We start from the raw sequence: 57,671 nt of genomic DNA on the forward strand, positions 1-57,671 counted from the left end.
CCGTAAAAGACAGCGCGGCGGGCCTGGACCAGTTGCCGGCGCAGGGCGGCCTCCTGGGCGGCGTGCAGGGCGCGGGGCAGGTCTTCCAGACTGGCCGCGCCGCAGTTCTGCGCCAGCCAGGCGTCCAGAGGGCAGGCCGTGGCTGTGGGAGCGGGGGGCGGTGCGGCGTTCATGGGGCGGTCTTGTAGAGGCGCGCGCCGTCCGCCGCCGTAAGGTTGTGGAGGCAGAAGGGGATCATGCGGCCGTCGGGACGCAGAACATGGATGCAGCAGCCGCGCACGCGGGCCACGTCCAGACTGAGGGCGTCCTGAAAGGCCATGCTGGAGAGGGTGAAGCGCTGCTCCACGCCGGCCTGGGCCAGAAAGCGGCTGAAGGCGTCCTTGGCGGGCGCGGGCTTTTCCTGTGGGGCTTGCGGTGCGGCGTCCGGCTGCGGCGGCGTTGCGCCTTTCCAGTGCAGGGCCACAAACTGTTTGGCCTTGCGTGCGCCTTCCGCAGCGGAGGGCGGCGCTGCGGAAGGCGCGGAAGGGGCCGTAGAGGGGGCCGTGGGCGTGCAGCAGGAGCCGCCCTGCCCCAGCCACTGCAGGCCGGGGCGGCCATGGGGGTCGGCAATGCGGCGGTACACGGCGCTGCAGGAGCAGAGTTCGTTTTCGCAGCCCGGCGGGTGGAACTGGGTTGGGTTGACCAGTTCCGGGGCCTGGCCGGCCAGCGCGCCCATGACTTCGGGCAGAGTGCAGCGCGGGGCCGCGCCCAGAGACCAGGGATAGCGGCCGAAAAAGGCTGCGGGCTGCACGTGCAGGCCGCGCACCGTGGGGCCCAGCTCCAGGGCCAAGCGCAGCAGATCGCCCAACTCGTGGTCGTTGACGCCGCGCACCACCGTGGCCACCAGCACCACGCCCAGGCCCGCCGCGCCGCAGGCCCGCACGGCCCTGTGTTTGAACTCCAGGCAATCGCGGCCGCGCAGGGCGCGGAAGGCGGCTTCGCTTACGCCGTCCCACTGCAGGTAGACGGAGTCCAGCCCGGCCGCGCGCAGGCTTTGGGCGTAGCCCGGCTCGGCCAGACGCAGGCCGTTGGTGTTGAGCTGTACCAGGCCGAAGCCGCGCGAGCGGGCCAGGGCCACAATGGCGGGCAAATCCTCGCGCACGGTGGGTTCGCCGCCGGAAAGCTGCACGTTGCAGGGGCCGGAGGCCCTGGTCAGCACGTCCAGCTGTGCGGCCAGGCAGTCCAGGTCCGGATCCGGCGGGGCCGTGGCTCTGCCGCCGTCGGCGTAGCAGATGGGGCAGGCCATGTTGCAGCGCATGGTCACTTCCAGCAGGCCTGTGCAGGTGTGCTGGGCGTGCTCCGGGCAGAGGCCGCAGTCAAAGGGGCAGCCGTGGACCGTAGGCGTGCGCGGATCCTGCGGGTAAGAGGGGCTTTTGGGCCTGGTCCAGGTTTCAAAGGCCGGCAGGTCGACGCTGGTCGGTTGCGGCGGTCCGTCCGCCGTCGGGCCGGGGCCCCCGTCGCGCCAGACAGGCACACGAAAGACGCCGTGCTCCGGACAGGTTTTTTCCAGCAGCACCGCTTCCGGCGCGTCTTCGGGGCGTACGTAGACCGCGTCCAGCCGCCGCAGACACACGGGGCAGAGACTTTGGGTGCGGCGCAGAATCATGAGGCGGGCGTCAGGTCCAGGTCGTAGCTCTGAACCAGCTCCAGGATTTTTCCCCAGCACTCGGCCAGCAGGTCGCCGCAGGCCACGGGGTTGGGAGCCTCGCCCGGCGCGCCGGAGGTTGCGCCCAGGCCCGCGGCGATCTGGCCGCAGCGCTGGCCTCCGTAGGGATTGGTGCGCTCGTAGAACCAGGTGGCGTAGTCGTTGAGCAGGGGGGTAAGCATGGGGTGGGCGGTTTCCGTATCTGCGCCCTTGCCGGCCACCAGGGCCAGGGCACAGGCCCCGCCCGTGAGCAGGCCGCAAGGGCCGTCGGATTGGCCGATGCCGTGGCACAGGCCCTGAGCCGCGCGCACCACGTCGGGGTTCTGCTGTCCGCGCGCTTCCAGCATAAGCAGCAGGAGCAGCTGACTGCAACAGTAGCCCTGGCGCACCAGGGGCAGCAATTCCAGCATCATGGGATTCATGGGGTCTCCTTTTCCGGGCCGGAGCGCGGCTGCCGGTTTGGGGGGGGGACGCGGCCCCAGGGGCATGCGGACCGTGTGCCCGGCGCTTTTTTGCTCAGGCCGCAGGGGCTTTTTGGGCAATCCACAGGTTATAGCCCAAGGATCCGGCGGCGGGGCCGGACCCGTTGCAGGCGCAGGAATCCGCCGGGGCCGCGCCGTACCAGACCAGTCGGGCCGCCAGCTCGGCCAGGGTGCGGCTGTGGTCCTCGCAGATTTCCACGCGCAGCCCGGCGGCGACGAACATCTCCTGCCAGACGCTTGCGGGACGCGCTCCGGCGCTGCAAGAGCGGGCCGCGCCTGCGCTGCAACCGCCCTGGGCAGGGGCCGGGGGCATCGCCGCTGCTCCCGTCGCCCTCGCCGCCGGGGCAGTCGCCATCGGGGCAGTGGGCTCTGCGCCCGTGGCGGCCTCTGCGGCGGCCGCCACGGCGCTTTTTCCAAAGATGCGGCTGCGTTTTCACATCCACAGCCGGGAAGCGAGGTTCTCTTGCGTGCGCCGGGGGCGGCAAGGGTCAGGTCACTCACCAGCAGCGCGCCGCCGGGCCGCAGCAGGCGCGCCCAGGCGCGCAACGCGGCAAAAGGATCGGGCAGCAGGGAGAGTAGGCATTCGCTCAGGAGGGCGTCCAGACTGCCAGGGGCCAGGGGCGGGCGGGCCGCGTCGGCCAGAAGCAGGCGGCCCGTGGCCGCGGCTCCGGGCTGAGCTATGCGGTCCAGGCCCCAGGCCCGGTAGCCCTCGCGCAGCAGCAGGCGCAGGGTCGCGCCGTCGCCGCAGCCCAGGTCCAGCACCAGCGCGCCGGGCGTCAGGCCGCTGTGCCGACGGCAGAGGGCCAGGCCCCGGCGGGTGAGCGCCGTGCCGCCGGGCCGCCAGGCCCCTTGGGCCACGCGGCGAAAGTCCTCACGCTCCCACAGGGCGCTCATTTGTCTTCCAGCAGAGCTTCCACTTCCAGCATTTTGCCTTGCGCCAGGGATTTGGGGATCATGGTCAGACCGCACTGGGGACAGCGCGGCAGCACCACGTCAAAAGCGCTGTTGAGGTAGAATACGGCGACCTTGCTTTGCTCCAGCGGCAAATTGCAGCGGCCGCAAACCCATTGCCCTTCGTCGGGTCCGTAGTTGAGATCCGCCATGCTCATGACTGTTCTCCCCGGCTGCCGTCCGTGCAGCACTGGTGCCGGTTGATGACCTCCGCCGCCTCCTGGCCGCCGGAGCCGGGCACCACCATGCGGTGGCACCAGGCGTCGTGCAGCACAAAGCCCGCGCCTTCAGGCGTGTATTCCACCCAGAAGGTCACTTGCCGGGGCCGCCAGGAGCCGAGCCAATGTCCGTTTTCCAGATTTTTGAAGCGGTGCCCGCTGGCCTCGGCTCCGGCCACGGCGGCCTCCACGTCCTCTAGCAGGATGTGACGGGCCTCCAGTCGGGCCAGCAGCTCCGGCGTCACCCGCACCTTGCCCTCCGGGGGCCGGGCAGCCTCTTCACCCAGACATTCGTGCAGCAGCCGCCGTCGCAGGGCCGCGCGATTGGCCCGCCGGGCTGAAAGCCCCGGGCCGCGTTCCTGCCCGGCAGCGCCCGCCAGGGCGGGGAAGAGCAGGTCCAGCAGATGCCAGCATTCCTTGCCGCTGGCAGCCAGCCTGTCCCGGCACATGATGCAGGAGGCCAGGCCCGGATGGGGCAGCTCTGCCGCACGGTGGGCGCTCATGGCTTCTGCCGTGTCGGGCTGAGCGCACCAGACCAGGCCGCCGTAGCCGCAACAGGCCGTGGTGGGGCCGGAAAGACGCGGCTCCTCCAGAGTTACGCCGGCCTTGCGGGCCAGACTGCGTACGGCCGCAAGCCAGGCCGGGTCGTGCCGGGCCGTACAGGGATCCTGCACGGAGAGCACGGCGGGCATGCCCGCCGGCCTGCCGCCGCCTGTTGCGCCCGGCGCTGTTGCAGCCCATGCGTTTTCGGACAGGCCGTCCAGCACTTCCCACACGGATACGGCCCGCGCTTCGGGCAGGGCCTCGCGCAGTACCGTAAGGCAGGACGAACAGGCCGCCATGATGCGCGGTTTGCCCAGCCCTTCCCAGGCAGCGCGCAGGGCCGCCGTGTGCTCTTGAAACCGTTTGGCGCGTCCGGCCCAGCGGGCCGGGATGCCGCAGCAGGCAAGCATGATGCCCACTCCTGGCGTGGGGTCGTGGGCAAAAGCCTCCCGCAGCCGGGCATAGAGGGCCGCCACCTGCTCCCCGCGTGAGGCCGTAAGCTGGCAGCCTGGGAAAAAGGCCCAGGCCGGGGCCACGCCCTGGGGCAAAGATGGGTCCGGCAGAGTCAGGGCGCACTCCGGTCCCGAAGCGTTTTCCATGTCTTCCAGGGCAAATTCGTGGGCCGTGGGCGGCATAAAGCCGCGTTCCACCATGTCTTCGCGGGCAGCCAGGCAGAGTTCGGCCATGGAGAAATTTTCCGGGCAGAGCTCTTCGCACTGGCCGCACAGGGCGCAGCCGTTGATCATAGCGTTGGCCGTGTGCAGGCCCTTGACAATGGAGGCGTTGTTGTGCGCCTGCCGGGCGTAGACCCGCGGATACCCTTTGTATTTCTGCAGGTAGACGCACTCTTTGACGCAGATGAGGCACTGGCACTGCAGGCAGCGCGCGGCTTCCTGCGCGGCTTCTTCAGGGGTGTGGGTGAGGCCCGCTGGTTCCCGGCGGGGATTGGGCGCAATGCCTGTGATATCCGTGTGCAGGGGGCCTTGCGCTTTTTCCCGTGCGGCGGTGAGGGAAACGCCGCTCACCAGGCGATCCAGGGTCTGCGCCGCCCGGCGGCCTTGTCCGGCCTGGGTTGCAGGTGAAGCGTAGGCGTGGCCCGTGGGCGTGCGATTTTTCCAGCCCGCGCAGCAGAGGTTGTCGCGCCAGAGCAGGGTTTCCGCGTCCACGTCCGTCTGGGCCGGGGCCAGGTCCGGCGCGGCGTCCGCGTCCAGCAGCACGCCGTCAAATTCTTCAGCCAGGCGCGTTGCCAGGGCCGCGTCCAGGGTCGCCAGTTCAAAGCGCACCTTCTGGCGGGTCAGCAGGGCCATGTCCTCGGCCAGAAAATCTTTGTCCAGACCGGCGCTCGCCAGCACGGGATAGGCGGCCAGCAGGGCGGATTCCGGAGCATCCGTGTGGAAGACCGTGACCGGGTAGCCCTTGCGCGAAAGATCCCAGGCCGCGGCCAGGCCGGTCAGCCCCGCACCCGCCACGGCCATCCGTTTTTTCTTGGGGGGCAGGGGCAGGGGGCGACTTTGCTGGCCCGCCGTGAGCATACAGGAAAGTTCCAGCCCGTGCATGGCCACGCTGCCGCCCAGGTCGCGGCGAAGGCAGACTTCTTCACAAGGGTGGTCGCAGAGCCGGGCCAACACCCCCGGCAGGGGCAAATGCCGCTCCAGCAGCTTGCGGGCCTCGCTCACGCGGCCTGCGGCCATGTGGGTCATGAAGGCGCGCACGTCCAGGTCAAAGGGGCAGGCCGCCCGACAGCGGGGGGGGCTTTCCTGGGTACAGCGGGCCTCAATTTCGTGCAGACGCTTCTGATCCATCATGGCGGACACTCGCTTGCGCAGGGGGTAAAAACACTTTGGGGGAAGGAGCGCTTTTCGGCAAGCGCCCTCCCCCCACACCCCGCGGCAAAAATTTCGCCTCCGGCAGCATGGGGCGCTGTGTGCCGGGGGCCCTGGGGAAGCGGGGAGGGAGGCCCTGCAAGGGCCCCTCCCCGCTGGTGTGGGCACAGAGGCAGTTTACCTTACTTGGGCATGGCCTCCAAGACCTTTTCGGGCCGCGCCGGCAGGTGCCGCACGCGCGCGCCGCAAGCATTGTAAATGGCGTTGATGATGGCCGGGTGCGGCGCGGTAAGGGGCATTTCGCCCACGCCGGAAGCGCCGAAGGGGCCGTCCTTGCGCGGGGTCTGCACATAGACGATTTCCATGTCGTCGGGAATCATCTTGATGGTGGGCACGCCCGCGCCCGCCAGGGTGCTGTGCTTCTTGATGTCCTCATAGTCTTCAGAGAGGGCCAGGCCCACGCCCTGGGCCAGGCCGCCGTAGATCTGCCCGTCCACAATGAGCTTGTTGCAGAGCTTGCCGATATCGGCCACGCAGACGAGCTTTTCCACCGTGGTCTTGCCGGTGGCCACTTCCACAGCCACTTCAGCCAGGAACAGACCGTACATGTAGCAGGCAAAGGGTTCGCCCTGGCCTTTGGCGTCGCAGTCCTTGGCCGGTGCGGTCCACTTGCCGTCATAGTGCACGGGGCGGCCTTCAGCCTTCATTTCCGCGTAGGTGAAGAAGCCGCCATCGGGCTTGCGCATGCCTTCAAGGAGCATTTCGCAGGCCACGCGGGTGGCGTTGCCCGTGACCACCTGGGAGCGCGAACCGCCGGCCGGGCCGGAGTTGGGGGTTTTGCTGGTGTCGTTCATGACCAGGTGGATCTGGTCGGGGGTGAGGTTCAGGGGCCGCAGGGCTTCGTGGGCCGTGCCCAGGGTGCCGGAATCCGCGCCCTGGCCGTGATCTTCCCAGGAGTTGCCCACGGTCACCGTGCCGTCTTCATTGAGTTCCGCCCAGGCTTCGGAGGTGTCCGGGCCGTCCAGGCCGGAGCCGTACACGCCCAGGGCTACGCCCACGCCGCGTTTGACTTCGGCGGTGGAGCGGGCTTTGACGCGCTTTTTGGCTTCTTCATAATAGGGGCGCATCTGCTTGAACATTTCGGGCAGGCTCATGACCTCGGGCACCTGACCGGAGGGGTTGGTGTCGCCTTCACGGTAGCAGTTGAGCTCACGCAGGTCGAAGGGGTCCATGCCCAGCTTTTCGGCCAGTTCGTCCATGAGCACTTCGGAGGGGAATTCCGCTTCCGGCGCGCCGTAGCCGCGGAAGGCGGCGCCCCAGCAGTGGTTGGTGGCCACGGTGCGGCCCTTGCCGCGGATGTTGGCGATGCCGTAGCCCGCGCCGATGTACTGGGCGCCGCGCAGGGTGAGCAGGTCGCCGAATTCGGAGTAGGGGCCGTGGTCCACGCTCCAGTCTGTTTCCATGGCCAGGATCTTGCCTTGTTTGTTGGCGGCCATGCGCACGGTGGTCCAGAAGGGCGAGCGTTTGCCCGTGTACCACTGCTGCTGCTCATAGTTATAGCGCAGGTGGCAGGGACGGCCCGTGGCCATGATGGCCACGCCGAGCAAGGCTTCCATGGTGGGGCTGAACTTGTAGCCAAAGGTGCCGCCGGTGGTGTTCTGCACCAGGACGAGGTCCTTGGGGAATTCCAGACCCAGACCGGGGGCGATCATCATGGCGTGCAGGTGGATGGCCACAGACTTGGAGTGGATGACCACCTGGCCCTTGTCGTTGATGTAACCGTAGCCCACGTCGGGCTCGATGGGCAGATGGGGCTGGCGCTGGGTGTAGTAGTCGCCTTCCATAACCACATTGTTGGGGTCATTGAAGAAGGGAGCGGTATCCGCGCCTTTTTCTTCAAACTGGTCGTAGTAGACGTTGGGGGTGCCGGGGTGAATTTCAATGGCGTCCGGGGCCATGGCTTCGGGGGCGCTCATGTATTCGGGCAGCAGCTCCAGATCAAACTTGACCTTCTCGGCCGCAGCGCGGGCGTGGGCTTCGGAATCGGCGCAGACGATGGCCAGCGCGTCGCCGTACTGGAAGATCTTGGTGTCATTGAGGATGGGCCGCTCCCAACCGTCGCCCTTGTTGCTGGGGAAGGTGATCAGGCCCGTGATGCGGTTTTTGCCCTTGACGTCCTTGTGGGTCAGCACCTTGAAGACGCCGGGCATTTTTTCGGCTTCGGAGGTGTCAATGCCCTTGATGTTGGCGTGCGAAACCTTGGCCTGGGCCAGAGCCATGTGCAGGGTGTTTGCCGGCAGGCGGTAGGCGGCATCAGCACCGAATTCAGCGGTGCCCGTCACCTTGGCCACGGCGCTGGGACGGGGCATGGTGGAACCCCAGATGCGGCCATCCGCCGGCATCTTGAAGGTGACGTCGTCCAGGGTCTTTTCGCCGCGCATGATGGCGGCGGCGTCCATGACGGCGTCCACCAGGGGTTTGTAGCCCGTGCAGCGGCAGATGTTGTGGTGCTTCTGGAACCAATCGCGCACGTCTTCACGGCTGGGGTTGGGGTTGGTGTCCAGCAGACCCTTGGCCGAAACAATGAAGCCGGGCGTACAGAAGCCGCACTGCGCCGCGCCGTGGTAGATCCACGAATGCTGCAGCGGGTGCAGGCAGGAGGGCGTGCCGATGCCCTCCAGGGTGGTGACGGCGGCGTTTTCAGGCACGCGGCTCATCTTGATGATGCAGGCCCGCACCACCTTGCCGTCCAGAATGACCGTGCAGGCGCCACACTGGCCTTTGCCGCAGCCCACTTTCACGCTGGTCAGCTGCAACTGGCTGCGCAGCACATCCACCAGCGTGTCTTCGGGGTTGATCAGCAGCCTGCGGGGGATGCCGTTGATAACAAGCGTTTTCGTCTCCATGCGCGACTCCTTGGGATTGATGCCTGTGAATAGTATGCCGGCGCGGCAGTCCCGCGCTCGGGGCCGATGCCTGCCCCCGTTTTCGCCGTCCGCGACGGCGAAAACCCTGTTGTGATGGCGCGCTTTGCGCCGTGCCTCGCGGCAGTGCCCCCTTCCGTCCACGCTTCCGTAAGGCGGGGGGCGGGCTGTACCGCACCAAGGGCGATTCCTGACGAAATCGCTCTCATATTGATACCAGCGCGCCTACGCCATGGGCGCGCACCCCTTGCGGGGCCGGTGCGCTACGGGCCGTGCGGTCCGTGCGCCTCCCCGTCCCGCGCCGCCCCGGGGGCAGGGCGCAGGCGGGGCCGTCCGTCCTTTACGGGGCCGCAGGGCCTACTTGCCGAAAGGACAAACGGGGTAATGGCATTCCGGGCACTGGGAGCAGAAGCCCCCGTGCCCCAAGGCCGCTATGTCGGCGGCCGTGACCTCCAGCCCCGCCAGCAGGCGCGGCACGATCAGGTCGAAAATACTGGCTTTGTGGTACATGACGCAGCCGGGCAGCCCCAGCACGGGCACCCGTCCGGCAGATCCGGCGGCATAGCCCAGCAGGAACATGGCCCCAGGGTAGACGGGCGCGCCGTAGCTCAGCACTTCCACCCCGGCGGCGCGGATGGCGCTGGGCGTGCGGTCGTCCGGGTCCACAGACATGCCGCCGGTAACCACGACAAGATCCGCCCCTTGCTGCAGAAAATCCGCAATGGCCCCGGCGGTCATGGACACTTCGTCGCTGGTGAGGGTCTGCCCCAGAACCGTGCTGCCCAGATCCGCAAATTTTTTGCGCAGCACCGGGCCAAAGGCGTCCTGAATGCGGCCGTAGTATACTTCACTGCCCGTGGTTACTATGCCCACCTTGGCCCGCCGCAGGGGCAGCACCTCAATGACCGGGGCCTGTACCAGGGTCTCCAGGCGGCGCAGTTTTTCGTCCTCAATCATCAGCGGCACCACCCGTGTGCCCGCCACGGCGCGCCCTTTGCGCACCCACTGCAGGCTGTGGATGGTGGCCACGGAAATTTCGCCCAGACCGTTGATGCTGTTGAGCGTGGGCACGTCAATGCGCAACAGCCCGTCACAGGAGGCCCGCAAATCTATGCGGCCCTCGTGCGGATCCGCAGCAGAAAGGTTGGCCCCGGCTACGGCAGCCACAATGCGGGCGGCGGCGTCGTTTTCGTGCACCATGCCGGGCAAGGGCTCAAAAACATAGAGATGTTCCTTGCCCACATTGAGCAAGGTTTCAATATCTTCGGGGCGCACCACATGGCCTTTGCGGAAGACGGGGCCCTTCTCCACTCCGGGCACAATGCGCGTAATGTCGTGGCACAGCACACTGCCCACGGCGTCCTGCACGTGGATGGTTTTCATCGGCAATTTCGGCATATTTTCTCCGATTCTGCTGGAGAGATTGTGCAGATAATAGCATGGTCACAATAAAATGCAAAATAAAATACGGAATTTATAAAGGGTGGACACTATAACATAATGATTTTTAATAATATTAATTCATATTTTCCCCATTTTTACAAAAAGCGTGACTATTAACGCCGCGCGCCGGCCCCTTTCCCCGGCAAGGACATTGACAGCCGGGAGGTTCTCTGTCTAAGGGGAAAGGGAAAAAGCGGTCAACGATCCGCGCGGGCGGCGCCGGCGGATTTTGCATAAAAATCCGCCGTCATGCGTTTTACGCTGCCCGGAATTGGCAGAAGGCCCACGGAGGGAAATTTTCATGAAAGGATTGCGTGCGCACACCAAGGCTGCGGCCCGCAGGGCGGACGGCGGTCATGCCCGGCTGCCGGTCCTGTTGACGCTTCTGACGGCACTGGCGCTTTACGGCTGCGGCTTCGGCGGCGCGCCGGAACAGCCGGAAACCCCGCCCGGCCCGCTCATGGCCTATATGATCGGGGCTGCCCCCGGCGACAGCACAACCCTGGACGACCCGGACTTTGGCAAAAACGTGCGCCTGAGCATGGGGGAGAGCTTTGTCTCCGCCAAAGGCGAGGAATGCAAACGCGGCACGGCGCTTTCCGGCCAGCGTGAGGCCGAGGTGGTGGTCATCTGTCGCGACGCCCAGGGCCGTTGGAACATGGCTCCGCGGGTTTGGGGGGCGGGCCTTTCCCAATAGCGTGGCGCGGGCGTCTTTTGCCCCCTGGCGGCGTCAAAAAACGGTTCCGGACCGGGCCTGTACCAAGGCGTACTATGCCCGCCCCGGAACCGTTTTTTTCCTTGCCAGGGAACAAAATCCATCCCGCGCCGGAACGGTCGGCGTGGGGCGGCCCCTGGCGCAGATTGGCAGCGTTCGGCGGATCCTGCCAATGCGGGCGCCCTTTTCCCCCTGGCAAAATTTGGCGAAGAAGTTTATGAATCAGACGCGCGGCAAGCGGTTGCCGCGCGGTTTTCGCGGCGTCGTGCCCGGCACCTCTGGGGGCCATGCAAGCCCGTAATTATTGCATTGTAACCATCATGTTCCACACAATTATTTCCGTCCTTCTGCTGGCTTTGTGGGGTGTTGCCGCTCCGGCCGGTCCCGCCCTGGCGGCCAGTGCGCCGCAGCCCTATGCCGCCAATCTGTTTCAGGGGCATTTCTCCCAGGCCAAGGACGCCAAGGATACGTCCGTCATCATGCCCGGCGACCGGGTGGTTCTGCGGCTCTGGGGCGGCGACGTCCGTGTGGATCAGACCCTGGCCGTGGCTGACGACGGGCATCTGGACGTGCCCCAGGTGGGGGCCATCCCTGTGGCCGGTCTGGGCTACGACAAACTGGCCGAAGCGTTGCGCAGCAAGCTGGCCGCCGCCGGCCACGGGGACGTGCAGATCTACGCCGCACCTCTGGACGCCCGGCCCGTGGCCGTGTTTGTTACCGGCGGCGTGCAGCGACCCGGCCGTTACACGGGCACGCCCGGCGACCCGCTGCTGAGCTTTCTGGACAAGGCTGGCGGTCTGGACCCAGTGCGCGGCAGTTACCGCGATATCCGCTTGATCCGCAACAACGTGACCGTGGCTACCCTCGATCTCTACCCTTTTGCCCGCAAGGGCGTGCTGCCGGCCGTGCGCGTGCAGGAGGGCGACACGCTGGTGGTGGGCGACAAAGGCCCCAGCGTGGCGGCCGTGGGGGCCGTACGCAACGCGGCGCTGTTTGAATTTCCCAAGGGCAAGGCCACGGGCGCGGCCCTCATGGATCTGGCCGAACCTTTGGGCAGCGCCTCGCATGTGGCGCTTTCCGGCACGCGCAACGGCGCGCCCTACAGCACGTATCTGCCCATTCGCGAACTGCGCAGCCTGAAGCTGGAAGACGGCGATCAGGTGCAGTTTATTGCCGACGCGCCCGGCAACACCATTATGGTAGAAGTGCAGGGGGCCGTGCGCGGGGCTTCGCGCTTTCCCGTGCGGCAAGGGGCGCGGCTGGCCGAGGTGAAGAACTTTATTGCCGTGGAGCCGGGCCGGGCCAACCTGGCGGCCATGTACATCAAACGCAAAAGTGTGGCCGCCCGGCAGAAAAAAGCCATTGCCGACTCCCTGCGCCGCCTGGAGGAAACGGCCCTCACCGCCTCTTCGGGCAGTGCGGAGGAAGCGCAGATCCGCGCCAAGGAGGCCGAAATGGTCTCCAAATTTGTAGAGCGCGCCAAGGCCGTGGAACCCGAAGGCGTGGTGGTGCTGGACGGCGGGCCGGACAAGGCCGACCTCACGCTGGAAGACGGGGACGTCATTGTCATCCCCACCAAGAGCGACGTGGTGCTGGTGAGCGGCGAGGTCATGATGCCCCAGGCCCTGCTTTGGAACAAAAAGAAAGACGCTGCGGACTACATTAAGGGCGCCGGCGGCTACACCAACCGGGCCGACCACGACAAGGTGCTGGTGCTGCACCAGAACGGAGCCGTGACCCAGGACGACGACGATATCCGCCCCGGCGACCAGATCATGATCCTGCCCAAGGTGGAATCCAAAAGCATGCAGGCCGTCAAGGACATTTCGCAGGTCATTATGCAGGTGGTGGTTTCAGCCAGGATGCTGCTGGGCATGCCTTCGCTGTAGTGCCGGCAGGGGCCGGGCGGAGCGGCGCCCCCCCCGCATGCGTATGCCAAAGACACGGACGCGCCCCGGCAAGGGCGCGTCCGGCTTGACGTTCACGCCCTGCGGCGGGCATAGTAGGGGACGCACGTTTCCATTTTCGCAAGGAGATTTCCATGCACCAAGCCCTCAAAGACGCCATAACCATTTGCAAAACCTTTTTGCGCAACGGCTATGACGCGCATGTGATCAACGCCCCCCTGCAGGAGCATTTGCTGCGCCAGGGTGGGGTTCCGGCCGTGGATATCGCCTGTGAACCGGATCTGGATACGTTGGTGCGCCTCTTCCCCGCGGCCGTGCCCGAACGGGAAAAGCGCGCCCTGGCCGTCATGGAGCAGGACGGCGTCACCTACCGTTTTTATCCGCTGGAGGTGGCCGCCGCCGGGCACCCGGAGCTTTCCCTGCTGCGCGTTACCCCCACCATGATCGACCGCATGAGCCAGGAGGAAAAACTCGACCTGCGCCTTACGGGCTTTGGCAGCCCGGAACGCACGGGCGACGCCTACGAAGGCTTTGCCGACCTCAAGGGCGGGGCCATCCGCCTTACGGGCCTGCCGGACGAAACGCTGCGTCACGATTACCTGCTGGCCGTGCGCGCCCTGCGCTTTGCGGCCAACTTTGACCTGCCCATTGAGCCCAATACCTGGCTGGCCATTGTGCGGGCCTCCGCCCGCGTGCTGGACTATGTGCCCGCCACGGACATCATGGACGAATGGCGCAAGGTGGCGGCAGAATCCATGTATCGCTTCGTGCGGCTGCTGTACGACGCCCACATCCTTCAGGGCCTGATCCCTGAGGTGGCCGCCCTTTCCTGCCTCACCCAGATGCGCAACAAGGAAGGGGATACGGAAAACGTCTTTGAGCACACCCTGGCCTGCATGCGCCACTATCCCGAAGAAGACTTCCACTACGACTGGCTGGGCACCATGGCCATGCTTTTTCACGATGTGGGCAAGCTCTACACCGGCGAATTTTTCGACGGCCAGTGGACCTACTACCAGCACCACCGCGTGGGGGCCAAGGTTACCCGTAAAATCCTGCGCCGCCTGCACTTTGCCCAAGAGGACATCGACCTGCTCTGCCACCTGGTGCGCCATCATATGCGCTTCCACTTCATGATGACGGACAGGGGCATCCGCCGTTTCAAGGCCCTGGACGAATATCCCCGACTCATCGCCATGGCCAGGGCGGACCTCAAGGCCCGCGACGGCATCCCCACCTCTTTCAACCACAATATGAAGTACCTGGACCGGGCCGAAACCCCGGAACAGATGCTGGAACCCTTGCTCAACGGCAACGAAATCATGAACGAAACCAAGCTGGCCCCTGGCCCGCTGGTGGGCGTCATCCGCGACGCCCTGCTCCAGGCCCAGATCGCCGGCGAGGTGACGGACGTGGACTCGGCCGTGGGTTTTGTGCGCGACTACGCCCGTAAGGCTGTGGGGTAAGCCCCTTCATGCGCGACATCCTCAACCTGACCCTGCCCGAACTGGAAGCCTGGATGACCACGGAGCTGGGTGAACCCCGCTTCCGCGCCGTGCAGATCTGGCAGTGGCTGTGGCAGAAAATGGCCCGCAGCTTCGATGCCATGACCGACGTTTCCAAGGCTTGTCGGGAACGTCTGGCCGCCGCCGCCGTCATCACCTGGCCCACGGTGGACGCCGTGGAGCAGAGCGCCGACGGCACCACCAAGTTTTTGCTGCGTCTGGCCGACGGCGCGCAGGTGGAAACCGTGCTCATCCCCTCCGATTCCCGCGAGGGCGTGCGCCGTTGGACCCAGTGCCTTTCCTGTCAGGTGGGCTGCGCCATGGGCTGCACCTTCTGCGCCACGGGCCGCATGGGCCTGGAACGCAACATGACCATGGGCGAAATTCTTGGTCAGATTCTGGTGGCGCGTCAGCACCTGGGCGATACCCGTCCGGACTGGCCCGTGCTGCGCAACCTGGTCTTTATGGGCATGGGCGAACCCCTCGGCAACCTGACCGAGGTGCTGCGCGCCCTCCAGAGCCTCAACCACGACAAGGGGCTCAACTTCTCCCCCCGCCGCATCACCGTGTCCACCTGCGGCCTGGAAAAAGGCCTGCGCCAGCTGGGCGAAAGCGGCCTGGCCTTTCTGGCCGTTTCCCTGCACGCCCCCAATCAGGAACTGCGCGCCCGTCTCATGCCCAAGGCGGCCCGCTGGCCCCTGCCGGATCTGCTGGCGGCCCTCAAATCTTACCCGCTCAAAACCCGCGAGCGCATTACCTTTGAATATTTGCTCCTGGGCGGCGTCAACGACGGGCTGGAACACGCCCGCCAGCTGGCGCGCCTGCTGGCCGATCTTAAAGCCAAGCTCAACCTCATTGTTTACAACCCCACCGAAGGATCCCCCTACGTGGCGCCCAGCCCGGAACGCGTCCTGGCCTTTGAACGCTGCCTCTGGGATCGCCACGTTACCGCCATTGTCCGCAAAAGTAAGGGGCAGGACATTAAGGCCGCCTGCGGACAGCTGAAAACCGCGTGCCTGGGGTAGCGCCTTTCACGGAGAGCAAAAAAACTTTGACGCGAAGCTATGGGCTTCGCCGGGGCTGCCTGGGCTATCTCAAAGAAAGGGGCAGCGCGGTCCGGAAAAGGCGTCCGCTCCTTTCTTGGCGCAACCCCTTTTTCCCAAACGAAAAAAGGACGCAAGTATTTCTACCTGCGTCCTTCCTCCCACAAAGGCTGCAACAGCGCTTGCGTGTTTTTCAGCCTTCGGCCAGTTCCTGGGCTTTACATAAAAAATCTTCCGCCGGCAGTTGAAACAGTTTCCAGCGCGCCCGCAGGGTTTCTTCGGGCCAGTTCCACCATGCCAGGCGCTCCAGCCCCAGGGCCACGGCCGGGTCGGCAAAACGCGGACGCAGCTCGTGGGCAGGGTTGCCCACCACAATGTGCCAGGCGGGTACGTCCTTGGTGACGATGCTGCCCGCGCCGATGGCCGCGCCGTTGCCCACGCGTACCCCTGGCAGCAGCACTGCCCCGTGCCCTATCCACACGTCATGGCCGATGCGCACGGTGTATTGCTTGCGCCAGGCAAAAATGTCTTCATCAACGTCCGGTTCGTCCGCAGTGGTGAGGCCGTATCTGCCGGGGCGGTAGGTAAAGTGGTGCAGGGTGGGGCGCCACCAGGGATGATTGCTGGGGTTAATGCGCACGTGCGAAGCGATGGAAACGAATTTGCCCACATTGGCGTACATGAGGTCAGCGTCGTTGCCCACATAGGAATAGTCGCCCAGGGTCACGCCGTGCATCAGACAGCGCGGCCCTACGTCTGTCCAGCGGCCCAGGCTTGTTTCGATAAGGGTTGCGCTTTGCGCAACGCGCGGCGCTGCGGCGGAAGCGGCCACGACTGCGGGAGAAGAGACGGCGTCATTCAGGCTCATTGTTACACACCCGCGCTGTTCAGAGGAAAGGATTCCAGAACCCTGAACCGCCCGGTACAGGGTTTTCCCGGTTCATGACACGCATCCACAGGCTGGCGGCACAGGCACAGGTGCGCCACGCTCTGTGGCTGGGCTATGGCGTCGGCAAGGTAGGCGGCCACCACTGCGCAAAGGGCGGGCGAAGCCGTTGACGGTCCGGTGAGGGTGATATGAAAATCATATTCTTCAAAGAGATATGGGTATCCCCAGGTGCGAAGGAGGGAGAGTTGCCGCCCGGTCAACCCTTTAGCTCTGCGTAGGAGTTCAGCTTCGGGCGCCGGCCTGCGCAGCGGTGCGAACACGCGTGTGGCTTCACCCGCCATATGGCGCAAGGCCGTCTGGGCTCTGCGCCCTGCCGCAGTGGCCGCATCCGGCATAAGCGCCAGAAAACCCCGGTGCTCCACTACCTGCAGAGGAGTGAGCACAGCCGCCAGGCGTTTACAGAAGAGGCTCAGGGTGTCGGTGAGCGCATCTTCTTTGTCGCACAGCGGAAAAAAGGGAGCCACTACCGTGGCGTGCAGGCCATAGCGCATGGGTTCCGCCACAAGGGCATCCCACGACAGGTTGTGCGGCAGATCGCGTGGCAGGGGCAACGAGGGGGCAGGCACGTTCTGTCCCCTGAGCGCGTCGTAGCCCAGCAGGGCGGAACCCGCGGAGTAAAGTGGGCTGTGTTCCTCAGGGACGTAATAAACGGCATAACGGTATTGCATATTATACAAAGCGCTTGCGAATGAATTGGGAAATCATGTCAAAAACCACCACTACCGCAATAATGACAAGCATGACGGCCGATGTCTGGGGAAAATAGAACCCGCGGATCATCTCCCACAGTACCACGCCAATGCCGCCAGCCCCCACCATGCCTACTACGGTGGCCGACCGGATGTTGGATTCCAGCCGGTAGAGCGAGAAGGATATCCACAGGGGCAGCACCTGGGGGATGACGCCGTACAGAATTTCTTCAATAGCCAACGCCCCAGTGGCGCGCATGCCTTCCACCGGCTGGGGGTCAATGGCTTCTACAGCCTCGGAAAAAAGTTTGGCAAGAATGCCCGTGGTATGCACAAAAAGCGCCATCACGCCCGCAAAGGGGCCAAGACCTACGGCAACCACAAAAAGCATGGCAAAAACCATTTCGTTGATGGCCCTGCAGGCGTCCATAATCCGTCGCACGGGCTGGTAAACCCACCAGGGCACGAGGTTGTCCGAGCTGAGAATGCCCAGGGGCACGGCAAAGATCACCGCCAGGGCCGTGCCCCAAAGGGCCACCTGGATGGTGACCACCATTTCCTTGATATAAAGTCGCCAATCGGAAAAATCGGGGGGAAAAAATTCGCACGCGAACGAGCCCATGTTTCGGGCGTCAGTGAACAGGGCCGCGGGGTTCATTTCTGCCCCTCCCCACGACCAGACCAGCAGGGAAAGGCAGATGCCCCAACCCAGCAGCGAAAACCAGGGTCGGTTGACCGGCGTGTGTTGTGCGGATGCTGTCATGAAATATCCTTTTAGAGCATGCAACACTTGAAATGCTCGCTTACGGCAGGCAAAAGCCTGCCTTCTCGCATTTTGTGGCAAGGATTTTCAAGAAAATCCTTGCAGAGCAGTTAGCGCATTTCATTCGCTAACTGCTCTAACTGAAAGGCGCAGACCCGGCCGCAACATGGGGTAGCCCACTGCGGCCGGGGCGCGCTGCCTTTGGCGTAGGTGGGGCGTTATGAACCTTTTTTGATGGCTTCGGCGCGAGCGTTCAACGTAGCAAGGGCTTCGTCCACTTTTGCCAATTGGGCTTTCTTTTCCGCAGCGCTGAGCCTTCCGTCGCCTTCAATCTTGACGCGCGTCTTGAACAATTCCACCTGGCGAATGGGGATGGAGTGGTCATTATTGGCGGGTTTGAAAGGGGCCAGGCCGAGGTTGGCCAGAATTTTCAGATCTGCAGCTTTATGCGGGCCGGTGACGCCGAAGTTGAAAAAAAACTTGGCGATTTTATCCTTGGTTTCTTTGGGCAGGTCTTTGCGCCACACCAGCGGGTCGCCGGGGATCAGGGGCGAAGTCCAGATGATCTTGATAAGTCCGGCCTTTTCAGGGTGGGTGGTGCGCAGACGTTCAAGGCTTTCGCTGTTATTGGTTGCCAGATCCACTTGCTTGTTGGCCACGGCCAGGGCGTTGGTTTCATGATTGGCATTCAGGGTGCGCTTGAAGGCCGTTTTAGGTTCTATGTTGTTTTTGGCGAACACGTAGTAGCCGGGAATGACAAAACCAGAGGTGGAATTGGGGTCGCCGTTGCTGAACGTGATGTTCTTGGCGTTTTTCAGGATGTCATCCACGGAATTGTAAGGAGAATCTTTGTTCACGATCAAATGTGAATAGTAACCGCCGATGCCCGCCTGATCCATCGTTTGGGCGAAAATTTCGCCGTCGGCGCGGTCTACGGCTTCAATGGCCGATTTGTTGCCGTACCATGCCAGCTGCACCTTGCCATACTGCATGCCGGTAACAATGCCCGCATAATCAGGGGCAAAAAAAGCTCGCACCTTGAACCCGGTTTCCTGCTCCATACGTTTCAGGAAGGGCTCCCAGAGCGTGCGCAGATTTTGGGAAGATTCGGTGCTGATGATGCCGAAGTTCAGCACGTTCGGTTCAGCGGCCCTGGCCGATAGCGCGGGCAGGCCTGCAGCGGCCAAAACGAGGGCAAGGGTAAGCAGTCGCAACAGTTTCATGCTATAATCTCCTTAATTACACTTTGGTTATGCGGCATTGCAGGCTTGGCGCAGAGAAAGACGCGGCTCAAGGGCCGGCTCTTCATCCCCGCCAGTGGCGCGTGCGAATAACTCTTCGCTGGAGGCGCCGTAAATTTCACGCAAAAAGGCCGGGGTAAGCCTATCGGAAGGCCCGTCATACACGATGCAGCCCTCTTTGAGGGCCACGGTGCGTCGGCAGTAGCGAATGGCAAAGTCCACCTGGTGCAGGGTTACCACCACAGTGATGCCGTCCTGCTGGTTTACCTCGGCCAATAGCTCCATAACTTTTCGGGATGACTCAGGATCAAGAGAAGCAATGGGTTCGTCGGCCAGCAGCACCCTGGCTTTCTGCACCATGGCGCGGGCAATGGCCGCCCGCTGCTGCTGCCCGCCCGAAAGCGTTGAGGCGCGTTGAAAGGCCTTTTCTGCAATGCCCACGCGGCCAAGGGCCGTGAGAGCATCTACGCGCACCTGATGCGGGAACAGGCCCAGCAGAGAGCGCCACAGAGGTATCCTGCCCAGCGCGCCCAACATGACATTGGTGTGTACCGGCAACCGGTCCACCAAGTTGAACTGTTGAAATATCATGCCAATGTTCGTGCGCAGGTGGCGCACATGGCGGGCCAGGCGCCCTTCTCGCTGCATGACGCTGCCGAGCACATGCACACTGCCGCTGTTTTTGTCCGCCTCGGTGAGGCCCGCAATGTGGCGCAGCAGGGTGGACTTGCCGGAACCGGAAGCGCCAATAAGAGCCACCATTTCCCCTTCGGCCACCGACAGGCAGACATTGTCCAGCGCGCGACTGTTGCCGAACGTTCTGGTGAGATTTTCTATGTTGATCATGAAAGCCTCCTTACGTTGCAAAATGACGGGCATGGTTGATAATCTCCGTAAAAATGCGTCCAGCCGTTTCAAGGTCGCCGGAATTGTCTACCAGCACATGGTGGGGCAGATGCGGCAGCGGTATTGCGGCCCGGGCCAGACGTTCTTCAACCTCCTCCCTTTGCTCCCTGCCGCGCTGCTCAAGCCTGCGGCGCAAAATGTCGCGCCGCGCGGTTATTTCCACCACCAGCAGGGGGCTGATGCGACGGGCGGCCTCCGGGGCATATCCACGCGAGCCGTTGACCACAGCCACATGCCCCTGCTCCAGCAGGTCAAGCACCTGCCGGTGTATGCCGTAGCGCAGGCCGTGGCTTTCCCAATCCAGGACAAAGTCGCCGCGCTCCGCGCAGAGGGAAAATTCCTCTGCGCTCAGGCTTATGTGGTCCTCCCCCCCCGCTTCTGCGGGGCGAGTGATGTGACGGCGTACAAAGCAGATGTCCTCCTGCCCGGTGCGGTGCGTCAGGCGGCAGCGGGCAAATGCCAGCAGGCTGTCCTTGCCGACGCCGGAAGGCCCCACCACATAGACCAGCAGGCCGGGATACTGCGCCATTAGAACACCTTTTTGCCCCGCACGTAGACTTCGCGCGCTACCGGCAGATCATCGTGCAGGGCCACGCGTACAAGGTCGGCCCTGAGCCCGGGACGCAGTTCGCCCCTGTCCGTCAGGGCCACGGCCTGGGCCGGACGGCGCGTGACCATGCTCACGGCGTCGGGCAGGGAAAGCCCGGCCTCGCGCTGCAGGACAAAAGCGCCGTGCAGCAGACTCATGGGTACATAGTCGGACGAAAGTCCGCTCAGGAGCCCTTCGTGGGCCACGTCCAGAGCGCTGATGTTGCCGGAATGAGATTTGCCGCGCACCACGTTGGGCGAACCCATAAGTACCGTCATGCCGTTATTGCGTGCGTGTCGCGCGGCTTCTATGGTGGTGGGAAATTCGCTGATGACGATGCCGTGCCCCAGGGCCAGGTTCACGTCTTCCACGGTGGTGTCGTCATGGCTGGCCATGGGTACGCCGTGCGCCGTGCAGAATTCAGTGACCATGCCGGTGTGCAGCGGGGTGTATGTTCTTTGGCGCTCCTGCAGTTCGGCCACATTGCTGGCGAACTCCTCTTCCGTCCAGGAGCGTATGGTGCTGTAATAGGTGCGGTAGGCATCGGTATTGCGCCATTGCCGCTGGCCGGGCGTATGGTCCATCAGCGAGATGAGCCCCAGCCCCGGTGTGGCCGACAGGGGCTCGAACATGCTCCACATATTAGGGTCATTAAGTTCGCAGCGCAGATGCAGGCGGTGTTCTGTCCGCACGCCCGTGTCTGCGGGATTGCCCGAAGTGCAGGCGGTAAAGGCGTCCACAGCCATGCGCAGCATGAGGTAGCGGCCTTTGTCCTGGGTTTCGCCAATGCATACCGAGTCGTACACCGTGGTTATGCCGGCCGCCGCCATCTGCGCGTCGTGAGCCAGAAAGGCAGCGCGAGCCGAAGGCCAGATAACCTTGGGTCGGGGCATGAGGTGTTTTTCAAGATTGTCCGTATGCAGTTCCACAAGACCAGGCAACAGGTAGTCGCCCCCCCAGTCCTCCACGGCAACCCCGCGGCTTATGGGCGGCGCGCCCGCTTCCAAGGCATGGATGCGTCCATCGCGCACGCAAAGGTGCCCTTCAATAACGGCGTCGGCCGTGACCATGCGGGCGTTGGCGATACAATATTCACGAGGCATGATTTCTTCCTGGTTGCAGATGAAAAACGGCGTCAGCCACGGCTTCGCGTACTTCGTCGTCATGAAAAATACCGATAACGGCGCTGCCGCGCGCCTTGGCCTCGGCGATCAGGGTGACCACCGTGCGTTTGTTGGCCGCGTCCAGCGAAGCGGTAGGTTCGTCCAGCAGCAACACGGGGCTGTGCCGGATAAAACCGCGCGCAATGTTGACGCGTTGCTGTTCGCCGCCTGAAAACGTGGCCGGAGCAAGGTTCCAGAGGCGTTGCGGAATATGCAGGCGGTCCAGCAGCACGGCGGCTTTTTCCCGCGCGGCGCTGCGCTCTTCGCCGTGGGCCGTACACTGCCCTGCCACAATGTCCAGCGTGCTCACGCGGGGGATGACCCGCAAAAACTGGCTCACATACCCCATGGTTTCACGCCGCACATCAAGCACGGCGCGGGGCCGGGCAGTGACCATGTCCACAAAGCCGTTGCGGTGGCGTACAAGAATACTGCCTGAGCAGGCTTTGTAATTGGCGTACAGGCAGCGCATCAGGGTGGATTTACCCGCTCCGGAAGGGCCGTGCAGCACAAGGCAGCGGCCCGCGTACGCTTCAAGATTCAGACCGCTGAAAGCCGCGATGTGCACGCCGCCCTGGGCATGCAGGGTGAAATTTTTGGCGAGTTCGCGCACCGTAAGCATCACTTGCCCCGTGGCGGAATCCGGTTTGGAATCCGTGGCGGGTGTAGCGGATACTGCGGGCGCAGGGAACGGAGTCTGATGCATGGCGGGCTATCCTTGCAGAATGGAAGAAACAAGCAGTTGCGTGTAGGGGTGGTGGGGGTCGTCAAGCACTTGGTCGGCAAGACCTTCCTCCACCACGTTGCCGCTGCGCATGACCAGCAGCCTGTCGGCCAGAAGGCGGGCCACGGCCAGGTCGTGCGTTACCAGCACCACGGCCAGGCCCAGATCGCGCACAAGGTGGCGCAGCAAATCCAGCAGCCGGGCCTGTACGGAAACGTCCAGCCCGCCAGTGGGCTCGTCCATAAAGACCAGCCGAGGCGACGACACAAGGTTGCGGGCTATCTGCAGGCGCTGCTGCATGCCGCCGGAATAGGCCGTAGGCCGGTCATCCAGGCGCTCTTCGGGAATTTCCACCCGGCGCAGCCAGCCGCGCCCGGCTTCACGGATGTCGCCATAACGGCGCGCACCGCAGGCCATCAGGCGTTCGCCGATGTTGCCGCCCGCGCTGACGCGCATGCGCAAGCCGTCGCGCGGGTTCTGGTGCACAAAGCCCCATTCAGTGCGCAGCAGTCTGCGGCGCTCGCCTTCGGACATGGAACCCATGTTGCGCGCATGCCCCAGGGCGTCACGGTACACAACCGTGCCTGAGGTCAGGGGCAGCCTGCCCGAAATGAGGCTCAACAGGGTACTTTTGCCGGAGCCGGACTCGCCCACAATGGCTACCACCTCGCCGGGCCACAGCTCAAAGGAAACGTCGGCGCAGCCTTTGCGTTCGCCGTAGTAGTGGGTGGCGTCTATGACTTGCAGCAGGGGGGCCTGGTCGTGGCAATGCAGGCAGGTCATGAGTGTGCCCTTTCTTTGCTGCCGGGGGCGACCACGGGCATGCCGTCGCCCTTGTGTCCGGCGGCCCGGCGGGATGCGCAGTATTCGGTGTCGGAACAGACAAAGAGCCGCGCCCCTGCATCATCAACAATCACTTCATCAAGGTAGCTTGTGGTGCTGCCGCACAGGGCGCATGGGCGGGACCAGTGCTGCACGGTAAAGGGGTGGTCTTCAAAATCCAGGCTTTTCACTTCCGTATAGGGCGGTACGGCGTAGACGCGCTTTTCGCGCCCGGCCCCGAACAGTTGCAGGGCGGGGCAGCCGCGCATCTTGGGGTTGTCAAACTTGGGAATGGGCGAAGGGCTCATCACGTAACGCCCGGCCACCAGCACGGGGTAGTCGTAGCTGGAGGCTATTTCGCCGTGCCTGGCAATGTCTTCATACAGCTTGACATACATGATGCCATATTCCTCAAGGGCGTGCAGGGTGCGGGTTTCTGTTTCGCTGGGCTCAAGCCAGCGCAGCGGTTCGGGGATGGGTACCTGATATACCAGTATCTGGCCTTCATGCAGGGGCTGTTCCGGTATGCGGTGGCGCGTCTGGATAATGGTGGCCTTCTCTGTTTCCGTGGTGGTGGCGACCCCCGCCACTTTACGGAAAAAGGCTCTTATGGATACGGCGTTGGTGGTGTCGTCCGAACCTTGGTCAATAACCTTGAGCACATCGTTCGGGCCCATGACCGATGCCGAAACCTGTATGCCGCCCGTACCCCAGCCGTAGGGCATGGGCATTTCACGGCTGCCGAAAGGCACCTGATGGCCGGGAACAGCCACAGCCTTGAGAATAGCGCGCCTGAGCGAGCGTTTTGTCTGTTCGTCCAGGTAGGCGAAATTGTAGGTCAGAGTGCCGAAGCCATTGCCCTGCGCAACGGTATTGTCCGCACCCTCGTGGGCGGGCGCGGCGCATTGCGGCCGGGCGTCTGGTTCAAGCCGTTTGAGTGCCGATGCGGCTCTGGATTGGGCTTGTGCGATCATTATTCCTGTTCCCCTTCAGCGGCGCTGTGTCCGGCGCCGCCCGTCGTTTCCATGGCCTGGCGCATGCCGCGTACAAGGGCCAACTCGGCCTGAAAATCCACGTAATGCGGCAGCTTGAGGTGCTGCACAAAGCCCGATGCCTCCACGTTGTCACTGTGGCTAAGCACAAATTCCTCGTCTTGGGCCGGGCCTTTCACCGGCTCGTCGTAATCGCCGGACTGCAGGGCCCTGTCTACCAGAGCCATGCTCAGGGCCTTGCGCTCGTTTTCGCCAAAGCTCAGGCCGTAGCCCCGTGTGAAACAGGGCTTCACGCCGTTGCCTCCGTGAAATTTGTTGACGGTTTCGCATTCCGTGAGGGGCAGACGGCCCACTACCACGGCAAAGCCCAGTTCCTCAGGTACAAACCGTACTTCTACCGAACCCATGCGTAGTTCGCCCGCAAAAGGATGGGTGGAGCCGTAGCCGCGCTGCGTGGAATAGGCCAGGGCCAGCATCAGCCCCTCGTCGCCGCGTGCCAGGTTTTGCAGTCGGGCGTCACGCCCCGCGGGCAGGGTCAGCGCGCTGCGCGTGATGTCTGCAGGAGCTGCAGCGGCCCCGTTGGTGCCCTCTTTTGCGGGGGCGGGCAGCAGGCCTTCCTTTTCAAGAAAATCCATGACTTTTGCGTAACTGCGGGGGGCTTCGGGCAACGGGTTTGCCGGGGATGAGGGCTGTTCTGCCACGCTGTCGGCGGGCGCAGCGGAGTCTGGCGCGCGGCTGTTCGTCGCGATGCCGGGCTGGGCGGGGCAGGCATGAGCGGCGGACGGCCGCGCCGTTTCCGCTTTGGAGGCCTGAAGACCTTCCGCGGCGCGGGTCAGCAACGAGGCGTCCAACAGCCGGTGCGTGTAGTCAAACGTGTGTCCCAGAATCTGCCCGCCGGGGATGTCTTTGTAGGTGGCGGAAATACGCCGTCGTACCCGCATGGCTGCCGTGTCCACGGGCAGGGAAGAGCCAAAGCGGCTCAACGTGGTGCGGAAGGCCCGCAGCAGAAAAATGGCTTCCACAAGGTCGCCTCTGGCCTGTTTTACCGCCAACGCGGCAAGTTCCGGCGCGTACAGCGCGCCTTCGGCCATCACCCTGTCCACAGACAGGGAAAGCTGCTCCATAATCTGATCCACGCCGAGTTCCGGCACCGCGGTATCGCCCCGGCGCACCTGAGCCAGCAGCCTGTGGGCGGCGTTGATGGCTTTTTCGCCGCCTTTTACAGCAACATACATATTCAGGACTCCGACTTTTGCGGCATGGGCCTTATGCCGGTTGTGCGGGGCAAACCCGCCATGATGGGCCCGTTGTCGGAAAGGTTATCGTCCAGCAGCAGCACGTCGACCCCCAGAGGGTAGGCTTGGCGGTTGTCCTGCCACTGCTCCACAAACGTGGGGGGCAAACCCCGGCAGGCCAGAGGGCGGGCGGTGTCCCGACCTGTTTCAGGGCCGCCGATGCCAGGGCCGGCAGCCAGAACGTCCGCCGGGCCGCTCAAACGCGCAGACAGTATCAGCGTGGCGCTCTGTTCGGGGCAAACGGCCGAACCCTGGGCAAAGGCGCTGAGGGGGGGCATGGTCAGGGGGGAAATAATAAAGGCAAAGGCGGCGAGGCCTGGGTCTGCCGTGATGGGGGAGCCGCAGTGAAACCGCAGGTAGGCGTGCAGCGCCTCACTGCGCAGCTCCGGCTGAAGCCACAGCGGGGTTTCGCCATCGCAGAGGGTCAGGGCCAGAGCGGCCATGCCGGAGCCAAAAGCACCACCGGGCACGGGCAGGGGCGGCAGCACCGGCAACCGCACGGGCAGGGCCGGGCGGCTCATGGCGTCCAGCACGGCGCGGTAGCAGCTCTGGCAGTCCAGTACGGGATTGGTAAAGCCCTGTGTCAGGGCGGTCATGCGTTTTCTCCCCGCGCCAGCGTAAAAAAGTTTACCCTAGTGGGGGCGATTTGGCGTTCTTCTTCGGCGGCTTCCTGTTTTTCCAGATCGCGCAGATGGTCAAACAGATCCGCCCTGAGGCGCGTGGCGTAGCCCGGCAGCTGCATAAGGGCATCACCCAACGCTGCCAGCTCGGCGTGACGCGGTCTGTTGCCGCATATCCAGGCATAGCCCTGCACAGGCCGGCCGGGCTCACCGGCTTGGGCAGGTGGATGGGACAGGCTGACGGCGCAACGCGTGACAAGCATTTCGCCCAAGTTAAACCGCGTACCGCCTGTTTTGCCTTCCACCATCAACAGCCCGGCTTCGGGCCTGCGCAAAAACGTATAGCTCACTGCCTGCGCCAGAGGTTGCAGCAGATCCCGCAAGGTGCCCTCTGGCGCCAGGGCCAACAGGCGCATCCATTGTGGCCGCGTCAGAGCGCCCGCGTGTTGGGCAAGGGTCATGTTCTTCCACCTATATTATTTGCTGTGCGCAAAAATTTGCGCTGAACAAGATATAGGAGGGGCCCGTGAACACGTATTGTCGATACGAAAGCAGTTTTGTGCCGATTCTGCTTTCAAGGCATGACACCAGTAGCGGAGTAAAAGCTGTTTAACCAAACCAGGCGCCACGGACCCGTCCATCAGGATTTAGCGTCCGTTCGGCGGCATCGTCCTGCGGGCTGTGCGACGCGAAATAGCCGTATGGCGGCCTTTCTACCTGCAATGGTTACTTTGGGGGGCGTAGCGGTGAAAGGATTGGGAGCGGTGACCGCACAACTCCTTAGGCTGGCTGACGCCAGAAGAATTTTGCCGACAGAACAGAACCCATAACCCAACAGGAACCACTAACTTACAAGTGGTATACGCAATGGGGTAAGGTCATCATGACCGAACTACAAACTATACTGAAAGAAGCATTGGCACGTTGGGAAGCGGAAAATCACAAATCAACGCGTCACCAGAGCCAACGATTGGATCAGCTTCAAATAGAGATGCAATCCGTTCGAGAGAAGCAGAAAGAATGCGATTATTGCATGAAGCACTTGAACGACTTATCCAGTTCTCTGGGGAAATTATTGCCCAAGTTGACAGCCTGCTTGCACGGCGAAAACAAATGAAACTGATTGGGAGCCGCCTTTTGTTACAGGATGACGATAGGAAATTGGGGATTCGTCCAGGGGCAGATCAAGATCTTAGCATATAGCGTTACCTGAAAAGTTTGTGAAAAAGAGGCAACGTATTATCCCTTAAGAAAACACTTGTTTTTAAATGAAGGCTGACACGAACATGTACTTGCTCCTGTGGCGCTAGCAAGAAGTCGGGGTAAAAGTGTCAGATGGGTTATCGTTATCCTTCTTAAATAATTCAGTAACCTCTTCAATGCAGACACTGGAAATATCGAATTGCTCTAGCGGCTGTGTTTGCAGCCAATTTTTTAATTCTCGGATGCCCATTTCTTTGTTTGGCATAAATTCAATCAAAGATTCTGCGGTTGTTCTCGATAGCCCCAACGCCATCATATTAATCATTGACCCCGATGAACCTCCCATTTCTAAGTAAAGCGGTACGTCAGGGATTGCTTCAATATAATCTGCCAGTGATTTACTCTTCAAAGTGTATGCAAGGAGTGAATTGTAGCATGTAAAATATTTTACATATCTAAATCTCAAGTCATCTTCAATATTCTCCATTGTTTCTCTTATTATTGATGCAACAGTTTTTTTAGGCTCTTTTTTTTTGTAATAAGAAATAGATGAATTAATAAGTTGAGGCAGAGAACTGCCTCTCATCCATCGAAGAGCTAGGCCTGCGAAGAAGGTATGTCGATTGTCGCCTGATTTGTATAGCAAAATATGATTGTGGATTCTTTTAAATGCACGCAAATAGCTTCTATATGAGGATTTAAAATCGTCGAGAGGGAAAGATGGGATTAGTTCGCTGGGGTCAACTTCTTCAATTCGCTTCATGAAATAATTAAGCAAGCCATTTTGGCGAAACACTGATACTCCAATGTTTTTATTTATAACATCAAATGGTAATGGAGATGAATCTGATATATGTTTAATATGCTCAGAGATTTTGTTGAGAGATAAATAATTTTCTTTGTTCTTGTATTTTCGAATGGTATCGCTAAGTCTATCCATTCTATGATCTAAAACAAGTTTCCCAAGGGTAATCTCAAAATTGGAATTTGATTCTGATGGATTTTCAACGGCAGTCAAAAATTCAACAAATTTATCAGAATTGTCTACTATGGCTGTTTTTAGTGCAGAGTCAACGAAAACGTCTTTTCGCTGTGAGACTGGTTTGTTTTCCCAATGTTCATAGTCAATTATGAATACATTGCCTTCAAGCTCTTTCCCGAGCCTTCCGGCTCGTCCTGCTAGATTCCAAAAATCAGGACCGGAGATAGGGGATTGGCGTCCCGTGGTAGGTTTTAGCATGAAGATATTTTTTGCAGGCATGTTTAGGCCATAAAGCAAAGTACTTGTGCAAACTAAATAAGAGAGTTTCCTGGATTTAAAATAGTCTTCTAACTTTTTTCGCAGCAAACTAGGCATATGCCCATAGTGAAATCCAACACCTTTTTCTAAAGTGCCCACTAGGGCATAGTCTTTATGTACATGCTTTTTGACGAATTTGATTAAGTCTACAAGGTCTTTTCGAGTGTCAGGGAGCTCGGGAAGGCTTTGAGATATGAGTTGTGAAATTTTTTCGGCGTCTGCTTTTCCAGCAGAGTATACAACTGAGCTACCTGTGCCTCCCAGTAGGGCGCTTAGGTAGCTTAATTTGTCTGTGTCAGTAGAGAGCCTGATCGGAAGCTCAACCTTTGCGACTTCATGATTTGTTTCCCCAATCTCAATACTGATTTTAACTTCACTCTTGGGAATGCTAGAATAATCCAAATGTATGATATTTTGTGTGACAGGTGATTGCCTAGTAGCGCAGGTCAAAACCTTATCTGTCTTTAACAGCGTAGAAAAAAAATCTGGATTCCCGATCAGTGGTCCGCTAAAAATAAATTGTGTAGATGCTGATCTGTCTAATATTCTATCTAAAACAGATTCCAGAAGGACTCCTCGTGAACCATCTGAAATTATTTGAGCCTCATCTATAATGACAATATCAATATTAATGTCGGCATAAGAGGTTAATAATGCTTCAAGTCTTTCCTGCGTAAGAATATATAATATTTTATTTTTTCCATCTTCACGAATATCAACAGGGGCAGTTGTAATTAATACATCATCAATATTTTGCTTTTCTAGCTCTTTTGATGCATCGTCAGAGACTTGATTAATCAATGCTCTTGTTGGAACTATGTATACACATGACAAGTGCTTATGCGTTTTTAATTTTTCAATCAAATAAAGTAGCAATACATATGATTTTCCGGCTGAGGTTGGTCCAGTTATTGTGACTGAATACTGATTCATCAGTTTATTCCAGCCGTCCAGTTGAAATGGTGTAAAAGTTAATACGGAACCACACGAAAGGTGAATGGATTGTTCAATTTCTGTTTGGACAAATTCATACTGCAATGGAAGCGGAAGTTCCTTTGGCGTAATGTTATTTTCATTGGGCAAAAGGGCGGGGAAATTTCGCAAACGCGCTTGCGTTAATGAGAATAAAGCGCGCACAGAATCATCATCGTCGCATATTTTTAAGGCGGCTGTGCATATTCTTTGCGCCGCCTCCCGAAATCCCTCGTGGCTAGTATCGGCAAAGATTGCAGCTGACTGTAGCAAGCGGGCAAGCGCTGTCGAGTCGAATGGTTCTTCCGTCTGTTGTGTTTCTAGCGCAAGTGAGGAGAGGTCTTTAAGTATGCTTTTTTCAATCAATCTTGATAAATCGGTCTTAAACCCATCAGACGACCAAATATCATAGGCGATCTCTTCAGCAAGCTTCATGACCTACCCCAAAGCTTTGATTGAAATTTTTTTCGAGCGGCGTCAACAGAAGGAAAGGGCAGAAGAAAATAAGAAAATTTGAAGCTCCCTAACCCATATTCTTCTGTTTTATTTGAGATTAAATCGCAAAGTTGCTGAATTTTATTTTCATATTCTGAACAGAACATTTTTTCACAAGCATCATGTTTCACATTTGAAACTATATCGTACAGTGAAGAGTCGAATCCAGCAAGGCATGCATAGCAATCGATAAGATTGTTGCTTTCTTCTTTATATGGATCAAAATAACTTTTTAATGCATTTATTGCTTCTGAATTTAAGTCATCAATATTAAGATTTGACTTAATTATTCTTACTTCTCTTTTATATTTGTCTCTATCTTTAGTAAAACCAGATATTGACTCAGCAATGTCTGTGAGTGCTGAAGATTTATCCTTATGGAGTTTTGATTCTCCCCAATACATTATTAGATTGTCACCTTCAAAGCCCATGTGGATGCCGTCTACACCATGCACGGGCATTTGTAATGATGTTTTGAGGTACATTTTGCAGGCAACTATGGGTGCCTTTAAAACAGATTCTACTAGCATGTAGAGTAAAATTTCGCCAAGTTCTCCACTTCTGCCTGATTTTTCATAAGTCTTTATGAATAAATCTCTAGCTTCTGTAACTAGATCCACCCAACAATCGATCCTATCGGGGTTGGCCATCATCTCTGCTTTAGCCTCTTTAATTCGAGTACGAGGCATGCAAAAATTGACCATTCTGGCATGTGCTATGTCAATCAAATCGTCCACGGTTGGTGCGCTGTCTCTAAAGCGAACATAGAAAAAACGACCTTCAATATCATGTCCTGCGGATTTCCAGTGTCTACTGATAGAACCAATTCTAGCCGAAAGGCTGGGGGTTGTTGTACCTAGCAGTGAAACTATTTCAGCGGGAGTCAGGCTCATGGGAACTCCGAATAAGTATATATTTATCCTCGAATATTATTACCGCGTCTGGGATAGGTATTCAAGGTGGGCTAATCGGAGGGTAGGAATAGGGTAGGACAAATAAAAAAGCCCTTACGGCTCGTCTCCGTAAGGGCTTGATTTATCTGGTTGCGGGGGCAGGATTTGAACCTACGACCTTCGGGTTATGAGCCCGACGAGCTACCGAGCTGCTCCACCCCGCGCCATGTCGCAACCTTTCTCGTTGCGAGAAAAAATATGTAGCCCTTACCCCAGAGGCTGTCAAGCGATATTTGTTTTTTTGCGATTTTTTTTAGGCGATGACCGTAGCGGCAATGTCAGACGCCGCCCATGCGCAAGGCAGCGTCGCCGGGCTGGGCGTATCCGATGGGTAAGGGCCACCAACAAAGTCGGCCTTCCCTGAGCGGGGCCGAAGAAGTCCGTGCAGGAGCGCCAGACCCGCACGCCGCGCGGAGCACGTCGCAGGGCGTCGGGCGTCAGGGCAAGAAGAACATCTCCCCCCCCAAAAAAAACAACGCCGGCGTCAAGGCAAGCTTTTTGCTTTTGTAGATGTCGACCCCCAGGCGGGGCAACGGCGTCGAGGCAAAATATCTGCCCCCTATAAAATGCTGGGCATTCCCCCAAGGAGCAATGGCGTAACGGCACAGGCAGGAGCTCAGGGCAGGGGTAGTGGGGGGCAGCACAGGGCAACCGCGGCGGCGCAGGGCAACGCCAAGGGGCAGGGCGGCGGGACAAGGCGGGCCTGTCCGCGCATTGTGCCCGGTCCGCGCATCTGCTATGCTCCAAGCCACCGCGCAAGGCGTCGCGCCGGGGCGTGTCCCGGCTGCGCCCGACCAACGCGGGCCACGGAGAACGAAGGCATGGGGCAGGACGTATTTGATCTTCTGGTGGTGCTCACCCTGGTGGTCTTTGCCGGGCGGGGTTTTTTTCAGGGTTTTGTGGCCGAAGTGGCGGGTCTGGTGGCGCTTTTGGGCGGTTTTTGGGCCGCGCACCACTACCACGCCCTGCTGGCCCCTCGCCTCACGGCCATAGCCGATCCCTCCTGGCGGGGCATCGCGGCCTACGTGCTGATTTTTCTGGCCGTGCTCATTGCCGTGGCGCTGGTGGCGCGCATCCTGCAAAAAATCCTTTCCTTTTCCTTTGTGGCCTGGGCGGATAAGCTGGCGGGCGGGGCCGTGGGCCTGGCCAAGGGCACCCTGCTCTGCGCTCTGGCGCTTTTGCTGTTGCAAAAATTTTTTGCCCAGGCGGCGTTTATGCAACATTCCCGGACGTTGCCGTATTTCAACGCGCTCATCGCCCAGGTGCGCGGCTGGCTGCCGCCAGACCTGCTGGCCCGCCTGGGCCTCTAACCCCTGCCGTAAGGATTGCTCATGGAACCTACCGCTCTTGAAGCGCTGCAAGCCGTTATCGACCGCCTTACCGCCGCGGACGGCTGCCCCTGGGACAAGGAACAGACCCCCCAAAGCCTGGCCGATTACATCATCGAAGAAAGTCACGAGCTGGTCAGCGCCATCCGCTCCGGCAATGTGGCGGACATTCGCGAAGAGCTGGGCGACGTGGCCTTTCTGCTACTGTTCGTGGCCCGGTTATACGAACGCCAGGGCCAGTTCAGCCTGGACGACGCCCTGAACACCAACCGGGCCAAAATGGTACGCCGCCACCCGCACGTTTTCGGCGACGTCACCTTTGACAGCCGCGATGCCCAGCTGGCCGCCTGGGAGCAGATCAAGCGCGCCGAGCACCAGGACGCCGAAGGAAAGCCGCAGGGGCTTTTTGCCAGCCTGCCCGCCAGCCTGCCGCCGCTGATCAAGGCCTACCGCATCAATTCCAAAGCGGCGCGCGTGGGCTTTACCTGGCAGGACGACGAAGAGGTGGAGCAGCAGGTGGAAGCCGAATGGCTGGAATGGCTGGACGCCTCTGCCAACGGCGATCAAGAGGCGCAGAAGCACGAACTGGGCGACCTGCTCTTCAGCATCACAGAGCTGGGCCGACGCAAGGGCATCAAGGCCAGCGAGGCGCTAGACCTGGCCACCCTGCGCTTTTTACGCCGCTTTGCCGCCATGGAGGCCATGGCCGCGGCCAAGGGGCAGGACTTTACCGCCCTGAGCCTGGACGACAAGGACGAATTGTGGAACGCGGCCAAGGCGCAGGAGGCAGTGGCCGCGCCCCAGGCGGACGCGGCATCGGCCGACCGGACGCCCCCGCAGCCCCTACGTGAAGTGGGGGCAGTGGCCCCTGAATCGGAAACGGACCAGAACTGAGATGAACAGGGCCGCGCGCACCGCACGCCGCGTATTCCGCCCCGCAGGCGCTGCCGTCCAGACCTACCCAGCGTGCGGGCAGGGCTGCAACCTGGTCCGCAACCTGAGCTGGGGACTACCACCAAGGGGTCGGCGCAGGTCCATTGTCAGAATATGCACCGCCGAACGGATTGCGGCAGTCTTGCGGGCGGGCGTCCGCGCTTTTGCGCCAACGGTTGCGGCCCACGGGCCCGCCCGTCGTCGGCCGCCTGCGTATCTGGCCGTGCGGACGCTGTCCCTTCTGCTGTTGCTGCCGCTCCTTTGGGGGCTTACGGCCTGCGCGCCGCACCGTCCGGCCGCAGGCAGGGGCACTGCGCCCGTGGCCCAAAGCGGCTTGCCGCGCGTGGACCCAGGCTACCTGCAGTGGCTGGAACGGCAGTCTTTTTTGGGGTCCGTACCGGCGCTGACGGGCCAGGTTTCCGGCACGGACCGGGTCTGGCGCAACAGCGCCACGGCCCGTCGGCTGCCCTTGCTGCTCACGGCCGCGCCCAACTGGCTGGACGTGAACCCCTTTACTCTGTACGCCGGGCAACCCCTGCTGCGGGCCCTGGCCCTGCAGGACGTACCCCGTTTCATGGTCCAGGCCGGGCTGGACGGACTTTTTCTTGCCCCCAGCGGCGAACGGGGCGACATCTGGACCGATGGCGCGCCCATTGCGCCGGACCGTTACGCCCTGCCGGGCGAAAACACCACCAGCCTGCAGTTTGACCCTGTCCTGGGTGCGGACGAAGATTTTGCCCGGCTTGCCGGGCAGCTGGATGCCCTGCATGTGCAGCTGGGCGGCGAGTTGCCCCCGGCGGCTACAGGCCTGGGACCGGATTTCATCCTTCAGGCGCGGCACGCTTCGCGTTTTGACGGGCTCTATGCCATGATCGCCGTACCGCGCAAGGATTGGGACGTTTTGCCCGTCACGGGCGGCGAATGGGATTGCCTGCCCTTGCGGCCGCAGGCCGTACAGACCCTGCAGCAGCGCGGCGTGCTGCCCGACGTTTTGGGCAGGGACGGACTGGGCTGGACCACGCCCGGCGGCTGGGCCGTCACCGGCGAGGTGCGCGGCGCGGATGGCCAGCCCCGGCGCTGGGCCTACCGTTACCACGGCCATGTCCTGCGGCCGGTGTTGCTCTGGCAGGATCCTTCAGGCCAGGCCAGGCGCGTCTTTTCCGCCGCCGTCATCCGGCATACGGGCCTGCAGGGTCAGGCCCTGGCAGGCCTGCGGCTGGAGGCCCTCATGGGGCTGGACGTGGGCCCTGTGGAAAAGAATGCAGCCCCTGACGCTCCGGCGCCGCAGGGCACGTCCGCCGCAGCGGGCATGGCCCCGGCGGAAGCCCCGACATCTGGCTCTCCGGCCCTGAGTCCCGGCCCGGAGGCCCTGGACGCGCTCTCGCGAGAAATCCACCGCTACGGCGGCTGGGCCATGCTGGACGACGCGCTGCCAGCCGCCCTGACGTCCCGTCTGCAGGGCACGGCTGTGGACGTGACCCGCGACGCCGCCACTACGGCGGGCGCGGCCTGCGCCCTGCTCACTGGCGACGCCGCTCCCCTGGCCGCCCTGCTGCGCGAGGCGCTGCATGCCGGGGTGGACTGCAGCCGCCAGGCCCGCGGCCTGCACGAGGCCCTGCGGGTGGACCTGCGTGCCCTGCCCGACAGCCCCCAATTCACGGCCTGGAAGCGGCTGGCGCGGCAAAAGGTCGGCGCAGCGGCGGAGGCCCCGTATCTGGACGCCAGCCTGGCTGGTCTGGCAACGCGGGCATTGGGCCGACCGCCGTCGGCCGACGCGGCGGCGCAGAAGCAAGTGCCGCTTTCCGGTGCTGGTCATTCCGCTACAGCCCGGACTGTTCCGGCCCGTTCTGAGGCAGCGGTTTCCGGCAAGGATGGCAGCGCCACGGGCCAGGCGGACGCCGCTCTGGCCCGCGCCGCGCTGCTGCTGCTTTCCTGGCGGGCAGGGCTGCCCGGTCTGACCTTTGTGAGCCCGCAGGATCTGACGGGCGCGCTGGTTTTTCCCGGCAGCCGAGCTCTGACGGGTGACGCGGCCCGGACCGCGCCTTTGTGGGAAGAGCGCGCGACCGTGAGGCCCGGCCTGCCCCTGGCTTTCGGCCCGCTGCCCCATCAATGGGCCGAAGCAGGCAGCTTTGCCCGGCAGGCGGCTCGCCTGCTTACGGCGCGTCGGGCGGCAGGTTTGGCCGCCGGTAAGGCGCTGGCCGTCATAAGCGGCCCGCCCGGCTGCCTGGCCGTGCTGAGCGCCCTGCCCAGCGGGGGTTACTGGCTTTTGACCGCCAATTTTTCCGATCACGGACAGCGCTTTGTCTGCACGCTGCCCGCCGCCGCTTCCGGCACAGCCCAGGACCTGGACGGCCGGTCCGTCGTCCGGCAGGGACGCGCCCTGGAGGTGGATCTTGACGCCCGCGAAGCCCGGCATATCCTGGTGGGCGTAACGTACAAGACGCAAGGAGCCACGCCATGACCCAGAACAGCGCCCCTGAATCTCCTGTCCGCGCGGCGGCGGGCGACGCTCCCGACGCCGGGACGCCCGCACAGGCGGCCGCCGGAGCGCCGACGATCAACGGCGAAACAGCCGCCACGCCCTCGGCGGCCGCGCCGCTCACTTCCACCACGGATTCCGGCGACGCCTGGGCAGCCTTCAAAAGCACTGCGCCGGGCGACGCTGCAAGACCCACCGCAGCAACGCCGGGCGTTTCCGCGCCTGCCGCATCCGAAAAGGACGCGCCTGAAGCAGACCCGCCCAAGGGGGACGGAGCCGCTACAGACAGCGCCGCAATACCCCTTGCCGGTCCGGCTGCACCTGCGCCCGACGTATCCGCGCCCGCACACGGCGCTTCCACAGCTGCTGCGGCCGGAACGGCCGGTGCTGCGCCGACGGCAGAACCTGCGGACGCGGACGCCGCAACAGAGGCCGCGGCAGGCCAGGACGCACCCCTGACGCTTACGCCGCCCTCCGGCAATGCCGCCGAGAAACAGGGGCCAGCCCAGGGCCAGGCCAAATCCACGGCTGACGGTTCAGCCGCCGCGCCTGCGGACGGGTTGTTCAATGCTCTGAGCCGGCTGGGGCCCCTTGCGCCGTTGCTGTTGCTGCTGGCCCTGGCCTGGCCCGCCCTGCTGGGCAACGGCCTGTACTGTTCGCGCGAAACCGCCGCCATTCTTGCCTTTCAAGGCGGGCTGCAACAGAATCTCTGGCTGGCCGCCGGGGCGGGGTCGGGTCTCTGGCCGGGCTATTTCTGGTATCTGGGTGGGCTGCACGCCCTGATGGAAAGCGCCGCGCCGCAGTGGCTGGCCGTGTTCTTCCCCGTGGCGGCGCTGCTGGGCGCACTGCTGCCCCTCCTGGCCGTGTGGGTTCTGGCCCGCGCGGCGGGTCTGGACCGGCGGGAAGCCCTGGCCAGCTGCCTGCTGCTGCTGGCCGCGCCCATCTTTGTACCCGCCGCCTATTTTGTGGGGCCGGAAAGTCTGGCCGCCGCCCTGACCCTCTTTTCTCTGGCCTGCCTCTGCGGCGGCTGGCAACGCCCTCAGGCCTGGCTGCGCCTGCCCCTGGGCTTTGTGCTGGCAGCGCTGGCCGGGCTTACAGGCGGGCTCTTCCACGTCCTGCTGCCCCTGCTGACCAGCTTCGCTTTTCTGCCCTGGCGCAGCGGCGGTTTTGCCCGCGCCCGCAGGCTGGACGGGGTTGTGGGCTTTGCCCTGCTGCTGCTGACCCTGACCCTCTGGCTGGGGGCGCTTATGCTGGGCGGCCAGCCCGAAGGCTACCTCTCCGGCCTGGGCGGGCAGTTGTGGCTGCGGCCTGACCCCGCCCGCTGGTGGCTGCCCTGGCTGCTGGCCGGTCTGGGCCTGCTGCCCTGGCTGGGCGTGCTGCTCTGCGTTTCCTGGACGCGCGTGCTGCGCACGGCCGCACGGGACGCGGCGGCCTCCCGGCGGGAGCGGGCGGGTGTGGCCTTCCTCTGGATAGCCTGCCTCCTGGCAGCCCTGCTGGGTCTGGCGATGCCCCACCCGGCGGCGGCCGCCTTTTGCCTGGCCTGCCTGGCCGCGCCCTTGCTGGGCAAGGCCATGCTGCGCCTCTCGTCCACGGGCGGGCAGATCTTCCGCTGGCTGGCGGCCGTGCTGCTGCTGCTGGCCGGTCTGACCCTGGCGGCCCTGAGCTTCAGCTTCAGCCTCAACTGGCTGGCCGGCCTGCTGCCCTTCACGCTTGCGCCGGAACTGGCCGCCGCCCTTACCGGGCTTACGGCCCTGCCCATTCTTGGCGGCCTCTGCCTGCTGGCGGCTGTGCTGCTGGCCCGGCCCGTTCGCGCGGGCATGGGCAACACCCTGTTGCTGGGGGCCTGCCTGGCCGTGGTCCTGACGCTGGGCGCAGCTTTGCTGCTGGGCCCCCGGCTGGACGCCCTGCCCCAGGCCGAACTCAAAACCCTGGACGCCCTGACCGCGCCGCCCCCGGCCCTGCCGGTCCCTGCCGCGCCGGGAGCCACGACGCCGGGAACGGCTGCACCGGAGACGTCCGCGCCTTCGGCCCCTGCCGCACCAGAAGCCTCCACGCCGACGCCCGCGCCGGAAACAGCCGCGCCCGAAATGTCTGCCCCCTCCGCTCCCGCAGGGGCCGCCTCCGGCGTCGCGCCCGAAGCGACAGCGCCCCCTGCAATCAAATCGCCGGAAACGCCCATGCCGCAGACCCCGGCGATCCCGGCGGATCCGGCTCCCGCAGCCCCGCCGTCGCCCTCGGAAAATCCGGCCCCCGATCCGGCCCCGGCGCTACCGGCCACAAGTCTGTAGGCCGCCGGCCGCCCGCGTCGCTTTACAGGGCCGGGCGGCCGGAGTACAAGCGGGACGACGCCAAGGAGCGTTGCCCTGCGCCACAAGGCGCGCGGCATATCATTGCCGGAGCACGCACCTGCGCTCCCGCCAACATGCAACTACAGGACGCAATTTTTATGAGCGCGTATTCCCAACTACAGGCTAACCTGACGGCGCAGCCCTCGCGCTGGCTGATCACGGGCGTGGCCGGCTTTATCGGCTCCAACCTGCTGGAACACCTGCTGCGCATGGGCCAGACCGTGGTGGGTCTGGACAACTTTCTCACCGGCTACCAGAAAAATCTGGATATGGTGCGCGACCTGGTGGGGCCGGAAGCCTGGAGTCGCTTCACCTTTGTGGAAGGCGACATCCGTGATCTGGATACCTGCCGCCAGGTCTGCCAAGGCGTCAACCATGTGCTGCACGAGGCCGCCTTGGGTTCCGTGCCCCGCTCCATCGACGACCCGCTGCTTTCTAACAGCTGCAACATCACGGGCTTTCTGCACATGCTGGTAGCCGCCCGCGACGAAGGCGTGGAAAGTTTTGTCTACGCCGCCTCCTCCTCCACCTATGGCGATTCTCCAGATCTGCCCAAGGTCGAGGACAAAATCGGCCATCCCCTCTCGCCCTACGCCGTCACCAAATATGTGGACGAGCTCTACGCCGACGTTTTCCAGCGCTGCTACGGCTTTTCCAGCGTGGGCCTGCGCTACTTCAACGTCTTCGGCCAGCGCCAGGATCCCTACGGCGCTTATGCCGCCGTCATCCCTCAATGGTTTGCCAGCTGCCTCAAAGGCGAAACCGTCTATGTCAACGGCGACGGCGAAACCAGCCGCGATTTCTGCTACATTGACAATGTGGTGCAGGCCAACCTGCTGGCCAGCTGCGCCGGCGGGGCTGCCAGAAACAAGATCTACAACGTGGCCTTCGGCCAGCGCACCACCCTCAACGAACTCTTCGCCCTCATCCGCGAAGAAGTGGCCCGCCACAAACCCCAGGCCGCCACGGCCCAACCGGTGCACCGCGACTTCCGCGCCGGCGATGTGCGCCACTCCCTGGCCGACATCACCCGCGCCAAAACCCTGCTGGGCTATGACCCCCAGTATGACGTGCGCCAGGGCCTGCGCCTGGCCGGTGACTGGTACGCCGCCAATTTGTAAGGGATGCTTTTTGCGGGGAGAGGGGGACTGTGAGCGTTGCTGTCTTCGCTCGGAACGGCCTTCGTTATAACGGGCGAAGCCGACCAAAGCCCCCCCACACCCTTCAAAAAACGTTTCTCTCCATACGCGCCGCACAGGGCGTACCCTGACCGAAAAAGCAGGAAACCACCCGTCCATCGGGTGGTTTCCTGCTTTTTCGGTCGTTGCCCGTCTGCGCCCGCAGAACCCGTACTTACTTTTCAGTCGTCAACGCGGCGCAATCTTTCTCAGGTCTGTTTGCCTCTCTGGCAGGATACGCCTTGCGCGTCCCCTGAGAAAAGGAAGTTTTCCCTCCACACACAACTACCCCTATTTCCCCCTGCTGTTATTATAGAAGTTGATCAGGCAGCCGTCGAGGATGATCTGACGCTCGTCGGCGGTGAGTTCGCGCAGGGTCAGGGCGATCTGTTCGCATTTGGCGCCGTCGGGGGCGTCGGGGCGCAGCACATAGGCCAGAATGCCGGGGCTGGCGTTTTGCACGGCGTCACGGATATGGGGCACGGCCAGCCAGTCGCCCACGCGCAGGGTCTGTGCCAGGTCCGGGCTGACGATAAAGGGCAGCATACCCCAGTTGATGAGGTTGGAGCGGTAGCGCTTGGTGGCGTATTCCGCAGCCAGATTGGCCCAGCCGCCCAGTACCTTCTGGCAGGAGGCGGCCTGTTCGCGGGCTGAGCCGTCGCCGGGCTTGAGGGCAAAAATGGTGGAACCCAGACCCACGTTTTTGAGGTCCGCGCCGCTGGGCAGCAGGTCTTGTCCGCAAAGGGCAAAGAGCGCGCGCGCCGTGGCCAGCAGATGGGGGTCATCGGGGTGTTCCTGACGACGTTTTTCCATTTGCTGCACGGCCTTGGCCCTTTCCACATAGCCGGGATCCTTGCGTGAGAGGGTGTATTCCGCCAGTTTGGACGGATTGGAGCGCAAGGAAGAGGTCTCGCCAGAGGGGATAAGTTCGTCCGTGGTGGTCACGGGGTCGGTGATGACGCTGGCCACCTGGAGCAGCAAGTGTTGGGGCAGAGGGCTCATGCGGGGCCAGTCCGCGATATTGGGGCCGAAAACCAGGGGCGTTTCGGGCTGGGCGTGGCCAAAGCCGTTGAAGACGCGGCGGTGGTAGATAAGCGGTTCAAAGCGGTAGTGCAGGTCCACCTGGGACAGCTCCGGAGCGGACCAGTCCAGATCCGTGGCCGGGGTCAGGCGGCCGCCGTTGGCGGCGGTGGCGGCAATGGAGCGGGCGTCCATGAGAGCCACGGCGGAGAGCTGGCCGTTGGCGGGTTTGGAGCCTTCGCGGTTGGGGAAGTTGCGGGTGGCGTGACGGATAGAAAGCGCGCCGTGGGCCGGGGTGTCGCCCGCGCCGAAACAGGGGCCGCAGAAGGCATTTTTGAGCAACACTCCGGCGGCCATGAGTTTGGCGTAGGAGCCGTTGTTGACCAGGGCCAGACTTTGCGGTTCGCTGGCCGGGTAGACGGAGAGGCTGAAGGCCGCGTTGCCCGTACTTTGGCCGTTGAGCACAGCGGCGGCCAGAGAGATATTTTCAAAGCTGCCGCCGGCGCAGCCCGCAATAACGCCCTGGTCCACCCACACGCCTTTGTCGTGGATCTTGGCGCAGAGGTTCAGCCCCTTGGCCACGTCGCCGAACTGGCGCACGGCTTCGGCCTCCACTGCGGCGAAAATGTCCTTGGGGTGTTTGACCACCTCGGCCACGGGCCAGGCGTTGCTGGGGTGAAAGGGCAGGGCGATCATGGGCGTCACGCGGCTCAGGTCCACGCGGATGCAGGCCTCGTAACAGGCCGGGCCTTCCAGCTGCAGGGGGGCGTAGTCCGCTTCGCGGCCGTGCAGACGCATGTAGTCGCGCACCTTGTCGTCTGTGGTCCAGATGGAGGAAAGACAGGTGGTTTCCGTGGTCATGACGTCCACGCCGCAACGGTATTCCACCGAGAGGCCAGCCACGCCGGGACCCATGAATTCCAGCACCTTGTTTTTTACAAAGCCGGACTTGAACACGGCCTCCACCAGGGCCAGGGCCACGTCCTGCGGGCCCACGCCGGGGCGGGGCGCGCCTTCCAGCCACACGGCCACCACCTGAGGGCGGGGCAGGTCGTAGGTCTTGCCCAGCAGTTGTTTGACCAGCTCCGGCCCGCCTTCGCCCACGCCCATGACGCCCAGGGCGCCGTAGCGGGTGTGGCTGTCCGAACCGAGAATCATGCCACCGCATTGAGTCATCATTTCGCGCACATACTGGTGGATGACCGCCAGATTGGGGGGCACAAAGATGCCGCCGTACTTGCGCGCGGCCGCCAGGCCGAAGAGGTGGTCATCTTCGTTGATGGTGCCGCCCACGGCACAGAGGCTGTTGTGGCAGTTGGTGAGGGCGTAAGGCAGGGGAAATTCCTTAAGGCCGCTGGCCCGTGCGGTCTGGATAATGCCCACATAGGTGATGTCGTGGGAGGCCAGAGCGTCGAAGCGGATGCGCAGCACGTTTTCGCCTTGCGGGGCCGTGTTATGCGCGGCCAGAATGCGCGCGGCCAGGGTGTTCTGCCGGGCGGCGTCAAGATCCACGCCTTTGGCGCGGGCTTCTTCGGCGCTTTGCAGGGCTGCGCCGTCAATGACCACGGGGTTGCTCACAAGCTCAATCATGGAAAAGACCTTTTAGCGTTTGGCGGTCGCTGGCGCGACGCGGGTTAGCGGGACTGCGCCGCGGCCAGTTTGCAGCCGAAGGCGATAAAAACAAAGCCGGTACAGCGTTGCAGCCAAAGCTGAAAACGGCTGTTCTCAAACACGCGCCGGACGCGGCCCAGCATGTAGGCCAGGGGCACATACCAAAGCAGACACAGGCCGGACAAAATGCCGCCCAGCAACAAAAACTGCGGGGCCAGGGAGGCGTGCGGATCCATAAACTGGGGGAGAAAGGTCAGAAAGATGAGTACAGCCTTGGGGTTGAGGGCGTTGGTCAAAAAACCCTGACGAAAAAAGTGCAGTCGTTGCCGGGCCGAAAGGCGCGGGGCCGGGGCTGCGGCGTCCGTCTGCGGCGCGACGCGGACCACGGCCGCGCGCGTGGCAGGGCCGCAGCGCAGGGCCTGGAGGCCTATCCAGATGAGGTAGGCCGCGCCCACATACTTGAGAATGCCGAACCAAAGGACGGATTGGGCAATAAGGGCAGAAATGCCCAGCATGGCCGCCGTGGTGTGCAGGCAGATGCCCACGGCCACGCCGCAGGCGGCGGCCTGCCCCTGGGGGCGGCCGTCACAAAGGGATATTTTGGCAATGAGGGCAAAGTCCGGGCCAGGCAGCACCACCAACAGGGCGGCCAAGGGCACGAACAACAGCAGGGTTTCCAGGGGTATCATGGCAGCCCCATACGGAGCGCGAACCCAGACCGGCCCGCGCTCCGGCAAAAGCGTGCGGCTACAGGAGACCGCCGACGATCTCGCCAAACTCCCGGCAGCCCACCACGCGCGCGCCGGGCACTTGGTCGGCCAGATCCGGGGTCACGGCTTTGGCGGCAATGGCCTTGCCCACGGCCGTGCGGATGCGCTCAGCCGCGGCGGGCACGCCGATGTGCTCCAGCATGAGCGCGCCGCAGAGCAAAATGCTGCCGGGGTTGGCCTTGTCCTGCCCGGCGATGGTGGGCGCCGTGCCGTGGGTGGCTTCAAAGAAGGCCAGGGTGTCGGACATGTTCACGCCGGGGGCCAGGCCCAGCCCGCCCACCTGGGCGGCCAGGGCGTCCGAAAGATAGTCGCCGTTGAGGTTGGGGGTGGCCAACACGTGGTACTGTTCGGGGCGGAGCAGCGCTTCCTGAAACATGGCGTCGGCAATGCGGTCCTTGACCACCAGGCGTCCGGGCAGGGGTTCCTTTTCCGTGCAGGTGCGGTCGCCGAATTCCTGGGCGGCCACATCGTAGCCCCACTGGCGGAAGGCCCCTTCAGTAAACTTCATGATATTGCCTTTGTGCACCAGAGTAAGGCTGGGCAAACCGCGCTCCAGAGCAAAACGCAGAGCGCGGCGCACCAGGCGTTTGGAGCCCTCTTCGGTCATGGGTTTGATGCCCACGGCCGCGGTTTCGGGCACTTTGTTCACGCCCAGCTCTTCGCGCATAAAGGTGATGAGCCTGCGGGCCTCAGGCGTGCGGGCGGCAAATTCCACCCCCGCGTAGACGTCTTCCGTATTCTCGCGGAAGATGACCATGTTGACGCGCTCAGGATGTTTGACCGGGGTTTCCAGCCCGGCCAGGTGCGTCACGGGGCGGATGCAGGCATAGAGATCCAGGCCCTGGCGCAGGGCCACGTTGAGGCTGCGGATGCCCGTGCCCACGGGGGTGCCCAAGGGGCCCTTCATGGCCACGGCGGCGGTGCGCAGGGTCTGCAGGGTTTCTTCGGGCAGGGGGCTGCCCGTGGCTTTGACGGCTTTCTCGCCGGCCGACAGTTCCACCCAGTTCAGGGTGTGGTCCGGGGCTGCGGCAGCCAGCGCCGCGTCAATGACCGGGCGGGCGGCCCGCCAGATTTCCGGGCCGATGCCGTCGCCTTCAATCCAGTAAACAGTGGTGCGCATGGTGGTAGCGATCCTTGGTTGTGTGCGGCGGGGGTACGCGCGGGTTAAGCTGCGGAGCCGTTGTCGTCCGCATCGTCCGTGTCGTCCGATTCCACTTCCTGCTGCAGGGCGCGGGCCCGCTTGAGCAGCTGCTCCAGCTGGATATCCACGCTGATGACGCCCAGGATGCTGTCCCGTTCGTCGGTCACGGCGCAGGAAACCGTGATGATGAGCTTGCCTGTGAAGTGCGACTGGTAGACATCCATGATGTGCAGGTCGCCGGTCTTGCTGGGCACCTTGAACCATTCCCGCTGGGAAAAATCGTAGCCCACGGGCAGGGCTTCGTAGGTTTCCTTGTATTCGGGGTCGGTGACGGCCGAACACATCAGGCGGCCCTGGGCGTCGGTGAGGCAGCAGTACTGGATGAAGGGGTATTCCTGCACAAACTGGTGCAGGCGGGCCGCGGCCTTGGGGCCGAAGTCCAGCAGATCCTTGCTGCGGGCCAGGCGCACCATGAGGTTGGCGGAAAGCTCCCCGGCCAACTGCTTCATGTGGTCGTATTCCGAAGCGAACAGCTCCGGCATGAAGCGCTGCACCAGGGCTTCCATTTCTTCGTGCGAAAAACTGGTGGTGCGGCCGGTTTCTTCATACAGGGCCATAATGGCGTCGTAGATCTGCCCTACGGCCGGGTGCTTTTTGGAAATCTGCTGGCCCTTGGGCAGCTGCAGATTGGCGTTGATCCAGTAGGCCACACCCGCACGACCGGTCTTGTCCGTGATGATGATGGGCACGGGCCGACCCAGCAGGCGCCTGGTGTCGAAGATATTGTAGATTTCCTCATTTTTGGCCAGGCCGTCCACGTGCACGCCCGCGCTGGTGGCATTGAAGTCGCGCCCCACAAAGGGATAGTTGTGGGGGATCTGGTAGTGCAGCTCTTTTTCAAAAAATTCTACAACTTCACTGAGGATGGTGGTATCTGCCGCGGCGTCGTCGCCCGTGAGGGAGATGTACTCCACCAACAGGGCTTCCAGGGGCGTGTTGCCCGTGCGCTCACCAAAGCCGAAGAGCGTGGAATTCACCGCGCCGCAGCCGTAGAGCCAGGCTGTGACGCCGTTGACCAGCACCTTGTGAAAGTCGTTGTGGCCGTGCCATTCCAGCCATTGGCCGGGCACGCCGGCCTCGTCCGTAAAGGCGCGCACAATGCGCTGCACCGAGCGGGGCAGGCCCGCGCCGGGGTAGGGCACGCCGTAGCCCATGGTGTCGCAGAGACGTATCTTCACGGGCATGCCGCTCTGCTGCGAAAGCTCCATGAGCTTCTGGGCCAGGGGCAGACAAAAACCATAGATGTCCGCTCTGGTTACGTCCTCAAAATGGCAGCGGGGGATGATGCCCCATTCCAGAGCCTGCTCGGCCATATCCACATACATGTCAAAGGCCTGGCGGCGGGTTTTGCCCAGTTTGAGAAAAATGTGATAGTCCGACACGCTGGTGAGCAGGCCTGTTTCGTCAAATTCCATATCGCGGGCCAGGCGCAGGTCCTCCTTGGTAGCGCGGATCCAGGCCGTCACCCGCGGGAAGCGGTAGCCCCGCGCGCGGCAGACGTCGATGCACTTGCGGTCCTTGGCGGAATAAAGAAAAAATTCCGAGGCCGTGATGAGCCCGGTTTTACCGCCAAGACGGTGCAGAAAGTCAAACATTTTGGCGACCTGTTTGACCGTGTAGGGGGGACGGGCCTGCTGGCCGTCACGGAAGGTCGTGTCGGTGATGCGCATCTGCTCCGCCGGCCTGGGGGCCAGCAGCACTTCGTCAAACGAGGTGCGGCAGACACTGGTGTAAGGGAAAAGTTCGCGATAGAGCTGGGGCTTTTCCGGATCCTGCAGGGTCAGGGTGCGATCGCTCCCGCTCCGGTGGATAATGCTGCTCATGGCCGTCCCGTATGCGCTCTGCGTGCGCGGCTTTCTGGTTGTTGTGGCAGGCTTTTTATAGCGGCTTCAGCCCCGCGCGTCCAGCACTGCCGCGCGCCTGCGGCACGGGGCACTTGCCAGGCAGAGAAAAATGAAGGAAAGTCGGGGGCTGAAGCCGCGCCGGGCCGCGTCGGACCGCAGCGCAGACGGAGCGTCCGCCCGCGCGGGGTTCCATACTGCAGGCGCGCGACCGGACGCCGGAGTGGCGCGCCATTACCTTTGAGGAGCGGGCATGAGTGAATGTGTGCGCTACCCCGCGCCGGGGTGCGTTGTGGAATATATGGAGGGCAATGCCGTCCAGATCGCCATGGTCACCGAAGAAGCGGGCGGCCGCTTGCGTCTGCTCCTGCCCAACCGGCGGGAAACCCGCCTCAACGCCTCCCGCTTGCTGCCCTGGCTGGGGCCGCAGCAGGCGGCGGGCCTGAGTCGCGAGGAAGCCGTACGCCTGCTGGAAACCCACCGGGAGGCCCGCGAGGCCGCCGCGGCCGCCGTGCCCCTCATGGACGCCTGGGAACTGGCCCAAGGCGAGGTGGAAAGCGCCCCGGCCCCCTGGTTTGCCGAGCTTTTTGCGAGCGCCCCCGATGTGGACGCCGTGGCCGCCTGGGGCCGGGCGCTGCTGGCCTGCAAAAGCCATTTTCGCTTTCAACCGCCGGAGTTTCAGGTCTTTTCCGCAGAAATGGCCGAGAAGCGCGCCGCCGAAGAAACAGCCCGGCAGGAGCGCGAGGCCCTCATGGCCGGCGGGGCCGCTTTTTTTCGTCTGCTCTGGGATGTGGCCTGCAAAAAACGTGTTCTGCCCCCCGCCACGGGGCCGGGCAGCGAAGACTGGCCTGATCCCCATGTGGCCCGCCGCCTGGAAGAAACGCTGCGCGCCCGCATGGCCGACCCGGAAACGCAGGAGCACGAAGCCCTTTGGCGCGGCCTGAGCAAAGGCCTGCCCGATGTGCCCCACCTGCCCCTGCAGTTGCTCATGGCCTGGGGCAAGCTGCCGCCGCACTACAACTTCTGGCTGGACAGGGCGGACTACGCGCCGGGCGACACCTGGTGGGAACCCCTGACTAATGAGGTGCAGGCCCTGGGCCTGGCCGCCACAGGCCCCGAAGCCGCCGCGCTGCCCCACTGCCCCTTGCCCTTCATGAGCATTGACAGCGCCAGCACCAGGGACGTGGACGACGCTTTTTATGTACGCGCCACGGACGATGGCCTGGAACTGACCCTGGCCCTGGCCTGCCCGGCCCTGTGCTGGGAGTTCGGCGGGCCCCTGGACCGTCTTGTGCTCCACCGGGGCAGCAGCATTTACCTGCCCGAAGGCGACTGCCACATGCTGCCCCAGTGCCTGGGCACCGGGGCCTATTCCCTGCAGGCCGGAGAGGATCGCCCGGCCTTCTGCGTGCGGGTGCGCGTGGACGCGAACGGCAGTTACGGTCCTTGCGAAATTTTTACGGCCCGCGCGCGCCTGGCCGCCAACCTGCACTACGAGGACTGCCAGGCTGTGCTGGACGCGCAGGCAGCGCAAACGCCCCTGCCGGACAACGCCGCCGCGCCCTTTGCCGACCAGCTCGCTCTGGGCCTGGACCTGGCCCGCCGGCGGCAGGCCGCGCGCATCGCCGCCGGCGCAGTGATCATGGACCGGCCGGAACCGGTCATCCATCTGCACGGCCCAGCCACAGACCCGCAGGTGGAGGTGGCCCTGGACTACCACGCTCCGGACGCCCAGCTGCTGGTGGCGGAAATGATGATCCTGGCCAGCGCCGCCGTGGCCGAACTGGCACAAAAAGCAGGCCTGCCCCTGCTCCATCGCACCCAGGACGTGGCCCTGCCCAAAGAATACGCCGGCGTGTGGACCGCCCCGGCAGACATGACCCGCGTCATGCGGGCGCTCACGCCCTCGGCCCTGGAGGTGCAGCCCCGGCCCCACGCGGCCCTGGGCCTGCCCCGCTACACGCCCATGACCTCGCCCCTCAGGCGCTATCCCGACCTTGTCAACGAAGCCCAACTGGTGCATTTTCTGCGCACCGGCGGTCCCCGCTGGGATACGGAGGCCCTCGCCGCCCTGCTGCAGACCCTGCACCCCGTGCTGGACGCCGTAGGCCAGGTGCAGCGCTTCCGCCCGCGCTACTGGAAGCTGCTCTACTTCCGCCAGCAGGGCGACAAAATCTGGTGGCCCGGCGTCATTACGGAAGAAAACGACGTCATGGTCAGCGTAAGCCTGCCGGAGCAGGGCATGTTTGTGCGCGGCAAACGGCGGCTTTTTGACGAACGGGCCTGCCCCGGCATGGCCGTGCGCCTGCGCCTGGGCAAGGTGCAGCCCCTGTACAACGAGATGCAGATCCTCGAAGCCATGACGGCGGAGTGAGCCCGTTTTTACCTCTGCGCGGAGAATCCCCATGCTGGAAGCGCTGTGCATCGCCCTGGCCTATGCCCTTGGCTCCGTGCCCTGGGGCCTGGTCATCGCCAAAACCTTTTGCGGGGTGGACCCGCGCCTGGACGGCAGCCGCAACACCGGGGCCACCAATGTGGCCCGGCTCTGCGGCTTTGGCTGGGGCGTGGCCACCCTGGCCTGCGACGTGCTCAAGGGCGCGCTGCCCGTGTGGCTGGCCCTGCGCGTCAACCCCGCGCCCCTGTTTGTGAGCGCCGTGGCCCTGGCCTGTGTGCTGGGGCACGTTTTTTCCTGCTTCATGCGGTTCAGGGGCGGCAAGGCCGTGGCCACCAGCATAGGCGTGTTCCTGCCCCTGGCCTTCTGGCCCCTGCTGGCCGCCAGCCTGCTGTGTGTGCTGATTATCTGGCGAAGCGGCTACGTTTCCCTGGGTTCGCTCGCCCTGGTCACGGCCCTGCCCCTGGGTCTCTGCCTGACCGGCCAATGGGCCTGGCTGCCCTTGGCTCTCTGCGTCTGGGCCCTGGTGGTCTGGAAGCACCGCGAAAATATCGCCCGCCTGCGCGCCGGCACGGAAAAAACCTGGCGCAAGGGCAAAAAATAAGTTGCAGCACGCTGCAGTAAAAGGAGTTGGACCATGACCGCGGATTTTCCGGCCTACAGGGGCCGTATGGAATATGTCTGCCTGGACTGCGGGGCCCGTTACCCCGGCGACAGCCTGCTCTACACCTGCCCCCAGTGCGGCGGCGTCTTCCTGCTGGAAAACCTTGACTTTGACCAGCTCAAAGCCCGCAGCGGGCAGGAATGGCGCACGCTTTTCGACAGCCGCGCCGTCAGCCGCACCACTGCCCTGCGCGGCATTTTTCGCTACTATGAGCTGCTGGCTCCCCTGCTGGAAGAAGACGACATCGTCTACCTGGGCGAAGGCCTTACCCCCATCGTGGAGGCCGCTCCGGCCCTGCGCGCCCTCGTGGGCCAGCCCTTTGCCTACAAGAACGACGGCCAGAACCCCAGCGCGTCCTTTAAGGACCGCGGCATGGCCTGCGCCTTCAGCTATCTCAAATGGCTCTGCCGCCGCCATAACTGGGACGAAGTGCTCACGGTCTGCGCCTCCACGGGCGATACCTCCGCCGCTGCCGCCCTGTACGCCGCCTATGTGGGCGCGCCCCTCAAATCCGTGGTGCTGCTGCCCCACGGCAAGGTGACGCCCCAGCAGCTTTCCCAGCCGCTGGGCAGCGGGGCCACCGTGCTGGAACTGCCCGGCGTGTTTGACGACTGCATGAAGGTGGTGGAGCTGCTGGCCGAAAATTACCGCGTGGCCCTGCTCAATTCCAAAAACAGCTGGCGCATCCTGGGGCAGGAATCCTACGCCTACGAAACCGCCCAGTGGTACGGCTGGAATGTGGCCGACCTCTGCCTCTTTGTGCCCATCGGCAACGCGGGCAATATTACGGCCATTATGTCCGGCTTCCTCAAGCTGCTGGATCTCGGCATCATCACGGCCCTGCCGCGCGTCTTCGGCGTGCAGTCCGAACACGCCGATCCGGTCTGGCGCTACTATGACGCTCCCGCCGCCTCGCGGCACTGGCAGCCCGTTACGGTGCAGCCCAGCGTGGCCCAGGCCGCCATGATCGGCAACCCCGTGTCCTTCCCCCGCGTGCGCCGTCTGGCCGAACGTTTTGTGGAAAAAGGCGGCCCACGCGCCTTTCAGGTGGTGCGCGTCACCGAGCAGCAGATCATGGACGCCATGCTCCTGGCCAACCGCCACGGGCACATTGCCTGCACCCAGGGCGGCGAATGCCTGGCCGGCCTGCGCAACGCCCGCGAGCTGGGTCTTATGAACGACAACGAACACGCCCTGCTGGACGCCACAGCCCACGCGCTCAAATTCTCCGGCTTCCAGGACATGTATTTTTCAGACAGCTTTCCCCCGGCCTACGGCGTTACCCCGGACAAGAGCCTGGCCAACCGCCCGGAGCTCCTCCTGCCCGAAGCCGAACGCCAGGACTGCAGCCTCGAAGACTTTACCCGCAAAGGCGCTGCGGCCGTGGTCCGCCGCCTGGGCCTGCAGAAAAAGGGGTAGAAGTTTTTTGTGGGGGAAGGGAACTTCTGAGAACAAAAGTTCCCCTTTCCCCACAACTGCCCCCCTTTCCTACTCTTCCGTTGCGTCGATTTCCGGCGTGGGGAATTCCCATTGGCCCGGCAGGGGCGCGGAAACCTCGGCCTGCGTGCCCAGGTAGGGGTTGAAGTAGCCGTAGCGCAGCCAGGGACAGACTTTTTTAAGCCGTTTCATAAAGCGGGTCAGACCCATGCCGGGTTCCGGGTCAAGGCCCTCCGCAGGCACGTCCGCAGGGGGCTGCGTCGGGTCCGGGGCAAGGGCAGCAGTAGCGGCGTGCATCTGCCGAAAGTGCCATTCCGGGTCGATATTCAGATTGCGCCATTGAATCATGCTTACGCCGTCTTCGCCCACCAGACGGGCCAGAGCTTCCAGTTCGGCTTCTGTGTCGGTGATGCCGGGGAAATAGAGCAGGTTGAGGGAGACCCAGAGCCCCAGGCTGCGGCCTGTGCGGATGGCCTGGCGTACGTCCTCCAGACTGTAGTTGGTGGGGCGGTAGTAGCGGGCGTAATGGTCGGGCCGGGCGCTGTTGAGGCTGACGCGCAGGCTGGTGAGCCCGACCGTGGCCAGGCGGGCCACGGCTTCGGGGCGGGAGGCGTTGGTATTGCAGTTGACGGTGCCCTCGCCGCCCTGAGAGCGGAAAAGGCGGACGCTTTCTTCCAGCAGATCGGGATTCATGAGGGGGTCGCCCTCACAACCCTGGCCAAAGGAATAGATGGGCGTACGGGTTTCACGCGCGGCGTGCACGGTCATGACCTGAGCCACTTCTTCGGGGGTGGGGGTGAACTCCAGCCGGCACTGGGGTGTCGTCGCAACGGGAGAATCCGCCTCCTGAGCCGAGATGCAGCCCACGCAACGGGCGTTGCAGGTCCGGGAGGTGGGCAAGGGGGCCTCGTAGCGGCCCAAGGCGAAGTTGCGCGCGGCGGGGCAGTCGTAGCGGGCCACGCAGTTATCCAGAATGTGGCGGATAAGACGGTTCTGCGGATAGTCGCGCAGCAGTTGGCGCGCGCCCTGCTCGATGCGCTTGCGCGGGATGTGGGCAAAAACCTGACGGGGGTCGTCGTCTACGCGGCGGGCGCAGATATAGAAACGCCCGTGGGCAAAACCCACAGCGCCGTAAGCAAAGAGGGGCAGCAGGGGCGCGCCGGGCTCTGTTTTGTAGGCGGGGTGGGCGGCCAACGTGTGCCCCGGCGCGGCAAAGGCGGCCACAGCCAAGGGGGCCTCGCCTTCGGGCTCGCGGATAAGGCCCGTCTCCGGGTCCAGGCCCACGGCGCGGCGGCCGGGCAGCAAAAAAAATTCGCTTTCGTCCGGCAGGGGGATAAGTTCGTCCGGCCGCGGCAGCCCCCATTCCGCGCCCCGGCGACAGACCAGCAACAGCTGGGGATCGTCATAAATATTGCCCTGGGCGTCAGCCATGACCAGGTGCGGCGTAACGTGTCTGGCAGCCATAAAACCTCCTTGCCCCCGCGTGGGCGAACGGCTATAACAACAGGCCGGGCCCGCCCGGCCCGCAGTTTGGGAGGCCCGCCGTGTTTTCGTTTATGTTATTTATTTTTCTTTGTTTTTTCGGCACCCTGGCCGTACTTTTTTATATGCTGCGCAGCCAGGAAAAGCTGTGTCAGTCTTTGCGGGATGAGCACGCCCAGCTGCGTGTGCTGCTGCGCGCCCTGGAATCCCGCCTGGACGCCCTGTGCGCCGCGCGTGGGGAACAGGCCTCTCCAGCCCACGCCGTGGAGCTCAGCGCCCGTCCGTCCCCTGCGGAAGACCCCTTGCTGCGGTTGAGCTTTGACCCCCCGGACCAGCCCTCGGTGGGACACGCGACGCGGGACGGTCAGGGCGTAGACCCGGCCCTGGACCTGCATTTTGATCCCGAAGACGACGTGCCGCGCCGGTAAGATGACCGTTTGGCCTGACGATTTCAACGCAAATTTTCGCCCGGCGGCGCGCTGTGTGCCGGCGCGACTGCGTGCATCCGCCTGCGGCGTCTTGGGCCTTTCTCCGCAGGGAGCTTTTCCACTGCGGATTGTGACAGCGCGGCAACGTTCCGGCCGAGACGGGTCAGACCGTGCCCCTGGCGGCGTCCAGGTAGGCTTGGCGCAGGCCGGGACAAAGTTCGGCCTCGGCCCAGTGCAGATAGAGCAGGCGCAGGCTGCGCTCCCGGATCAGGGCGGCGCAGCGGCGACGTCGGCGCTGCAGGGCCGGCGCAGCCGTAAGCAGGGCGCGTGTGCGCAGGGTAAAGGTCTGCGCACGGTGCCATTCTCTGTGAGCGGCGTCCACGGCGGCCAATCCGGCTTGGCCCAGGTCTGTGGCCGCGCGCGGATGCTCCAGCCAGTGGACTATGCGGCGGCAGGCGTCCTCCGGATTGCCCGGTTCGTAACAACTGAGCTCTGCACCGTCCGTAAACAGCTCCGTAAGGCCGTGGCCGATGCGCGGCGTTACCAGGCAACCGCCGCAGCCCAGGGCCTCAAAGACGCGAAAATTCAGGTCACCGTGCTCACAGTGGTTGAGGATAACGCGGGCGCGGGGGTAGAGGGCCCGGTAGGAGCCGCTGGTAACACGCAAACCGGGCAAACGCGCCTGCAGAGCCTGCAAAAAGGCGGCGCGCCGGGGCATTTCCGGCCGTTGGCTGCCCACGAACAGGCAGTCGTATTCCTTGGGCGCGTCTGGCTGGGGGGCGTCTTCGCGCCAGGCAAAGGCCGGCGACCACCACACCCGCCCGGCGGGTAGAAAGGGTCCGGAAAAACGCGGCACATAGTCCCGCAAAGAAACCAAACAGGCGTCAAAAGCCTGAGCGTAAAGGGCTTGCCAGGCGTGGATATGGGCGTCCACGCTGTAGAAAATCGTGAGACAAGGAAATTTTTCCACCCCCAGCACAAAGGGGGCACGGCTTTTGTCGGCCACTACCAGCACGTCTGGCGTGAAGCCCGCCAAGCGACACAAATCGTCCCAGCCGTAGGCCTGAGGCGTTTCAAAGTTGTGTGTGGCCACCGCGTCCCAGCCGCACTGCCGCAGGGAGCGACAAAAAAAAGGGTTGCCTATCCACAAAAGCCGCCGCATGACCATCCTTGGGCAAAGGGGGAAAGAAGGGAGACCTTGCCCTGTCCGCCCGGAATCCGGTCGTCCGGGGCCCTGAAGGCGCGGTCCCGAAGGCGCTGTTGCCAAGCTGCCCGGGATGCAATAAATTAAAGACTTAGCCCTGACGCGCACCAGCGTCAAGGCGCGAGATCGCCATGCTGCTCTGCCCTCGCCCCATACGCCTTTTGCTGCGCGTCCTGCTGGCCCTGCTTCTGGGCCTGGCCCTCCTGGCCCTTGGGCTGGTGCTGCTGGCGCAGAGCAACCCCCGCAACCTCACCGACCGCGCCCTGGCCATGATCTCGGCCCGCAGCGGTCTGACCATAAGCGCCGAAGCCGTGAGCGTGGCCGTGCTGCCGTTGCCCTCCCTGGCCCTGACCAATGCCGCAGTGCAGGGCGCGGACTGGCAGCTCCACGCCGCTTACGCCACAGTGCGGCCGGACTTTCTGGCCCTGCTGCGCGGCGCATTTGTCCCGCGTCACATCCGGTTGTTGCGTCCCCGTCTGGAAGGGACTCTGCCCCTGCCGCTGGCCGCGACCCTGCCGCCCCAGGCCGACACGGCCGAGCCCGGCGCTGATCCCAAAACTCCCGGACCGGGCACCCCAACCCCCAAGACAGCCGTGCCGCCCGCGCCTGCCGCTGCAACGCCCGGCAGCACGGACAAACCCGACGCCCCGCAGCCCAATGCCCCTTCCGCCGCGCCTGTGCCGTCCCCCAGCCAGACCGCGCCGCCCTCAGGCTCCCCTGCCGCTCCTGCCCCACAGCCGCCCGCCGACCCGCCTGCGGCCGTTGCAGCCGCGCCCTTTGATCTGACGGCCCTGGGCCTGACCGGCCACTGCCGCCTGAGCATTGAGGACGGCGCGGCCCTGGTGACAGGCGCAGACAAGGCCCTGCTGCGGCTGGAGAAGCTGGACTGCGATCTGGATCTGACCCCGCCCGCCCGCCTCAAAGGCCGCCTCAGTCTGGCCCTGGCCCGGCTGAAGCCCGCGGGCGGCGCCGCCTGGCAGCTTACGGATCTGCATGCGGAAGGCCGCACAGACCTGGTCGCCCCCCTGGAGCACAGCCCCCGCCTTACCCTGGCGGGGGAACTGCGCCTGCCGGGCATGCTGGAACGCCTGCGCCTGAACAGCACACTGACCACCGACGCCCAGGGCTGGCGCTTACGCCCTGTCCTGAGCGGTGATCTGCGCAAGGACGGCGTGGTCCTGCCCTTCCGGCTCACGGGCACGGCGGCCATGCCCGACCGCGCGGCCCGGCGCGTACTGCTGGAGGACGTGCGTCTGCACCTGGACCGGGACGACGTGGTCCTGGACGGGCAGTTGGCGCTGGGCGCCGCGGCCCCCGGCGGCTTCAGCCTTGAGGGCCGTTTGCGGCTCATCCGCGTAAGCCTCACCCAGTGGCTGGGTTTTGGCCGGATCATTGCGCCCGGTCTGCAGGGGGCCCTGGACGATCTCACCGAAGGCGCACTGGATTTTACGCTGGACGGCACAGGCCTGCGCGTGCCGCACATTGCGGTAAGCGCCGCAGGCAGCCGGTTTACGGGTTCCGGCGGCGTGGCCCAATGGCGCAAGCCCGAACTGGTGCTGGACCTGCGCGCCCCGCGCGTGGACCTGGGCCGCGCCCTGCCAGAATCTCTGGGCACGCTGCCCGCCGAGCCGCAGTACGGTCACGGTCCCCTCACGCCCTTGCCCGGCGCCCCCGTACTGCCCGGTGAAGTGGGCCTGGACTACAACATCCGCCTGGCGGCGGACAAGGTGGACTACGGCCCCCTGGCCATCGACGACGCCCTGGTGGTCATCCGGCAAGGGCTGGTGGACGCGAACACACGGCTGGAGGACACGGTGCTGGAGGTTTCCGGCGGACTGTACGGGGGCAGCGTCAAGGGCGAGACCGTGCTGGGCGGGGACAAAAGCCTGCCCTATGCCATCCGCATGCGCTTCCGCAACGTCAACGGCGCGGATCTGGGCCGGGCGCTCAGCGTCATGCCCGTGAGCGGCGGCACTCTGCGCGCGGATGTGGACATTATGAGCCAGGGCCGGGAGCTGGACGTTTTTTTGCGCAGCCTGCGGGGCACAGTGAGCGCCAGGGCCGAGAAAAGCAGGCTGCGCAGCCTGCACGGCGGGCAGAATACGGGCGGCGCGGCCTTCAACGCGCTGGACGTGGGGCTCAAGCTCAAGGGCGGCGCCTGGGACCAAGGCCGTCTGGGGCTGGACGGACAGTGGACGGCCACCCTGGCGGACGCAGGCCTGGAGGCCGGTACCGAACTTAACGGCATGCTTTGGTTCGGCGGCGACGGCACGGGCGGCGGCGACCTGGAGCTGCGCAGTCTGCCGGGCTCCCTGGCTCTGACCCTGAGCCCGGAACGTACGGGCCGCCCTGAGGCCCTGCGGGCCACAGTAACCGGAGCCTTCACCTGTCGGGCGGCGCGCGGGCAGCTGAACGTGCGCAATGGGCACTTCAACGCCCTGGGGGCCGAGGCCCACGGCGACGTGCAGGTCAATCTGGGGGGAACACCTTCCTGGCAGGGCAAACTTTCTGCTTACAGCCCGGACCTGAGCCGTAGTCTGCGCCTGGCCGGCTACAGCGTCAGTGTGCCCGCCGCCTGGAACAAACTGGAGATGGACGCCGCCTTCAAGGGCGAGGCCGGCAAGCTGGATCTTTCCGGCATCCGCGCCAAGCTGGACCAGAGCCTGCTTACCGGCAGTCTGGGGCTGGACTGGCGGCAGGCCCTCAGCCTGAACTACAAGCTGGCTGTGGACCGGCTGAACCTGGACCGCTACCTGGGCGACAGCAAAACCCCCGCCGCAAAAACGCGCAAGACCACAGACAAGATCTGGGATCTGCGCTGGTTGCGCGCCTTCCGCGCCAAGGGCGAACTGCAGGTGGGCGAACTGACCTCCTGGAAGTTGCGGACCCGCCAGCTGCGCCTCACCAGCAACCTGGAAAAAGGCCGCCTGCACTACGAGGCCAGCGCTGCGGATTTTTACGGCGCCCCCCTGCACAACCAGGGCAACATGGCTTTTAACAAAGGTCTTGAGTTTGAAAATACCCTGGCTGCAGAGGGCTTCAACCTTACCGCCGCCAGCCGCGACAGGGGCGGCGCCGCTGTTCTGGGCGGCAAAGGCGTGCTGCATTCCTCTGTACGCGGGCAATTGGACGGGCCGGGGCAGATGCCCGCCCGGCTGGACGGAGCCTGGGATTTTACCGTGCGCAACGGCACCTATCAGCGCCGCGCGGAGGACGGCAGCCTCAAAGGCAGCCCCACCCGTTTTGACGCGGCCGGGGCCTCAGGGGGCATCGCCAAGGGTGTAGTGCGCACTAGTGATTTTTATCTCAAAGGCAAGGGTCTGAACGTAAAGGGCGGCGGCTGGATCGACTTCAACAACGACACCCTGGACTGCAACTTTACCGTCAACATGAAGAATTTTCCGGATTTTCCCCTGCGTCTGTACGGCAGCCTGGACAACAGCAAAACTTCCATCGGCGCGGGCACCTTGCTGCTCAACACCATCGGCGGCATCACCCAGGGATTTATAGACATCCTCGGCGGGGTGGTGGAAGGGACGTGGCGGCTGTTCCGGTAAAAAGCTGCCCATCACAAACGCCCTACCGCTGCTGTTCTTCCTCTATCCCCATATGGAACAAGATCGTGTCGGCCACGGCAGCCGCATCCTGGGCCAGTCCGTGGGCGATGCGCCTTTCCCGCTGTGGAAGGAACGGATTTTGTCCCGCCGCCCCGTTGACATAAGCGCGGACGGGGGCTAGTGTCAGCGTGTGTTCTTTTTTGCACAACCAGCCCCTGCGGCGGTTGTGTTGACGGCAGGCCGGACGGTTCGGTGGCGGCATGGTTTTTTGTTGCGGACTGTGCTAGCCTGCCCGATACTTGTGGGCATTGCGGCGCTGCACCGGCCTGGCTTCCGCGGGCGTTTGCCGGCGGCGGGGCGGCGGGCCTGTCACGCGCCATGAAAAACAATCTCTGTAAGCAGGAGGAGACGCGGTGAATATCCTTATCTTCGGACCCAACGGCAGCGGCAAGGGCACCCAGGGCGACCTTATCAAGCAGAAGTACAACCTGGCCCACATAGAATCCGGCGCCATTTTCCGCGAGCACATCGGCGGCGGCACGGAGCTGGGCAAAAAAGCCAAGGCCTACATTGACCGCGGCGACCTGGTGCCCGACGACATCACCATCCCCATGGTGCTGGACACCCTCAAATCCAAAGGGCAGCACGGCTGGCTGCTGGACGGCTTCCCCCGCAACATGGTGCAGGCCGAAAAACTGTGGGGCGCCCTGCAGAAAGAAAATATCCCTCTGGATTACGTAGTGGAAATCCTGCTGCCCCGTGAGGTGGCCAAAAACCGCATCATGGGCCGCCGCTTGTGCAAAAACAACAACAACCACCCCAACAATATCTTCATTGACGCCATCAAGCCCAATGGCGACAAGTGCCGCGTCTGTGGCGGCGAC

Annotated in this window: 43 protein-coding genes and 1 tRNA gene (2 of these 44 cut by a window edge); 15 read left to right on the top strand and 29 right to left on the bottom strand. The window is 63.4% G+C overall.

Annotation, left to right across the window (positions count from 1 at the left end; genetic code table 11):
• The 7 genes from J7I12_RS09870 to J7I12_RS09900 form a co-directional block, all read right to left on the bottom strand.
• On the bottom strand, window positions 1-173 hold the start of the coding sequence (locus J7I12_RS09870; protein WP_242621192.1) for a DVU_1553 family AMP-dependent CoA ligase. 931 nt of this gene lie to the left of the window's left edge; the window shows 173 of its 1,104 coding nt (coding positions 1-173); it begins with the start codon at window positions 171-173; the stop codon falls past the left edge of the window.
• Window positions 170-1,645 carry a radical SAM (seleno)protein TrsS gene (gene trsS / locus J7I12_RS09875; RefSeq protein ID WP_118229893.1) on the bottom strand — a complete coding sequence of 492 codons (1,476 nt, stop codon included), beginning with the start codon at window positions 1,643-1,645 and terminating at the stop codon, window positions 170-172. Before trsS ends, J7I12_RS09870 begins: the two co-directional genes overlap by 4 nt.
• A complete protein-coding gene (locus J7I12_RS09880; protein ID WP_498793639.1) occupies window positions 1,642-3,060 on the bottom strand; it encodes a DVU_1555 family C-GCAxxG-C-C protein in 1,419 nt (472 codons plus the stop codon). The genes trsS and J7I12_RS09880 overlap by 4 nt, the downstream gene beginning before the upstream one ends.
• The gene (locus J7I12_RS09885) at window positions 3,057-3,275 is read right to left on the bottom strand and encodes a DVU_1557 family redox protein (RefSeq protein WP_118229896.1); all 219 of its coding nucleotides are present in this window, start codon (window positions 3,273-3,275) and stop codon (window positions 3,057-3,059) included. The genes J7I12_RS09880 and J7I12_RS09885 overlap by 4 nt, the downstream gene beginning before the upstream one ends.
• Window positions 3,272-5,683, bottom strand: a complete 2,412-nt coding sequence (locus J7I12_RS09890; protein ID WP_242621193.1) for a pyridine nucleotide-disulfide oxidoreductase/dicluster-binding protein — start codon at window positions 5,681-5,683, stop codon at window positions 3,272-3,274. The genes J7I12_RS09885 and J7I12_RS09890 overlap by 4 nt, the downstream gene beginning before the upstream one ends.
• Before the next feature lie 200 nt (window positions 5,684-5,883).
• Entirely contained in the window at window positions 5,884-8,607 is a 2,724-nt protein-coding gene (locus J7I12_RS09895) for a molybdopterin-dependent aldehyde oxidoreductase (RefSeq protein WP_118229897.1), read from the bottom strand.
• Window positions 8,608-8,982: 375 nt separating this feature from the next.
• Complete coding sequence (locus tag J7I12_RS09900) at window positions 8,983-10,008, bottom strand: molybdopterin-binding protein (protein ID WP_207287318.1); 1,026 nt, start codon at window positions 10,006-10,008, stop codon at window positions 8,983-8,985.
• Between the two features lie 361 nt (window positions 10,009-10,369).
• Between J7I12_RS09900 and J7I12_RS09905 the strand changes: the two genes are divergently transcribed.
• From J7I12_RS09905 to rlmN, 4 genes are all read left to right on the top strand, one after another.
• Entirely contained in the window at window positions 10,370-10,765 is a 396-nt protein-coding gene (locus tag J7I12_RS09905; RefSeq protein ID WP_118229899.1) for an RT0821/Lpp0805 family surface protein, read from the top strand.
• 305 nt (window positions 10,766-11,070) lie between these two features.
• Complete coding sequence (locus J7I12_RS09910) at window positions 11,071-12,672, top strand: polysaccharide biosynthesis/export family protein (protein ID WP_242621194.1); 1,602 nt, start codon at window positions 11,071-11,073, stop codon at window positions 12,670-12,672.
• Between the two features lie 152 nt (window positions 12,673-12,824).
• Window positions 12,825-14,156, top strand: coding sequence for an HD domain-containing protein (locus J7I12_RS09915; RefSeq protein WP_118229900.1), 1,332 nt, complete (start codon window positions 12,825-12,827; stop codon window positions 14,154-14,156).
• An 8-nt stretch (window positions 14,157-14,164) separates the two neighbouring features.
• On the top strand, window positions 14,165-15,220 hold the full coding sequence (gene rlmN, locus J7I12_RS09920; RefSeq protein ID WP_118229901.1) for a dual-specificity RNA methyltransferase RlmN: 1,056 nt from the start codon (window positions 14,165-14,167) through the stop codon (window positions 15,218-15,220).
• A 211-nt stretch (window positions 15,221-15,431) separates the two neighbouring features.
• Here the strand turns inward: rlmN and J7I12_RS09925 are convergent, their stop codons facing one another.
• The 16 genes from J7I12_RS09925 to J7I12_RS10000 form a co-directional block, all read right to left on the bottom strand.
• Window positions 15,432-16,106: a DapH/DapD/GlmU-related protein gene (locus J7I12_RS09925; protein ID WP_288908048.1), complete on the bottom strand. Its 675-nt coding sequence runs from the start codon at window positions 16,104-16,106 to the stop codon at window positions 15,432-15,434.
• A gap of 2 nt (window positions 16,107-16,108) precedes the next feature.
• A complete protein-coding gene (locus J7I12_RS09930) occupies window positions 16,109-16,855 on the bottom strand; it encodes a DUF1045 domain-containing protein (RefSeq protein WP_302548587.1) in 747 nt (248 codons plus the stop codon).
• 1 nt (window position 16,856) lies between these two features.
• Window positions 16,857-17,639 (bottom strand): phosphonate ABC transporter, permease protein PhnE, encoded by a 783-nt coding sequence (phnE, locus tag J7I12_RS09935; RefSeq protein ID WP_118229904.1) that lies wholly within the window; start codon window positions 17,637-17,639, stop codon window positions 16,857-16,859.
• A 218-nt stretch (window positions 17,640-17,857) separates the two neighbouring features.
• On the bottom strand, window positions 17,858-18,862 hold the full coding sequence (gene phnD, locus J7I12_RS09940) for a phosphonate ABC transporter substrate-binding protein (protein ID WP_118229905.1): 1,005 nt from the start codon (window positions 18,860-18,862) through the stop codon (window positions 17,858-17,860).
• A gap of 27 nt (window positions 18,863-18,889) precedes the next feature.
• Window positions 18,890-19,726: a phosphonate ABC transporter ATP-binding protein gene (gene phnC / locus J7I12_RS09945; protein ID WP_118229906.1), complete on the bottom strand. Its 837-nt coding sequence runs from the start codon at window positions 19,724-19,726 to the stop codon at window positions 18,890-18,892.
• 10 nt (window positions 19,727-19,736) lie between these two features.
• On the bottom strand, window positions 19,737-20,315 hold the full coding sequence (gene phnN, locus J7I12_RS09950) for a phosphonate metabolism protein/1,5-bisphosphokinase (PRPP-forming) PhnN (RefSeq protein WP_483203533.1): 579 nt from the start codon (window positions 20,313-20,315) through the stop codon (window positions 19,737-19,739).
• Window positions 20,315-21,478, bottom strand: a complete 1,164-nt coding sequence (locus J7I12_RS09955; RefSeq protein ID WP_302548591.1) for an alpha-D-ribose 1-methylphosphonate 5-triphosphate diphosphatase — start codon at window positions 21,476-21,478, stop codon at window positions 20,315-20,317. Before J7I12_RS09955 ends, phnN begins: the two co-directional genes overlap by 1 nt.
• Window positions 21,468-22,160, bottom strand: a complete 693-nt coding sequence (gene phnL / locus J7I12_RS09960) for a phosphonate C-P lyase system protein PhnL (protein WP_118229909.1) — start codon at window positions 22,158-22,160, stop codon at window positions 21,468-21,470. The genes J7I12_RS09955 and phnL overlap by 11 nt, the downstream gene beginning before the upstream one ends.
• Before the next feature lie 90 nt (window positions 22,161-22,250).
• Window positions 22,251-23,045, bottom strand: coding sequence for a phosphonate C-P lyase system protein PhnK (gene phnK / locus J7I12_RS09965; RefSeq protein WP_118229910.1), 795 nt, complete (start codon window positions 23,043-23,045; stop codon window positions 22,251-22,253).
• The gene (locus J7I12_RS09970) at window positions 23,042-24,058 is read right to left on the bottom strand and encodes an alpha-D-ribose 1-methylphosphonate 5-phosphate C-P-lyase PhnJ (RefSeq protein WP_118229911.1); all 1,017 of its coding nucleotides are present in this window, start codon (window positions 24,056-24,058) and stop codon (window positions 23,042-23,044) included. Before J7I12_RS09970 ends, phnK begins: the two co-directional genes overlap by 4 nt.
• The gene (locus tag J7I12_RS09975) at window positions 24,058-25,311 is read right to left on the bottom strand and encodes a carbon-phosphorus lyase complex subunit (RefSeq protein WP_288908056.1); all 1,254 of its coding nucleotides are present in this window, start codon (window positions 25,309-25,311) and stop codon (window positions 24,058-24,060) included. Before J7I12_RS09975 ends, J7I12_RS09970 begins: the two co-directional genes overlap by 1 nt.
• 2 nt (window positions 25,312-25,313) lie before the next feature.
• Complete coding sequence (gene phnH / locus J7I12_RS09980) at window positions 25,314-25,967, bottom strand: phosphonate C-P lyase system protein PhnH (RefSeq protein ID WP_302548592.1); 654 nt, start codon at window positions 25,965-25,967, stop codon at window positions 25,314-25,316.
• Window positions 25,964-26,452 (bottom strand): phosphonate C-P lyase system protein PhnG, encoded by a 489-nt coding sequence (gene phnG, locus J7I12_RS09985; protein WP_118229914.1) that lies wholly within the window; start codon window positions 26,450-26,452, stop codon window positions 25,964-25,966. The genes phnH and phnG overlap by 4 nt, the downstream gene beginning before the upstream one ends.
• Window positions 26,453-27,297: 845 nt before the next feature.
• Window positions 27,298-29,901, bottom strand: coding sequence for a DEAD/DEAH box helicase (locus tag J7I12_RS09990; protein ID WP_487125664.1), 2,604 nt, complete (start codon window positions 29,899-29,901; stop codon window positions 27,298-27,300).
• Window positions 29,898-30,854, bottom strand: a complete 957-nt coding sequence (locus J7I12_RS09995) for a HamA C-terminal domain-containing protein (protein ID WP_487125665.1) — start codon at window positions 30,852-30,854, stop codon at window positions 29,898-29,900. The genes J7I12_RS09990 and J7I12_RS09995 overlap by 4 nt, the downstream gene beginning before the upstream one ends.
• A gap of 147 nt (window positions 30,855-31,001) precedes the next feature.
• Window positions 31,002-31,078, bottom strand: a tRNA-Met gene (locus J7I12_RS10000).
• Between the two features lie 657 nt (window positions 31,079-31,735).
• Here J7I12_RS10000 and J7I12_RS10005 point away from each other — a divergent pair.
• The 5 genes from J7I12_RS10005 (at window position 31,736) to J7I12_RS10025 (ending at window position 39,123) form a co-directional block, all read left to right on the top strand.
• Window positions 31,736-32,224: a CvpA family protein gene (locus J7I12_RS10005; protein ID WP_118229915.1), complete on the top strand. Its 489-nt coding sequence runs from the start codon at window positions 31,736-31,738 to the stop codon at window positions 32,222-32,224.
• A gap of 21 nt (window positions 32,225-32,245) precedes the next feature.
• On the top strand, window positions 32,246-33,136 hold the full coding sequence (gene mazG / locus J7I12_RS10010) for a nucleoside triphosphate pyrophosphohydrolase (protein ID WP_118229916.1): 891 nt from the start codon (window positions 32,246-32,248) through the stop codon (window positions 33,134-33,136).
• Between the two features lie 262 nt (window positions 33,137-33,398).
• Entirely contained in the window at window positions 33,399-35,636 is a 2,238-nt protein-coding gene (locus tag J7I12_RS10015) for a hypothetical protein (RefSeq protein WP_130958016.1), read from the top strand.
• Window positions 35,633-37,942 carry a hypothetical protein gene (locus J7I12_RS10020; protein ID WP_130958015.1) on the top strand — a complete coding sequence of 770 codons (2,310 nt, stop codon included), beginning with the start codon at window positions 35,633-35,635 and terminating at the stop codon, window positions 37,940-37,942. The genes J7I12_RS10015 and J7I12_RS10020 overlap by 4 nt, the downstream gene beginning before the upstream one ends.
• Window positions 37,943-38,100: 158 nt before the next feature.
• Entirely contained in the window at window positions 38,101-39,123 is a 1,023-nt protein-coding gene (locus tag J7I12_RS10025; protein ID WP_288907880.1) for an NAD-dependent epimerase/dehydratase family protein, read from the top strand.
• Between the two features lie 348 nt (window positions 39,124-39,471).
• Here J7I12_RS10025 and J7I12_RS10030 read toward each other — a convergent pair whose 3' ends face one another.
• Genes J7I12_RS10030 through J7I12_RS10045 form a run of 4 tightly spaced genes read right to left on the bottom strand, consistent with a single transcriptional unit; the run spans window position 39,472 to window position 45,605 of the window.
• Window positions 39,472-41,790, bottom strand: a complete 2,319-nt coding sequence (locus J7I12_RS10030; RefSeq protein ID WP_118229920.1) for a hydratase — start codon at window positions 41,788-41,790, stop codon at window positions 39,472-39,474.
• Between the two features lie 44 nt (window positions 41,791-41,834).
• The gene (locus tag J7I12_RS10035; RefSeq protein ID WP_118229921.1) at window positions 41,835-42,500 is read right to left on the bottom strand and encodes a LysE family translocator; all 666 of its coding nucleotides are present in this window, start codon (window positions 42,498-42,500) and stop codon (window positions 41,835-41,837) included.
• Window positions 42,501-42,558: 58 nt separating this feature from the next.
• Entirely contained in the window at window positions 42,559-43,701 is a 1,143-nt protein-coding gene (gene icd, locus J7I12_RS10040; protein ID WP_118229922.1) for an NADP-dependent isocitrate dehydrogenase, read from the bottom strand.
• Window positions 43,702-43,745: 44 nt separating this feature from the next.
• Window positions 43,746-45,605 (bottom strand): triose-phosphate isomerase, encoded by a 1,860-nt coding sequence (locus J7I12_RS10045; RefSeq protein WP_130958014.1) that lies wholly within the window; start codon window positions 45,603-45,605, stop codon window positions 43,746-43,748.
• 271 nt (window positions 45,606-45,876) lie between these two features.
• Here J7I12_RS10045 and J7I12_RS10050 point away from each other — a divergent pair, with 271 nt between their 5' ends.
• Genes J7I12_RS10050 through thrC form a run of 3 tightly spaced genes read left to right on the top strand, consistent with a single transcriptional unit; the run spans window position 45,877 to window position 50,098 of the window.
• The gene (locus J7I12_RS10050) at window positions 45,877-47,997 is read left to right on the top strand and encodes a ribonuclease catalytic domain-containing protein (RefSeq protein WP_288907883.1); all 2,121 of its coding nucleotides are present in this window, start codon (window positions 45,877-45,879) and stop codon (window positions 47,995-47,997) included.
• A 31-nt stretch (window positions 47,998-48,028) separates the two neighbouring features.
• The gene (plsY, locus tag J7I12_RS10055) at window positions 48,029-48,619 is read left to right on the top strand and encodes a glycerol-3-phosphate 1-O-acyltransferase PlsY (RefSeq protein WP_288907884.1); all 591 of its coding nucleotides are present in this window, start codon (window positions 48,029-48,031) and stop codon (window positions 48,617-48,619) included.
• 33 nt (window positions 48,620-48,652) lie between these two features.
• On the top strand, window positions 48,653-50,098 hold the full coding sequence (thrC, locus tag J7I12_RS10060) for a threonine synthase (RefSeq protein WP_288907885.1): 1,446 nt from the start codon (window positions 48,653-48,655) through the stop codon (window positions 50,096-50,098).
• 69 nt (window positions 50,099-50,167) lie between these two features.
• Here the strand turns inward: thrC and J7I12_RS10065 are convergent, their stop codons facing one another.
• Window positions 50,168-51,580, bottom strand: coding sequence for a radical SAM family protein (locus J7I12_RS10065; RefSeq protein ID WP_302549033.1), 1,413 nt, complete (start codon window positions 51,578-51,580; stop codon window positions 50,168-50,170).
• Window positions 51,581-51,660: 80 nt separating this feature from the next.
• Between J7I12_RS10065 and J7I12_RS10070 the strand changes: the two genes are divergently transcribed.
• A complete protein-coding gene (locus J7I12_RS10070; RefSeq protein ID WP_303192844.1) occupies window positions 51,661-52,026 on the top strand; it encodes a hypothetical protein in 366 nt (121 codons plus the stop codon).
• Between the two features lie 163 nt (window positions 52,027-52,189).
• On the opposite strand, the gene J7I12_RS10075 is transcribed toward J7I12_RS10070, so the two are convergent.
• Window positions 52,190-53,188 carry a glycosyltransferase family protein gene (locus J7I12_RS10075; RefSeq protein WP_288907887.1) on the bottom strand — a complete coding sequence of 333 codons (999 nt, stop codon included), beginning with the start codon at window positions 53,186-53,188 and terminating at the stop codon, window positions 52,190-52,192.
• A gap of 173 nt (window positions 53,189-53,361) precedes the next feature.
• On the opposite strand from J7I12_RS10075, the gene J7I12_RS10080 reads away from it, so the two are divergent.
• Together J7I12_RS10080 and J7I12_RS10085 are read left to right on the top strand one after the other, a co-directional pair.
• Complete coding sequence (locus J7I12_RS10080; protein WP_302549039.1) at window positions 53,362-56,787, top strand: AsmA family protein; 3,426 nt, start codon at window positions 53,362-53,364, stop codon at window positions 56,785-56,787.
• A 413-nt stretch (window positions 56,788-57,200) separates the two neighbouring features.
• Window positions 57,201-57,671, top strand: the 5' portion of a protein-coding gene (locus tag J7I12_RS10085) for an adenylate kinase (protein ID WP_118229929.1). 201 nt of this gene lie beyond the right edge of the window; the window shows 471 of its 672 coding nt (coding positions 1-471); its start codon is at window positions 57,201-57,203; the stop codon falls past the right edge of the window.

This window comes from Desulfovibrio diazotrophicus (genome assembly GCF_902498985.2).
Taxonomy (GTDB): domain Bacteria; phylum Desulfobacterota; class Desulfovibrionia; order Desulfovibrionales; family Desulfovibrionaceae; genus Desulfovibrio; species Desulfovibrio legallii.

Bases quoted from the DNA above. Each gene is read 5' to 3' on its own strand.
- trsS (WP_118229893.1), bottom strand. From the start codon at position 1,645: ATGATTCTGCGCCGCACCCAAAGTCTCTGCCCCGTGTGTCTGCGGCGG.
- J7I12_RS10020 (WP_130958015.1), top strand. From the start codon at position 35,633: ATGACCCAGAACAGCGCCCCTGAATCTCCTGTCCGCGCGGCGGCGGGC.
- J7I12_RS09900 (WP_207287318.1), bottom strand. From the start codon at position 10,008: ATGAAAACCATCCACGTGCAGGACGCCGTGGGCAGTGTGCTGTGCCAC.
- phnN (WP_483203533.1), bottom strand. From the start codon at position 20,315: ATGGCGCAGTATCCCGGCCTGCTGGTCTATGTGGTGGGGCCTTCCGGC.
- icd (WP_118229922.1), bottom strand. From the start codon at position 43,701: ATGCGCACCACTGTTTACTGGATTGAAGGCGACGGCATCGGCCCGGAA.
- J7I12_RS10045 (WP_130958014.1), bottom strand. From the start codon at position 45,605: ATGAGCAGCATTATCCACCGGAGCGGGAGCGATCGCACCCTGACCCTG.
- J7I12_RS09970 (WP_118229911.1), bottom strand. From the start codon at position 24,058: ATGATCGCACAAGCCCAATCCAGAGCCGCATCGGCACTCAAACGGCTT.
- J7I12_RS10030 (WP_118229920.1), bottom strand. From the start codon at position 41,790: ATGATTGAGCTTGTGAGCAACCCCGTGGTCATTGACGGCGCAGCCCTG.
- J7I12_RS10035 (WP_118229921.1), bottom strand. From the start codon at position 42,500: ATGATACCCCTGGAAACCCTGCTGTTGTTCGTGCCCTTGGCCGCCCTG.
- J7I12_RS09955 (WP_302548591.1), bottom strand. From the start codon at position 21,478: ATGCCTCGTGAATATTGTATCGCCAACGCCCGCATGGTCACGGCCGAC.
- thrC (WP_288907885.1), top strand. From the start codon at position 48,653: ATGACCGCGGATTTTCCGGCCTACAGGGGCCGTATGGAATATGTCTGC.
- phnD (WP_118229905.1), bottom strand. From the start codon at position 18,862: ATGAAACTGTTGCGACTGCTTACCCTTGCCCTCGTTTTGGCCGCTGCA.
- J7I12_RS10080 (WP_302549039.1), top strand. From the start codon at position 53,362: ATGCTGCTCTGCCCTCGCCCCATACGCCTTTTGCTGCGCGTCCTGCTG.
- J7I12_RS09995 (WP_487125665.1), bottom strand. From the start codon at position 30,854: ATGAGCCTGACTCCCGCTGAAATAGTTTCACTGCTAGGTACAACAACC.
- J7I12_RS09880 (WP_498793639.1), bottom strand. From the start codon at position 3,060: ATGAGCGCCCTGTGGGAGCGTGAGGACTTTCGCCGCGTGGCCCAAGGG.
- J7I12_RS09885 (WP_118229896.1), bottom strand. From the start codon at position 3,275: ATGAGCATGGCGGATCTCAACTACGGACCCGACGAAGGGCAATGGGTT.
- J7I12_RS09905 (WP_118229899.1), top strand. From the start codon at position 10,370: ATGAAAGGATTGCGTGCGCACACCAAGGCTGCGGCCCGCAGGGCGGAC.
- phnL (WP_118229909.1), bottom strand. From the start codon at position 22,160: ATGCTTACGGTGCGCGAACTCGCCAAAAATTTCACCCTGCATGCCCAG.
- mazG (WP_118229916.1), top strand. From the start codon at position 32,246: ATGGAACCTACCGCTCTTGAAGCGCTGCAAGCCGTTATCGACCGCCTT.
- phnC (WP_118229906.1), bottom strand. From the start codon at position 19,726: ATGATCAACATAGAAAATCTCACCAGAACGTTCGGCAACAGTCGCGCG.
- J7I12_RS10065 (WP_302549033.1), bottom strand. From the start codon at position 51,580: ATGGCTGCCAGACACGTTACGCCGCACCTGGTCATGGCTGACGCCCAG.
- J7I12_RS09890 (WP_242621193.1), bottom strand. From the start codon at position 5,683: ATGATGGATCAGAAGCGTCTGCACGAAATTGAGGCCCGCTGTACCCAG.
- J7I12_RS09990 (WP_487125664.1), bottom strand. From the start codon at position 29,901: ATGAAGCTTGCTGAAGAGATCGCCTATGATATTTGGTCGTCTGATGGG.
- J7I12_RS09895 (WP_118229897.1), bottom strand. From the start codon at position 8,607: ATGGAGACGAAAACGCTTGTTATCAACGGCATCCCCCGCAGGCTGCTG.
- plsY (WP_288907884.1), top strand. From the start codon at position 48,029: ATGCTGGAAGCGCTGTGCATCGCCCTGGCCTATGCCCTTGGCTCCGTG.
- phnE (WP_118229904.1), bottom strand. From the start codon at position 17,639: ATGACAGCATCCGCACAACACACGCCGGTCAACCGACCCTGGTTTTCG.
- phnK (WP_118229910.1), bottom strand. From the start codon at position 23,045: ATGACCTGCCTGCATTGCCACGACCAGGCCCCCCTGCTGCAAGTCATA.
- J7I12_RS09975 (WP_288908056.1), bottom strand. From the start codon at position 25,311: ATGTATGTTGCTGTAAAAGGCGGCGAAAAAGCCATCAACGCCGCCCAC.
- J7I12_RS09915 (WP_118229900.1), top strand. From the start codon at position 12,825: ATGCACCAAGCCCTCAAAGACGCCATAACCATTTGCAAAACCTTTTTG.
- phnH (WP_302548592.1), bottom strand. From the start codon at position 25,967: ATGACCGCCCTGACACAGGGCTTTACCAATCCCGTACTGGACTGCCAG.
- J7I12_RS09925 (WP_288908048.1), bottom strand. From the start codon at position 16,106: ATGAGCCTGAATGACGCCGTCTCTTCTCCCGCAGTCGTGGCCGCTTCC.
- phnG (WP_118229914.1), bottom strand. From the start codon at position 26,452: ATGACCCTTGCCCAACACGCGGGCGCTCTGACGCGGCCACAATGGATG.
- J7I12_RS10075 (WP_288907887.1), bottom strand. From the start codon at position 53,188: ATGCGGCGGCTTTTGTGGATAGGCAACCCTTTTTTTTGTCGCTCCCTG.
- J7I12_RS09930 (WP_302548587.1), bottom strand. From the start codon at position 16,855: ATGCAATACCGTTATGCCGTTTATTACGTCCCTGAGGAACACAGCCCA.
- J7I12_RS10005 (WP_118229915.1), top strand. From the start codon at position 31,736: ATGGGGCAGGACGTATTTGATCTTCTGGTGGTGCTCACCCTGGTGGTC.
- J7I12_RS10050 (WP_288907883.1), top strand. From the start codon at position 45,877: ATGAGTGAATGTGTGCGCTACCCCGCGCCGGGGTGCGTTGTGGAATAT.
- J7I12_RS09910 (WP_242621194.1), top strand. From the start codon at position 11,071: ATGCAAGCCCGTAATTATTGCATTGTAACCATCATGTTCCACACAATT.
- J7I12_RS10025 (WP_288907880.1), top strand. From the start codon at position 38,101: ATGAGCGCGTATTCCCAACTACAGGCTAACCTGACGGCGCAGCCCTCG.
- rlmN (WP_118229901.1), top strand. From the start codon at position 14,165: ATGCGCGACATCCTCAACCTGACCCTGCCCGAACTGGAAGCCTGGATG.